Origin of the sequence: Pseudovibrio sp. W64 (assembly GCF_001623145.1) — a bacterium.
Lineage (GTDB): Bacteria > Pseudomonadota > Alphaproteobacteria > Rhizobiales > Stappiaceae > Pseudovibrio.
Genome location: NZ_LMCI01000038.1, coordinates 713,482 through 770,971 on the forward strand (window position 1 = coordinate 713,482; position 57,490 = coordinate 770,971).

A 57,490-nucleotide genomic window follows, 5' to 3' on the forward strand; every position below is an offset into this window, starting at 1 on the left:
TGGCAACTCGACCTTCAGGTGGGTGCTTTTCGCATTCTGCGCTTCATGAATTGGGTCAATTGGAGGTTCAGATATGTCTATCAAAACAGTCGTCACCCTTACCGACACGTCCGGTGATCAGGTTGCATCCCGCGTTGCCGTTGAACTCTCCAAGCTGACAGATGCCTATCTGATTGGCGTCGTGCCCAACTACGAGACCTCCTATTACCTGTGCACCGCCGGGCCAATGCCGCCAGACTATGAACTGCGCTTGCAGGAGCAGTCCGCCGCGACACTCAATAAGTCATTGGAGGGCTTCGCAAAACACTTTGACGGTGCGGGCATAGATGGCGAAACGCGCGTCACAGACATCACCCTTGGCGGCACGTTTGACGAGCTGATGCATCTGGGGCGTTTGAGTGATGTTACCGTGATACGACAGGATGATCCTGCCAAGCCGGAACCGATGCGTGCTGCCATGATTGAGGCGATGGTGTTTGACACTGGTGTCGCGACGCTCATTGTGCCGCACGCCCATGAAAAATCGTTTGCGCCCAAAAACATAGCTGTGGCATGGGATGGCTCCGGCCCTGCCTCCAACGCAGCGCATGCCTCTATGTCTATGTTGCAAAATGCAGACACTGTTTCTGTTGTGATGATCACGCCGCATGACGAGCCAAAGCATTCAGAACTAACGGATATTCGTAGTTACTTCGAGCGCCATGGCGTCAATATCCATCTGGAAGTGATGAGCAACGTCTCCGGTTCCGTTTCAGCAGCTCTGCTGAGCACGGTGGAACGTTTCAACGCGGATATGCTGGTGATGGGCGGATACGGCCACAGCCGGTTGGCGCAATACCTGTTTGGCGGGGCAACGCGCCGCGTGCTGCACGATATGAAGATCCCGGTTCTGATGACCCATTAAGACACTCACCAAGGGGGCCTCACAGGCTCCCTTTTTTACTGCTGCATTCTCACTGAGTAGTTCCAATGATGTTTTCTACAAGCAATCCGGTGTGATTTTCCCAAAAGAACGCGGTTTGATTGCTTGATCACCGAAAACAAGTCAGTTTGGCGTCACCTTGTGCGGTCACCCTGCACCATACCTGACGACATAGACTGCGCGTGGCGTCGCGCGCTCAATATTGGAAATTACACTGATGAAATTGAGAGAAACTGCCGGTTTAACGGGTCTTCTGGCAGTATTGATATTGATTGCTCTGCCCGCTCAGGCTGCCGCATTTTCCACGGCACAGGCCAAAGCGGACTTCCTTCACGGCCTCTGGCACCCGCTTGGCGGGCTGGACCACATCCTCACCATGGTCGGTGTTGGTGTTTGGGCTGCGCTGGTTCTGCTTAAGAAGCGCCTTGTCTGGCCGCTGGTGTTCACGCTGGTCATGTTCATGGCATTCTGGGCTCGTTACATGGGCGTTGTTGTACCGTATGTGGAGACGGGTATTCTGGTGTCTGTCATCGTGATCGGCCTGCTGGTGGCGTTCGCTCTGAAACTGCCTGTGGTGGTGGGTGCGCTGATTGTTGGCGTGTTTGCTGTGTTCCATGGTGCGGCGCATGCCACTGAGGCGAACGCGAGCAGCCTGTTGATCTATGCGCTCGGCTTTTCCGTTTCCTCTTTCGCGCTTGGCTTATCCGGCATCGGGCTTGGCTCGTTGACCGAATGGAACAGCGGACGCATGTTCCTGCGCGCGCTTGGTGCGGTTACAGCGCTGTTTGGCCTTTATCTGATGTTCGTCGCCTAGTGTTTCTTTAAAGCGACAGTTTTCAAGGGATTACTCCGGTTTTGTGGCTTTCCCTTCGCAAACACACTCAGTTCTGCTTTCTTGAAGGTGCGGTTCCGACCGCGCCTTTTTTTATGCTGATTTTTATGTGTGATTGCGAGTTTCAATGAGTGATGGCCGTTTGACGATAGCGCCCGAGGTGGTGCGCAAGATGCTTGATGAGCAGTTCCCCGCGTGGGCCGCCCTGCCTCTCAAGCGTGTTGAGAAGGATGGCTGGGACAACAACACGTTCCGCCTTGGCAATGAGCTGAAGGTGCGTTTGCCGTCTGCTGCGGGCTATGTTCCGCAGGTCGAGAAGGAGTTTAACTGGCTGCCTAACCTGGCAAAACACCTGCCCGTGGCGGTTCCTGCACCTGCTGCCCTTGGCAAACCAAATGCAGATTACCCATATCCGTGGTCGGTCTATCGCTGGATCGAGGGAGAGATAGCCTCTGCTCATTCTATCCGTGATATGAACGAGTTTGCGAGAGATCTCGCGACCTTCCTGCATGCGCTCTGGGCTGTCGATACCACAGGAGCGCCGGAAGCCGGAGAGCACAACTGCCACCGTGGCGGTGACCTCAGCGTCTATGATGAGGAGACCCGTTTTTGCCTTTCTGGTGTGACTGACCTGATTGATGCCGACGCAGCGCTGATGATCTGGGAGCAAGCGCTTCGGTCCAAATGGGAGAAGCCCGCAGTCTGGGTGCAGGGAGACCTCTCAAACGGGAATATCCTCACACGGGATGGCCGCCTCAGTGCCGTCATTGATTTTGGCTTATGCACGGTTGGCGATCCCGCCTGCGACTTAGTTATCACCTGGAAGTTCTTTTCCGGCGTCAATCGCGAGATTTTCAAAACCGCGGTCAACATCGACCAAAATACCTGGGATCGCGCCATAGGCTGGGCTCTCTGGAAGGCAGTTCGCACGCTCTACTACGCCAGAAAAGACCATATCGCTGAGGAACAAAGAGAAGCAAAAGCAGTGATTGAAGCCATCCTCTCAGATGCAAGACTTGTTACCACGAAGACTTAAGGTCCTGCCTTTAGGCTCTCTCTGATCTTGTGCAGTCAAACAGGAAGAGCAGCAATGGAAAGAGACTTTGAGTTGTTGTTGACCCAGCGCATGTGGGAGGATCCGGCATTCGCGAAACTGGCGCAGCGCGATGCAGCTGCTGCGCTTAAGGAGCTGGGAGTGAAGGTTGATCCCAGCGTTAAAGTCCGGATCCTCCAGCAGCGTAAAGACACGCTTTATCTGACTATTCCCCCTGCCAAACAAGAGGGTGCACTTGATACAACATTGGATCTCAACCAATTGGATTTGTGGTCCAGCGGAGATATGTTTGTCTGGGTTGCTTCGGTTTACAACAAGGTCAAGCTGCTTGGCATCCGCTCTTCCATCGTGAAAGGGGAGAGGGAAGCATGACAGACCGCGACAACAGCGATTTTGCGGAGCAAGACTACCGACGGATGATCAACGATCCTGCGTATCGCCAGCGCCTGATTGCAGATCCGAAAGGAACGCTTGGCGAAACAACGGGTTATGAGTTTGATGCAGGCGTACGCGTTGAGGTGATTGAGCAAGAGCCCGACACCATCTGCATGATGATCCCCATTAAGCCGGAGGGCTCTGCTGATGAGGTTGAGCAGGCGCTGCACAAATCTACCGAGCGCACGTATGACCTGCTGTTTTCCTCTGGCATCGGCGGGTATTTCATCCCGAGTGATGAGCTGAAATGGACTCTTCGAGATATGCGCCACAGTTGGATCAGCAAACTGGGGCTCAAGTTATGACCCCCAGTACACAAGCACATCAGTTCCGCAGATTGGACTGATAGAGGGATCTCAGGTGCGGGATGAACTCGGTGCAGAAGGAGATGGAGACCTCCTCAGGATCGTAAAACGCGTTCGGCTCACCACAGCTTTCCACCTTTACGATGACCTCGTTGGGCAGAGACATGTCGTCTTTCAGGCTTTTGATTTCCTCAGAAAGCACGAGATTGATGACCTCGGCGTCCGCGCCAGTCCCCGCTTGAAAAGTCATCGCAACGCCGGAGCCCGGCTTCATCTCATCAAACACAGCGCCCCAACTGCTGGCAGCTTGCTCGTACTCAAACGGGCACATTTCTGCCCGGTCTTCCGGCAGCTCCAGGTCTGTAGCCAACTCAGCACGTTTATCCGGATCTGCCCCATAAAACAGGCAGATATGGTTGTAGTAGCGCTGCTGATCAGGTCCATGCAGATCCCACCACGCCACCTCTTCTTCCCCTTCGGGATCGTTGATGTAGCCAAATGCGCTGTCAAAGGCGAGCTCCTGCGCGGCCTCTTCCTCATAGAGCCAGTCAATCATCAGCACGGAGAGCACATCTGCGGCGTCTTCCTCCTGCCCGAAGATCGGCACCTGCATCTGGTCGATCACCGCATGGCCAACCTCGTGGTAAAAGATCGACAGGATGTTGGCCTCCACAAAGGCGTTCTCTGCTTCATCAGCCTGTGCACCAAGAGGAGACAGCAGCGAAACTGCGCAAGTCGCGGTGAGAAGAAGAGAACGTAGCATTGGCGGCCTTCCGTATGAGCACTTGAAATCTCTGAATAATCATTCCAATGCCATGTTTACGCAGGTTCGCCAAATCCTTTGTGCTTTGTGATACATCTGAAGGCCGTTAGCAGTGGAAGTTGAGCTTGTTGCCATCCAGATCGCGGCAGTAAGCCCCATAAAATGCTTCACCTCGCGGACCGGGAGGGCCTTCATCTTTGCCACCCAGTTGCAGGGCGAGTGTATGCAGGCTCTCGACGGTTTCGCGATCCTCCACCCGCAAAGCCACCATGGTGCCGTTGCCAACGGATGCGTCTTCGCCATCATAAGGTGTGTTGAGGACGATGAGCGGTTTGCCCTCGCCAAAGCTCCAGGCATAGAGCCGGTTGTTTTCAAAGACCCGTGTTGCACCCATCTTCCCAAAAATGGCGTCGTAAAATGCACAGGCACGGTCTAAGTCGTTGGTACCTAAAGTGATATAGCCGATCATATGGTGTTCTGGTCCTAATAGATTGCAGTAAATGACAGAGTGTTCAAAATCAGCAGAGGTGAAAGTTTCATTCCCCAGAGTAAACTACAGGGCAGGCCCCAAGTAAATGCAGAAGCGGTACAACCTGCCGCGCTTCGTCGCCCTAGGTGAAATACCTATTGCAATTCGGCAGGATCGCTGTTTGTTTCGGATTATCTAATATACGTTGAGCCTGGGAACTGCTGCATGCGAGGCTTTCTTCAGCGCATTGTTTGTGTTGTACTTTTTCTTGCTGTGCTGGTTGTACTCCAGCTGACGGCCAGTCCGGTGTTTGCGCGCTCTGATATGGTGCGTGTTGGCATTCTGTCCTATCGCGGCAGTTTGGAAACCCAGCGCACATGGGCGCCGACTATTGAGCATTTACAACGTGAACTGCCGGATGTGGAGTTCTCCTATCTGCCTCTGACCCTTCAACAAATCGCTGAACAGGCCGACCAGCTGGACTTCATCATCACCAATCCCGGCCACTCGTTTCAGTTGGAACGGATTGCGGGCGTCAGCCGCATCGCCAGTGCTCGCTCTCACGTCAATAAGAATGAGATGCACGACCTCGGGTCGGTGATTTTTACGCGAACGGACAGTGGCATCACGGGCCTGACAAAGCTGAAAGGCGCAAGTGCGGGCGTGGTCTCGACAGAAGCTTTTGGCGGATATCTTGCTGCCAAACACAGCTTGCAGCAGAGCCTTGGTGATGAGCCTGACTTGCGCGTTAAACCACTGGGGTTTCCGCAGCAAACGGTGGTGGAAGCGGTGGTCAAGGGAGACGTGCAGATCGGCATTGTCCGCGCCTGTCTGTTGGAGAGCATGAGTGCGGCTGGCAAGCTGGACAAAACGCAAATCCGCGTGTTGGGTCAGCAGTATGACCCGGAGTTCGCCTGTGCCAGAACCACGGAACTTTATCCAGGTTGGGCGTTTTTGAAGGTGCCTGGCGTCTCGCCTCAACTGGCAACACGCATCACGCAGGCCCTGCTTTCTATGCCGGATGGCGCCTGCACGGATGAATGGCTCGGCCACGCCAACTGGATCGCACCGGTTTCCTATGCTGCGGTTGAGCGGGTCTACCGCGATCTGGCGCTCTATCCCTACAACAAGGACCTGCGGCAGATCCTGAAGGACTGGGTGGAGCGGAACTACTTTCTGCTTGGCGTGATTATCCTGCTCAGCGGAGCTTTTCTGCTGCATGTGGGGCACGTGGAATTTCTGGTCCGCCGCCGCTCGCGCCAGCTGGAAACGGCAAGTGACAAGCTGGCGAACGCCCTGCAACGCAACCTGATGTTGGAGAGCGAGCTGGCCCATGCCGGGCGAGTGTCTTCCATGAACATCCTCGCGGGCAGTCTGGCGCATGACCTCAAGCAACCGCTTGGGGCCATCTCCACCTTCGCCCACAGCCTGCGGCAGCGGTTGGACCGTGGTACGGCAGATGAAGAAACGCTGCAAAAACAACTGACCCGCATCTCCGAGCAAGCCAATCGGGCCTCCGATTTCATCAACTCCATGCGCAGCTTCCTCAACAAGCAGCCAGAGGCGCGGCGGCGTGTGGACCTGCGCGATTTGGTGGATGAAACGGTGATGCTGATGCGCACCTTCGCCGCCAAGCATGCCTGTCAGCTGCAATGGCACTCACCCCATGAGCCGGTGTTCGTCTGCTGTGATGATGTGCAATTGCGGCAGGTCATGGTGGTTCTGCTGCAAAACGCGCTTGATGCTACGGTGGAAGCTGGCCTTGAGGACGGAGTGATCTCCATTCAACTGGAACAGACCGCAGAAGCCTGTGAGCTTAGGGTGTGCGATCAAGGGGCTGGTATTCCAAAAGAGCTGGAGGAGAAGGTGTTTGAGCCGTTTTATTCCTGCAAGGGCAGTCTGGGCTTGGGGCTGGCCACTGCGCTTAGCATTGTTGACAGCCACGAAGGGGAGTTGACCCTGAAACCGATGCTTGAGGCAGGTACATGCGCAACAGTGAGGCTGCCATTGAGCCGCTCACAACCTGAGGGAAATCATGACACAACAACCAGTTAAACCGCTTTATGGACCAGAGGCTGAGCCTGTGATCATCATTATTGATGATGATGATGCCATGCGGGAAGCGCTGGTGTGTCTGGTAGAGTCCGTCGGGTTGAAGGCTGTTGATTTTGAGCGTGCTGATGATTTTCTGAGTTCTGATCTACGCCCTTGCGTTGGCGTCATCATCACCGACATGCGCATCCCCGGCACCAGTGGCCTCGGACTTTTAGAGAAGCTGCGTGCCTCGGGCCAGCACTTGCCGGTGATCGTCATCTCCGCCTTTGCGAACCTGCGTGATGGTGTGCGTGCCATGAGCCTTGGCGCCGTCGATGTGTTGGAAAAGCCGTTCGATGAGCAAGGCCTGCTCGACAAACTGCAAGACCTGATCACAGAGACCCGAAACCGCGCCAGCCAATGCTGCCTGACAGCGCAGGCCAAAGTGAAGGTAGACCGGCTCACCAACCGCGAGCGTGAGGTGATGGAGTATTTGGCACAAGGCCTGCAAAACAAAAGCATTGCCAATGCATTAGGCCTTAGCGTCAAAACCGTAGAAATCCACCGCCACAACGTCCTCACCAAACTGGAAGTGCAAACCCTCGTCGACGTTTACCAGCTCACCCAAAGTGCCGACCGCGCAACAGGGTCTGGCCGGTGTTGCGGTGTGGAAGAGGCTTAAAGGCGGATTTCGGAGCTTTGCGGTGCAAACTTTACTCAAAGTTTCAGGTTAACTTCAGGATAGCGTGGTGAGGTGCCGGGGTTATGAGGCGGCAACCAGGCGGCGTTTAAGACGCGCCTGAAGCACAACTGCAAACAACAAGTTGCTGCCATAAGAAGAACTGGCAGAAACTATGACTGATCAACAATATGTGCGCTCCGCCCGGATCCTTCACTGGCTAATGGCCCTTGGCTTTTTATCCATGTGGGTGACCGGCTACATCATGAAGCTGGATTCTCTGGAAGATACCCCCTTGGAAGAAAGCCTGTTTGACCTCCACATCTCTATGGGCGTGACCTTGCTGGGCCTGTTGTTGCTGCGCGTGGCTATCCGCTTGGTCAACAAACCGCCTGCATTGCCTGCGGGCCTGACTTCATGGGAAAAAATCGGCTCCCATCTGGGTCACCTGGGTCTGTACCTTCTGCCGCTTGTTACTATGCTGGTGGCATGGGCCGAGGTTGATTTTGGCGGTCATGGTGTGAAGTGGTTCACCATTGGTATGCCAAAGATCTTCCCAACCATGGAAACCTTCGCCGGTATCAATCTGGAAGACACAACTGCAACAGCGCATGAGCTGCTGGCCTGGTCTTTGCTGGCACTGGTCGCTGTGCACGTGGCCGCTGTTCTCAAGCACAAATACTGGGATGGTCACGACGTCATGGGCCGCATGAGCTTGCTCAGCAAAAAATAACAGGACGCGGGGGAGGGCTGATCGCAGCCCTAACGCCGAGGGCGCATTGGGGGCAGTCCCTCGGCATCCGCCTGAGCTTGCGCCTTGGCTTCTTTGAGCAGCGCATCCAGCGTGAACATGGCGGTCTTCATATCCTGTAATCTGGCGGAGGCTCCTGCCAGATTGTCTTGCTTCAAGGCCTCTTCCACCCGCGCAATTGAATCGTCCGCCATGGCTTTGTAACTCAGAAAGTCCGCCAGCTCGCCTTTGTACTTGGCGCTTTTACGCAGCACCATCATAGCGACGATATCTTTCTTCGCCTTGTCCACCTGCGCTGTGTATCTGGCAGCTTCTTCCTCGCGCTTTGAACGTTTTGCTGACCGTGGACGCTGTACAGGTTCATCCTCGATAATCTGTTCTCTTGGCGGTGCTTCTGCGGTTGGCTCTGGTTTAACCTTCTCAGGCGGCGGGTTGAGACGGTCTAGCGCAATTTTCATGTTGGCGATGGTTGCGTTCAGGTCCTCCAGCATATAGCGGGCGTCCTTCACACGTCCGGTGGTTAGAAGCCGCTCAATCTGGATGGCAAGTGTTGAGGCGGTGGCGCTATAGCCTTCATAGTGGCGGAGCTGCTCCGGATTCTGGATCGTGGCTTTTTGCGCATCCAGCCCTTCGATTTCTTTGCGAGCCTCTTTCACATCCTGCAGGAACCCTTCCACCTGTGCGGCTGTGTTGATGCCACGGGTAAAGGCAATTTCCAGCCCGGTCATGGTGATGTTGGCATTGTCAAGCATGTCCTCAGCGCGGCGGTATCCGCGTTTGGCGTAGAGTTTCTCTGCTTCCACAATGTAGGCGCTCGCCCTGTTATGCAGTTTTTCAAAGATCACCAGTTCCTCGGTGTCTTTGAACGAGCCGGAGCGGATGTGAAACGCACGCAAGTCTGTACGGGCTTTGGTGACCTTCTTGCCAAACTTGAGCGAAGCCTCCAGCTCAGGTGCCGCAGACTGGATTGCGGGCGCTTCCTGCAACCACGCGACTATCGCTTTCATCTTCAGCAGGCTCTTTTCAAAACTGGCGATTGCCTTGTTGGCGTCGTCCACGTGAGACGCGCGGAGGTGGGTGGTGATCTGGTCAAAGTGCTTTTGCACATCCTGATCAGCACTCTCAAAGCTGCGCAGTTTTTTCTGGTAGTTCTTATGCTTGCTCGCCAATTCCATGAACTGGAAACGATGCTCCTGAAGCTGGCCATGGGCGTTTTGTAACAATGGGATCTGGTCGCCAATCACAGCAAGCGCGTCCTCAAACTCACTTACATAAAAACTAAGCGATGTGATGCCTGCGTTTATCTCCGCAACAAATGGCTGGATATCGCGCGTTTTTTTGGACTTGGCAGAGGTGATTGCCTGACGCGCGGCCTTATGTGCTTTCTTGAAGCCACCAAAGAGGGCACGGCAGAACTTGATGAGGTTGCCCTGCGCATAAAGCTCATCGACTTTCTTCTCCAGCATTGCAATCTGCTCGAAGTCAGTGACAGCAGGATCCGGGGCATCCGTTTCCTCGTCTCCATCAACCAGATCATCCTCCGGAAATGTCCATGACATATGCCGATAGAAATCCTCAGCCCATCTCTGCTGCTCAACACTCAGCTTCTCAACCGGCATCACCCTCTCCAACCCAAAGCAAACCACGCGCCGGATAATGCCTTGATTGCGCTGGTTTTCGGGCAAATTTCACGAGCTGAGTGAAGGGGGAGTTGATGGGTGGAGCGGGTTTTGTCTTAATCTATAGGTTTGTTATGCTCTCCGAAAAGGGGAGGTTGGCAGATGACACAAGGGCGGGTTGTGTTGCTCAATGGAGCGCCGAGGTCTGGCAAAAGTTCCATTGTATCTGCACTGCAAAAGCAGGCAGATGAGCCCTGGATAAATCTCGGTGTGGACGTTGTCGTCAAGCACATGACTCCGGAACACATGAAACCGGGGATAGGTCTGCGTCCGGGAGGGGAAAGGCCTGATCTGGAAGACTTTATCTCCCGCTCCTATCACGCGCTTTACAAAAGCATCGCAGCTCATGCCGAACTGGGCTTTGATGTCATCGCTGATCTGGGCCACCACAACAACTATGCGGCGCTGGACGGCAACTGGGGGCATTATCTGAAGGAGTTGGAAGGGTTGGACGTGATGATCGTCGGCGTCTTTTGCCCACTGGCAGAGATTATGCAGCGCCGAGCTGGCAGTGATGGGAACTATCTCACGGCCAATGAGGAAGGCGAAATCCCGTTACCCGTCCTTCGCTGGCAGGAAGAGGTTCATAAGCCGGGGATTTATGATTTGGAGCTGGACACTTCGGCGCTGAGTGCGGAAGTGTGTGCGGAAAGAATTCTGAATGTGATTGCGTCAGGCGCAAAGTTTAATGCCAGAGACAAGCTTATAGCTTCGCAGATATGAGCTGCTTCGCCTGCTGATCGACTGAAGACAAGCGGGGGATGGCACTATCTGGTTTGAGCAAGGTGCCAGGAGCGAGGACTGAGTTTGCACCGACTTTGCTGTTGTCACCGATCAGGGAGCCGAATTTTGTCACACCTGTCGGTATCTCGTTGCCATCCTGAAGGAGCGTAATCTCTTTCCCAGCCCATTCATTGCGGTGATTGGCGACAACAACGCCAGCTTCCAGATTGACGTTTTCGCCTAAAATGGAATCTCCCAGAAACCCGAGATGGGCGAGTTTGGAGCCTTTGAACATGAAGCTGGACTTTACCTCACAAAACGGGCCAACCGCGCAGCCTTCATCCAGAAACGCTCCTCCGCGCAAATAACTGCGGGAGGACACAAAGGCGTTCGGTCCGATGATCACTGCGTCTTTCAGCATCGCCCCATCTTCCACCACGGCGCTTTCGTGAATAGCGATGCTGTTGGTGATGCGGTACGAGCTATCAAGGCGAGAGATCATGCCCAGAATGATGCTTGCAGCGTTCGTCGTCATTGCCCACGGTGTGTGCCCAAGTCCTGCGAGTGGAGAGCTCTCCCAGTTTGCAATGTAATTACGCAACCGGATCAATGAGCCTTTCCTTGTGGCGGCATCTTGAGAATCAGCGCTGCAAGGAGGAAGCCGATCATCAGGCCGTTGAGCAGGTGCCACATGAAGTGGGTGCCGAAAGCGACGGAAAAGCAGAGGGCCATGTCCACGGTTCGGAACATCAAAGAGACTGCAAAGGTTGCCGTGGTGAGCGTGATATAGGCCCGGGCCGGGTGCTTGCGCAGGTGCATCAGCAGGGCTGCGATGAGCAGGGCGACCATAGCTGGCAGGTATTGCAGAGAGCCGTTGAACGGGTCAGGACCAGCATCGATATCAGTCAGTACAGCATCCGAACTGAACCAGAAAATAGCGGCGGTAATGCCCACTGCAATGGCACTGGCACGCAAGGTGCGGAACAGATTTTCACCGGTCGCACGATAGATCACCGTGATGATGTAGAAGGCCACAAAGCTCCAGATCGGGACAACGTCCGCCAGCTCTGACCATGTGTTTGCAAATGTATGAAACAGGAATGAGCCAACGCCAATAGCCGCTGCAAGCGCGATCAGCACCAGCTCTGCGATGCTCGGGTTGCCCCGTTTGCGCACCAGATAAAGCGCGATCAGAGCAGCCAAAACAAAGCTGAAATTGCTGAGCGCATTCAACGGTTCATTCCAGAACCCCGGTGCGGTTCGCTCGCAGTAAAGGTCAATATAGTCAGCAGGAAGCATCGCGATATCTCAATGGAATTCAGAGGCTGAAAGAGCAGAAAGACTAAATCTGTAAGTGTGCCGATTGTAGGGTGCGACCTGCAATATTCAAGGCATAATCATGGAGATGCCGGAGCCCGCCAGAACCAGATCAATCATCCGGTCATGATGCTTTGAGCTGAGCTTGTTCAGGATCGCTTTGGCTGCATAGGTGCCGAGGGTGATCGACCCGCCCACCAGTGCCCCGCCAATGAGGATGTCCGTGCTCATGACATTGAGATAGCTGAAGGCCGCGGCCTTGGAGCCGAACACGAACAGGGAGGCCGCCGCTTCTGTTGCGATCAACGCGCTTTTGACGAGGCCGAAAGAGGAAAACACGGCAAGGCTCAGTGGGCCGGAAGAGGCGACCAGTCCGGTGATGAACCCGATGAGCGTTCCGCCAAACACAAGGTGGATTGGCTTGGAGCCGATGTTTTTGGAGCGCAGCAGATAGCGCACAGGAATGAGCACCAGAAAGAACAGGCCAAGGATGGTGCTGCCAACGGATTCCGGTATGGCAATCAACAGGTTCGCACCCAGAGCAGCCATGGGAATGCTCGGCAGCGCGTAAAAGAACACCGCGCGCCAGTTGATCTCACTCCACCACACAATCACGCGCCCGCAATTGGCGATGAGTGCGGCAATCGCCATGATGGGAATGGCCGCTTTGGTGCCAAACACAGCCACCAGAATAGGCAGTAGGATGATGGATGACCCCGTGCCAACAATGCCGGACAATACCCCGGCAAGCATGCCAGAAACGGCAATAATCAATATGCTCAAATGAGGAACCCTTGGAGAAAAGAACATTCTGAAAAATCTTCTGATCTGTATAAGAGTGACTGCCTCATGATGCAATTTGCTTGAAGAGAAGCTGCATTAAAAAATACAGCTTCGCTCCTCTAAACGGTTAAACAGAGTTTAGGCGGACAGGGTTGGGCGAGAGCGGAGAGACGCGCGCCTGATAGGTGGAATGAACTGGCACAGTAAAACGACCAGAAATCGGGCGGTCACCAGCTCCCGGTGCGGATCGCACCAACGGTATTGAGGCAATTGATGTTTCGCGATCGATGTCTCTCCAAACACCAGCGACCTGATGTTGAGGTTGCCAGACGCCTGATGGCACGGCCTGCCAGGCGGCGGTAAGATTGATAGCGGGCATGTTTGTTTTCCTTTATTCACCACGATCATTTGTTTGTGCAGCATGCTTATGTGCTGCTCTCCTATGGACGAATGAGACGCGCATCTGTGATGACTAAGGGCTTGGTCTCTGGTGTTGCCCCACCCATCTAGGGGAACTCCCCTAAGCCCGCAGATAACCTCCCCAATATTTTTGTTGCTGGCCTCCCGGTAGCTTGGGAACAACCCAAACCGTGACACTCCGGGGGGAGACATGAATTCAAGACGTGAGTTCCTCAAACTGGCCATGGCAGGCTCAACAGCTGCGGTGGCAGCGCCGGCAGCTGCAAGCGCACAGGCAAAGCCCAAGCGCTGGGGCATGCTGGTGGATCTGCGCAAATGCATCGGCTGTCAGGCCTGCACCGTGGCCTGCACCATTGAAAACGACGTGCCCGCAGGCCAGCACCGTACCGCTGTCCCCATATACGAGCTGGAAGGCCCGGATGGTCCAAGTCAGGCCGTGCTGCCGCGCTTGTGCAACCATTGTGACGAACCGCCGTGCATTCCGGTGTGTCCGGTCAATGCCACCTATAAAACCGATGAGGGTGCTGTGGTGGTGGATGCCGAGCAATGCGTGGCCTGCGGCTACTGCGTGCAGGCGTGCCCTTATGAAGCGCGCTTCATCAACCACAAAACCGGCGTTGCGGACAAGTGCACATTTTGTGTGCATCGCACGTCTGTTGGCTTGCTGCCGGCCTGCGTTGAAACCTGCGTTGGCAACGCCCGCGTGTTTGGCGATCTGAATGATCCGGAAAGCGAAATCCGCAAGCAGATGGCGCAGCATGAAACCAAGGGCTTGCGACCGGAATTTAAGACAGGACCAAACGTCTATTACATCGGGCTGGATGACAGGCTTGCCTCAACCGTTGCGGTTGGTGGTGGTGCCCGTGATTTGCGCCAAGGTCTTGAAACGCCTGCACATGGGGAGGTGTGAGTTATGCCTGCTGTTGATCTGATGTCATTTGATCATGAAGCTGTCTGGCGGCCCTGGGCGGTCGCTTACTTCCTGCTGGTTGGAACGGGCGCAGGGGCTGCATTGCTGCTGGCTTATGCTCGTCTTGTGCGCGTTGCAGAAGCCAAAGGCGCCCTGATTGTCGCCACCAGTTTTGCGCTTGCCTCTGGTTTGCCACTGCTGGCCGACCTACACCAGCCTGCACGTTTTATGCACTTCTACAGTGGCTCTGCACCCGGCTCCATCATGTGGTGGGGCAGCTGGTTCCTGCCGCTGTTTATCGCCTCTACGCTTTTGCTGGCGTTCATGACAGGCCGTCGCGGCAACGCGCCCATGTGCGGCGGTGAACGCATGCTGACCATGGTTGTTGGCGCTCTGGCCCTCTGCATTTTAGGGTACACCGCTGGTGAAATGAGCGTGGTTGCCGCGCGTCCGGTGTGGAACACACTTGGCTTCCCCGTTGTGCTCATTCTGACCGCCCTTATGAGCGGTGCCGGTGCCACCATGACCATTGATAGCCTCAATGGTGAGAAGGGGGAAGGCCGCTACATGCTGGTGGTGACAGGTGCCGCAACTCTGGTCGTGTTTGGCCTTTGGATGCTGACTGACACCAACCTCTCAACTCTGGCGGCAGACTATGCCCCTGTCGGCTTGTTCGGTGGGTTCATCATCGCAGGTGTCGTGGTTCCGGTGGTTCTGGCTGTGAGTGCAAAGGCCTCTTTGTTGCTGCGCGGTGTAAGTGGGGCGCTGGCCGTGTTTGGGGCATTGGCTTTCCGCTGGTCCACATTCAACGGGGCGCAACTCATGTCCAAAACCGAGACCGTATTTTATGGCCATGAAGCCGCGTTGTCTCAGGATGCTCTGCGCACGCTTGCCGGGTCTGTAGGCCTGCTGATCCTCAGTCTGATCTTCGTGACGCTTCTCATCAACCTGCTGGCCGTGCGTGCCAGCAAGCAAACTCAAGCCTAAGGAGAGCCAGTTATGACTATTTCTCGCCGTGGTGTTCTTCAAGGTGCAACCGCTCTTGGCGCAGCTGGCGCTGCCTTCTGGGGCTTTGCTGAAACAGGCAAAAACTTCTATCAAGGTGTAGTGGGTTCAGCGAAAGCCAAAGGCATTGCCGGTGGTGCTTTGCCACCGGAATACAAGGTGGACTCATCCACTGGAGAGGTGATCCTCAACCCTGATCAACGGGTCGGCTACACCATGTGCATGGGCTGCACCAGCGTTTGCGGCATTCGTGTGCGGGTCGACAAAGCCTCCGGCGACATTCTGCGCGCCACCGGCAACCCGTACAGCCCACTCTCCACCAATCCGCACATTCCATACGACACGCCCATCAAAGACGCGATCACCGGCCTGTCTGCCTATGGTGAGCAAGGCCTTGCAGGACGCTCCACCGCCTGTGGGCGCGGCAATGCTGCCATCGCCAAGCAAAACAGCAAGGAACGCATTCTCAAGCCAATGAAACGCGTGGGAGAGCGCGGCAGCGGCCAGTGGAAGGAAATTTCCTGGGACCAGTTGATTGAGGAAACCGTTGAGGGCGGTGATCTGTTTGGGGAAGGCCAGGTGGAAGGCCTGCGCGCGATCCGCGACCTGAAAACACCGCTTGATCCTGAAAATCCGGAATATGGCCCTAAAGCCAACCAGCTGGTGGTGATCCCGGTGTTCAAAAACGGTCGCCTGATGATGGCTGCCCGCTTCGCCAAAATGGCTTACGGCACCCGCAACTTCGTGGGGCACCGCTCCTATTGCGGCCTGTCCATGCGGGCTGGTTATGCAGCCATGTTGGACAACCTGAAGAAGCAGCCACACCTGAAGCCGGACTATCGCCATGCCAAGTACATGCTGTTCATCGGCACGGCCCCCGGCAATGCAGGCAACCCCTACAAGCTGCAGGGCACGCTGATGGGTGCTGCCCGTGGGCGTGATGGGGTCAAATATGCAGTGGTGGACCCTGTTCTCACCAACTCTCAAAACCATGCGTTTGGCAAGGACAATACATGGGTTCCTATCAGGCCGGGCACCGATGGGGCACTGGTGATGGGCATGATCCGCTGGATCATGGAAAACGAACGATACGATGCCAAGTTTCTGGCTCAACCGTCCGGCGCAGCAGCTCAGACGGCAGGGGAGGCCAGTTGGTCCAATGCAACACATCTGGTCATTGATGATCCAGAGCATCCAAAAGGCGGCTCATTCCTGCGGCAAGGAATGGTAACAGCTGACCTGGAAGAAGATGCTCAAAAAGCACCAATGTGCCTTGATGCGCAAACGGGAGAGCTTTCTCCTGCAAAGGGCCGCCCTGCCACACTGTTCCACCAGGGAACCGTGAGACTTCTGGATGGTTCTACTGTGCCCGTAGCCACCAGCCTGAGCTTGCTGCGCCGGGAGGCACTGCGCAAAACGCTTGCTGAATACTCCGCTGATTGTGGTGTACCGGAAGAGCGTATCATCTCTCTGGCACGCGATTTCACCAGCGTTGGCAAACAGGCAGCTGCCGATTGCCACGGCGGAACCATGCATGCAGCAGGCTTTTACACCGCCTACGCCATCGTCATGCTCAACGCACTGGTCGGCAACCTCAACGCCAAAGGCGGCACCACAGCTGGTGGCGGTCGCTTCAAGGATGTGCAAAAAGGCCCACGCTATAACCTGCTTGCCTTCCCCGGCAAGGTGAAGGTGAAAGGCGTGGATGCAGGCCGCGGTGGCTTCGCCTACGAGAGAACCAGCGAATTCAAGCGTCTGACTGCGGAAGGCAAAAACCCATATCCGGCACAGGCGCCATGGCATTCTTTCACCCAACCCATGGGCGCGCAATGGCTCACCTCTGTGTTGGAGGGGTATCCCTACAAAGCCAAGGCCGTGATCACATGGTCCTCCAATCCGGTTTACGGTGTTGCGGGCATGGAGAACGACGTCAAAGAGAAGATCAAAGACACCAAGCGCTTGCCGCTGTTCATCGCCATTGATCCATTCATCAACGAGACCTCTCGTTTCGCCGATTACATCGTGCCGGACCGTGTGTTCTACGAGGCATGGGGCTGGGCATCCGCCTGGGGCGGTGTGCCAACCAAGGTCTCCACGGCCCGCTGGCCGGTGGTGGATTGTCAGACCGGCAAAACACCGGATGGCCGCCACATGGACATGGATAACTTCTTTATTGATGTGGCCAAACGCATGGATCTGCCGGGCTTTGGCGACAAAGCCATCCCGGATGCAGACGGCAACCTGCACCCGCTGCACCGCTCTGAGGATTTTTGGATGCGAGCCGGTGCCAACGTGGCGTTTGACGGGGGAGCTGTTCCAGAAAGTGATGATGCCGACATGACGATCACCGGTGTGGATCGCATCCGAGCGGACTTAGAAAGCACGTTAAAGCCAGATGAATGGCGCCGTGTTGCTTATGTTTACAACAGAGGTGGCCGCTATGAGGATGCGGCGAAAACCTACAAGGGCGAGACATTTGCTCGCTCCTACAAAAAAGGCATTCAGGTCTGGAACGAGACTGTCGGCACCGCGCGAAGCTCCATGACGGGCAAGAAGTTTGTTGGCTGCCCAACGTGGCAGGCCCCAAGCTTTGCCGATGGAACTCAAGTGGACAAAGCCTTCCCGCCGGATCTATGGCCGTTCCGCGTTGTCAGCACCAAATCCCAGCTGCGCTCTTCCAGCACCGGAGGCAATCCGTATCTGGATGATCTGAAACTCTCCAACGCCATCGCCATCAACACGGTGGATGCGGACCAGTTTTCCATCAAAACCGGAGACTGGATCACCGTCATCTCCCCAAGCAACCGCATCAACGGGCAAGCCTTGGTTCGCCAAGGTATCGCACGGGGCGCCATCGGCATTGAGCACGGCTACGGCCACCGCGAACTGGGCGCACGCACCCACAAGATCGGAAAGGTCATTTTGGAAGGACATTCTGAGCGGGGCCTCGGCACCAACAGCAATGATCTGGGCTACACCGACCCAACCAGCAAACGTCCGGCCCTGCTCGCCGACCCCGTCGTCGGCAGCATCGCCCGCCAGGCTCTCCCCGCGCGTATAGAAAAAATGAGCTAACCGAACTCCGGAGAATACCTAGGGTTCTCATAAAAAGAATACGCCAACAAAAACATCAGGCACTGCCCCCAGCGGCGCCTGATTACAACAAACAGCCAAAGCCAAACGCCCCTCCAACTCGGTACGAGGCACATCTAGGGCAGAAAAACTTCCACGACCCTCGCCAAAGACGGTGGGGGTCTTTTTTTGAGGGAAGGGATGCGAGGTTACGTGAGGCGATTCTCCAATAATCATTGCAACATCACGAGAAGCTCAAGAAAACCAGTCTTAAGGTTGGAAACTGGGCAGGACCAAACTCTGCATGGCTCGTGCTTGCCGCCTGAAGAACAATCATTACAACAGCTTAAATAAACCAACACGTTGAGAATATTTGCACTAAGCTTCATCAGGTTCAGACAAGACAACCGAGTCAGACTACCCCAAACTGTTTTTATGTAATCGGGTTCAATTCAATGGATACTCATCTTCGATTTTCAGTGCTTAATCGCGACTTGCCTGCTGCAAAGGATCGAACAGCCAAAGATCCAATAATTGCACGCGAGATTCAGTACTACGAAGAAAATTTTAAGAACGTAGAGACCGTTGACGATCTTCTAAACGATTATCGCTTGTATAATTTCATGATGAAAACGATGGGCCTTGAAGACATGGCCTACGCAAAGGGGATGGTCCGCAAGGTACTTGTTGAAGGCACGTCAGACGAAAAAGCGCTAGCGAATACACTAAGCGATGGTCGATTTAAGGAACTGGCTGAAGTATTTCCCTTTAATAAAGACGGAACCATCGAAGGTACTTTCGATTGGTCGATTAAAAATGAAGCTCTGGATAGGAGAATCGTTCGATATACAAATGTACCAGGTGAAAAAGTTGAGGATATTGATCGACTTGCCGATTATTACCAGCAAAAGATGCCGCGAGACGTCATTTTTACAGTTCAACTTTTGGCAGATCCAGCACTCTATAGAGTGATAACCACTGCCTATGATGTTCCTGATGAGATCATTCGTGGTCCAAAAGATGAGCGGGTTGAATGGTTCGAAGAAAACTTTGATATAGATGAGTTGAAAAAACCTGCTGAACTCAAAGATGCAGTTGAGAAATATAAAGACAAAGTAGAAGCGCAACGAGTCGAGAACACAAAAAACATCGTTGAAAAGTATATTCAATCCAACTTTGAAGAAGATGAAGGCGAGAAGAACGAAGGCGTAAGACTTGCACTCAACTTTCAAAGAACAGCAGCAGACATCTCGGATGCATATGAAATTCTAGGATCCCCGGCTTTGTACCAGGTCGTGCGAACCGTACTTGGTATGCCTGAGTCGATGGTTGGCACCGATATCGACAACCAGGCCGCAGCAATCAATGAAAAGTTCGACATTGAGAAGTTTCAGGACCCGAGGGAAGTAGACAAATTTGTCAAGAAATTTGTGGTTCTGTATGATGCTCTAACTGGCGCTGGTGCTGTTCCGACCGTTCAGCTGTTTGCAGGAAATTCTAATGCTAGGATATCCGAGGGCATACTTACTGCTGTTAACGCTCTAAAGTTCGGTGGCTAACTTCAGTTTTGATAGTGGGAACATCTTCTCTTGTTTGAACAGCGTAGAGCACTGCGAGCTAAATTACATTGTAAAATGTTAGCGAACGTCTCGCAGCGGTCCTAGTATGTGTGTTGGCTAGGTCAACCTATCCTTTGTTCCCCCGTTCCTTCAATTGGTTCATTTTTGTTTGTTTGATGCGGGCTGCTCAGTTGTTGAGCGGCTTAGGGAGAAGAAGATCAGACTGAATATGACGCGCAGTATCAATTAAGGCGTGCTGGAATTGGTGGCAGCCAGAATAGGCATCACAATCACACCAGATCGTTCCGAGGAGACCAATACAGCTTCGTGCCTCCCGTCTACTAATTCAAGCATCAGGGATAAGATCTTCTTTCCAAAGTACAAGCAGACCAAGCAATTAGTAAACGACTGACTACAAACCTTGGCTGAGGCTCTCGCGTAGTGGCTTCGTCAATTTCACGATGTCTTCTTTTTAATAAATATTCGCTCGATAGAGGGGGAATAGTGAAACATAATCTCATGGCGTAAGTGATATCCCGCATTAACTTATTTTAGTGCGCCAAGAGGTCCGTTATGGCTGGTTCCGATATCCCTTCCGGTTCAAATGAAACTGCTGGTACTCCAAAACAGTCCAGTCAGGTTGATGCATGGGCGAATGCTATGCTCAAAATTTGCAGTATTGATCCTTCTGAGGCCGATACTGTTTCCTCCTATGGAGATGAAGTGCCCGAGGCGCTTGAGGTATCGCTTGATACCGCGGAAGGCATTCAGAATGCAGTAGCGCAGTCCTATGTAGAATTCGGAAGTCTTACGGAAAAGGCCCATCTGATCATCGACAAGGAAGAGCTCAAGATATTCGAGAATTTTGAGCAGAAAACCGATGACTACCTGAATGAAGCAGAACTTGCAGCTGTTGGTGAAGACATTGATGCTGCAAATGATTGCCTCGACAACGCAAAGCTTAGCTTGAAGGGCATGAGTGATGCTCTTGATCGTGGTGTTTCAACCGCGCTCAGGCTGGATGGTTATGTGCAGCAAGTCTCTGATTTGCTTAAAGAAGCCGGTACCTATTATAAACAGCGTAATAAGATCCCCTATGAAGAACAGCTCTCTGACCTGCTGAGCTATCAGACCATGGTGGAGACGCTGGGGCAGGAAGCTAAGCTGCTCATTTCTGAAAATCGCGTTGCTGATGCCAAAACAGCCATCGAGCAGATGAAAGCCGCCATCGGCAACATGCCGAAGTGCTTTGAAACGCCAAAGAATGCCAAGACCGCGAAGAAAGCCACCGCTGATGATGTGGAATTCGGTCTGGTTTCCAAGGGCGCGCATGCGATGGAGGATGTTGAGTTCCTTGATGATGTGTTTGGTGAAGAGATCGCACTTGCTGAACGGCAGGATGCGATTTTTGCCCTACACCAAAAGGTGGAAGAAGAGCACAAACAGGACAAGACAGGTTGGTCCAAAAAGTCTGTGACAGAATTTGAAGATGCCTATCAAGTCGCGAAAAATGCACTGGATGGCGGGCATAAAATGGCGACAGATCTCTGGCTTGATTCAGACGTCAAAAAAGCTCTGCCCAAGATTGATAGTTTGGTTGAAACCGGTCGAACCATGCATATGCGCATGAAGAAAATCAGTCTGGTGGCACAAGGGCACAATGATGCGGAAACCGCCGAAATTATTTCAGCAGATCAAGAAACAGCGGGCGACGTCTTCGAGAACCGTCTGGCACGTCTGAGAGAAGACCTGACCAGTTTGAAAACTGGCATCAACACAAGCGATGCCAATTGGCGCCCGATTTGTCAGCACGTGAATGGACCTGAATTCGAGACGGTCTATCAGGGAGCGTTGGCAAGTTATGAGGATGGCATGACATGTGCACAGGAGGATATGGAAGATAAAGAAGCGCATTGCGAACAACTTCAGCAATCCGTTTCCTCTGCCAAATCTTATTTAGTAAAGATGCAGCAACTCTTTGCCAAAGCTCAGGAAATCCGTAAGAACGATATCACCGACATTGATATCAAGGCAAAAGAAGCGACTGCGAGATTGCAGATTCTGGTGAAGCGTCGGCTTGAGATTCAGGCTTGGAGCGTTGATCTTGGAGCCTTTGACCAGGCCCGTACGCTCGCAGCAAAGGCGCTTGAAGCGCTCAATGTGGCCATGGCTGATAACAGCACGGCTGTAAGTGTTGCTGCGTTGAACGCGTTCAACAGCCAGATTGCTGATATGCAGGAAGCGTTTGATGTCGCAGCTGCTGAAATTGAACGGACCAGCGCGGACATGAAGTTCCGTCTCAAGAACGTGAAAAGTGTGTTTGCCAACCTTGCTGCCCGCAAAGAAGAGCTGAAGAAAAAGCCCAAGGAGTTTGCAGAGTTCTATAAGGCAAACAACGACGCCTTTACGTTGATCACCCAGGATCAGGTTGTTCTGTCTAACCGTGATAAGAAGGGCGCCAGCGATCTGCTGGCAGGTGTCGAAGTGGCTCTTGGCAAAATGCGGGCCTTACTTGGCATGCCGGATGCTGGAGAAGGTGGTGTCCAAACTGATGCCTCTGGCCGTATAGATGAGTTGCTTCAGGCCGTGCGAGACAGGTTTGGCCAACTGAAGCAGGTTGAAAAGTGGGCCAGAGAGAACCCTGAGGTCGAAGGTCACTATGCGGACATCACAGACGCTCATGCAGATGCTCAGGAGCAAGCAGACACCTTTAAGGTCGGTCTCATCGAGCTTGGCAATATGGATCCAAAAGTGGTCGAAAATGCCTTGCGTGCCATTGATCAGGATCTGGATGATATGGACAACATCTTCCAGGCAGCCAGAGAGCAGATGGAGCAGCTGAAAGGGGCTGAGGCGATTGAAGGCGAACTCAACGCGAAATCTGACCTTCTGGAACGCATCAAAGCGCATAATCCTCGTATTACCAAATATGAAGACAAAACAGGTCTGTTCCAGGACTTGGGTGAAAAGGATTTCTACAAAGGCATCATCGCCAATCTCAGAGACTGTCTGCTAACTGCCTCTGATTTCTATTTTCAGGATGAAGACGCTAAGGGTGAAGCGGAACTGGAGAAGGTAGAGGTCTACTACGACAGCCTTGAAGAGGCACTCAAGCAAGCTGCTGCAACCCGAAAGGAAGTTGCAGGTTTTGAGCATATTCTCGACATGGCAAGCCAGTCGCTTGCTGATTTGAACGCAAAAGAAGAGAACCTGAAAACCCGACCACAGCGCAATGCCTTTGTTTTGAATAGCGCTGAAGTGAAGAAGTTTATGGCGGATGTTTCTAAACATATCGGCCAGCAGGATATCAAGCCAATTCGCGAAATTATTCCAGAACTGAAAGCTGCAGTTCAAAAGATGGAAGAAGAATTCCCTAAATCCCGAAGCGAGAAAGTGAAAGCTGCTTTTGGCAAAAAGAAGAAGGGTACTTTCGAGGATGAGCTGGCGGAGATGCAACGACGTCAGGCAGCCGCTGAAGCGGAGCGTGCTGCTGAAGAGAAACGTCGAATTGAAGCTGGAGAACACCTGACTGAGGAACAAAAGCGCGAAAAAGCGCTGAAGGATGAGATATGGGAACTCGACAGCGCAGCTTACAAGGCATGTGAAACACTTGTTGCTCTGAATGCCAGAGAAAAAGAACTGCAGACAAAAGAGCAACGGGACCAATTTAGAGTCAATAGAGAAAGCTTCAAAGAGCATGTCACTTTGCTGGGCAAACTCATCCGTGAAGGCAAATTAGAAGAAGCGCGTGCGGCAGTTTCTCAGATGCAGGCAGCTGAACGAAAGATGGAAGAGGATTTCCCTAAAGCTCATAAATCTAAGCGCGAAAAGCTAAAAGCTGCATTGGGCAGAAAAAGCAAAGGCAGTTCAGCAGCGAAGAAGAAAAAGAAGTAGTTGCTGAGCCGCTACTTGGATCGAAATGAAGCGGCATGGTCATTGCTTCGCCGTGGCTCCTATGCCAGAGCTGAGGTCCAGGGACTGCGCTAACTCTCAAAGAGGAGGCGTAGTGAGACTATGCTTCCTCTTCCAGTCGCTTCCTCAATGCATATTTGACGAATTTGTTGGGTTTGGAGAGCAGGGACTTGAGGTGCCTGCTCTTTGAGATTTCGCGCTGGAGTTTGTAAAGAACCTCAGCGCTTTCAGTGTCTTCAATCCGCATGGCCTGATCAAACAAAAGCCCGAAGGCCTGGCCCAGGGCTTTTTTGTTGAACTTTTCCTTATTGTTGAGCAGGAAGGCTTTGACCTGATCGATATCCATTGAGTTCAATGATTTGCGATCCACAAAGGCCTTTTTGTTGCAGTAATAGTCCTGCCGCGCAGAGATGAGGCGCTCGCGCACAAGCCGCTCATCAACGGCTTCCAGATCAAACTCATCTGCCATCTGGTCCACCGGGTCGCGGTGCCCGGCGCGGCGTTGCTGCACGCTGATTTCTGCAAGGCGGGTGATGTAAAAATGCTTCCAGAACCTGTTGGTCAAATCACGCTTATCCGGAAACCCGCGATAGGCAACAAGCCTCTCTGGTAAGTTGACAAAGGAGTACCTGTCCTGTGCGCGTAACCAGAGGTCATAATCCTGACAAATCGTGAAGATCTCGCGATAGCCTCCAAGGTCCACAAGTGCGCGGCGTCGCATCATCATGGAGGGGTGAACGAAGGTGTTCTGGCCGCGATCCAATTGCGCTTTAATCTCGAAATCATCCTCTGGGAACTCAAAGGATCCCATGACCCTGTCATGATCGTTGATATGATCGGCGAAGGTGCCGAGAAACGAAATGTCCGGGTTTTCTTTAAGGAATTCAATCTGCTTGGCAAACCGCTCTGGTCTGCACAGATCGTCGCCATCCATACGGGCGATGTAAACACCGCTGGCCTGTGAGATGCCAAAGTTGAGGGCGCCAGCCATGCCGAAATGGGGGGAATGCAACAGCTTGAACCGGTCATCAACAGAGGCGATGTCTGCACACACATCTTCCGATCCATCAGAAGAGTGATCGTTGATCATGAGCACTTCGAAATGAGGGAAGCTCTGGTACTTTATGCTCTGCAATGCAGGCAGCAGATATTTGCCGCAATTGTGAACCGGAAGAACGACACTGATCTCCACAATACCAACCTCATAGAGTGCTCGGGAATCTTCGAAAGGGCATGCGGGCCAAACCTAACAGCTTCCGCACCCGGTTTATTCCGGCAGATCTGGTTGGTTATAGACCGAGGTATGAATTGTTCTGAGGTGGCTAAGCATCAACCTCTCACTTCGCCCAACTGTGGCTTATTGCAGAAGAGGGAAGACAGGCTTTGCCAATCTCACAGGCTCACTTTAAGAGAAGAGAGACGATTCCAGCTGGTTGACCTGAGGCGATTTGAAATGCGCACCCTGAAAGAGATGTTTCTTGATCCAATCCTGAGCCTAAAGGATGCGCTGGAGAACCTCTCCCCTGCCAAGCGGATCACGCCGGAGATGATTGCGCTGCGCAACACGTCTGATATGGACCTGCTGTTTCTACTCTGGAATGGCAACGGCGATGACCTTTCCATGTTCTCGACCGGCTTCCTTTCTCTGGTTGGAGAACAGGGGCTGAAACGGTCTTTGGAGGATGCACTTGCCGCTTACGGAGCAGCGCAAGAAATCAGCAAAGAAACGCAAAAAAACGCATTTCTCGTCAAAACAACGCACTTTAAGATCGTTGTCCTGTTGGAGCGGGAAAGATCCGGCAAAATCAAAGGCTTATTTATCAAGCCTGCGCTGTATCAGGTCGAAAACCTTGATGAGTGTCTGTCTCTGATGCAAGAGATGGTTGGAACGTCCAGCCTTCTCATTCGTAAAGATGGCGTAGAATTTTTCAGCAAAAATGCAGATCAACCCTTAGCGATTGGCCCAGCTTACAAGCTGTTTGTGATGCAGGAACTGGTGCGCCGTGTGAAAGGCGGTGAGCTGAAGTGGAACCAGAAGGTTCGACTGGAAAAAGACTTGGAATCCCATCCGGTTAGCAGTCTTTACGCCAAAATGAGCGGTGGATTGGTGACCCTGCAGGTGGTTGCACAGCACATGATGGCAGCCTCTGACAATTCCGCTGCCGATGTTGTTCTCAACCTCATCGGCACTAAGCCATTGGAAACGCAGGAAGAACGGACGCCGTTCCTGACATCTCGTCAGTTTTATCAACTCAAGGCGGATCGTGATCTTGCCGAGAGATATGGTCAGGCGGGTGTTGCTAAGCGCCGGAAAATTCTGGAGAAAATCGAGGAACGTTCACTGCCCGCGATTGAGGATGTGGCCGACCCATATCTCAGCGGAGTGGAATGGTATGCAAGCGCGGAAGAACTCTGCGATGTGATCGGCGAAATAGCAGATGACAAGGCGATGCAGTTCAACCCTGGCCTGGCGGAAAAGACCGACTGGCAACGCATTGCTTTCAAAGCTGGAAGCGAGATCGGTGTTCTTAATTTTACCTATGATCTCAAAGGGTTGAACGGAGTGCATTGGCAAGTTGCGGTGACGTGGAACCACGAAGATATTCTGCCGGAGGGCAAGTTGCTCGGCCTCACCAACGCGTTGTTGCAGGAGCTGAAGAAGCTATAGTTTGTGCTGCACCATGTCCTCGGGTTGCATCAGTTCAACGCGGTTGCCGAAGGGGTCATGGGTGGTTCTTCTCAGGAAACCAATGAAGGTCGGGTCCTCTGAAACCTCATAGCCCGCATCTCGTAGATGCTCTGTGAGTTTCATGATATCATCCACCACGAAGGCCGGATGCCCCACCTTGTTGGCGACAAACGGGTCTTGCACACTCAGGTGCAGATTGACAGAACCTACTGAAAACCAACCACCTTGTTGGTGCCGCGCTATCTCAGGCCGCTCAATTTCTTCAAAGCCCAACAGGTCCACGTAAAACTCGCGGGCGAGCTTATCCCCGTCAGGCGCGATGGGAAGGTTGATGTGTTGCAAACCGAGAATGGTCATCTGCCGAGGCTCCTGTGCCGAGGTGAGCTTGCTTGATTAACTCACCCTCTAACACACACAGGATATTGTGAGGTTTTCGAAAAATCGAAGATTTTCTGTTTATTTATCAATGTCTAAAGCAGAAATTTGAATTCGATTCTGACGGGCAGCGCCAGCAGTCAGGCCGTCTTCTGCATCAACTCGATGCGGTTGCCAAACGGGTCTTCGGTGAACTTTCGGATATAGCCTGACAATGGCTTGTCGTCTTTCAACACAGCGCCCGCTGCGGCCAGACGATCAACCGTTTCCTGAAGGCTATCCAACAAAAAGGCGGGATGGGCTTTCTTGTTTGGGGTGAACGGATCTTCCACGCCAACATGCAGGTTAACGCTGCCTGCAGTGAACCAGGCGCCGCCACGTCCTTGTAAAGACGCAGGTTTTTCGACTTCGGTAAAACCGAGCAGGCCGATGAAGAAAGCGCGGGCCGCGTCTTCCTGCCCTGCTGGCATGGTCATCTGGACGTGATCGAGTGCAATAATGCCCATATATATCCTCAATTATGATTTTGGGAGGCGCCGCAACCACACGAGAAGAATACGGGCGCTATTTGAAAACAGGTGAGCGTTTTTCAAGAAACGCGTTTAGGCCCTCGGCATGGTTTTCCGAATTTCCAGCCCGACGCTGCATCTCCGCTTCCCGCACAAGCTGGTCTTCCAACGTGCTATCAGCTGATGCATGAATGAGATGTTTGGTCATGGCATACGCCGATGTTGGGCCTTTTGCAAGATTAGTTGCAACATCTAGTACCTCACCCTGAAGTTGGTCGTCTTCAATGGCTCCCCAGATCAGGCCCCAATCTGCTGCGCGGTCCGCAGTCAGCGGCATACCAGTCAGCATCAACCCCTTGGCACGCACCTCGCCCACCATCCTCGGCAAGTGGAAGGACGCACCAGCACCAGGGACAAGACCTAACTTGCTGAAAGCGTGTATGAATTTAGCACTCTTGGCGGCAAACACCATATCGCAGGCAAAGGCGAGACCAGCTCCGGCACCCGTGGCAACGCCGTTCACAGCGCACAAAACCGGCTTTTCCATCTGTCGGATTGCGTGAATAATCGGGCTGTAATGTTGTGTTAGAACATCGCCCAAATCCGGCTTTTCGCCAGTGCTGTCGGGCAGGATGTCGTTGAGGTCCTGCCCGGTGCAAAAGGCGCGGCCTGAACCGGTGAGGATAACCGTGCGCACCTCTGAGCTGGTGTGGGCTTCTTTCAACGCGGAGAGCAAGTCCTGACGCATCTCTGGTGAGAGGGCATTGAGTTTGTCTGGGCGGTTGAGCGTTATTCTCAAAACACCACCAAGCTGTTCTTTTAAAAGGGTATCCTGCGCCATACTCTCTCGTCCCATGCAATCAGTCACTAAAATCTGCAGGGATACTAACGAATTGCTCAGCCTGCGCCCATAAGCCATTTGGTCTTACCGGTGGGCTTTTGCGCACTCTATGATGTGTTGGATAAAAGCCCGTGTGCGTTTCGGTCTGTGCTTTCGGGCTGGGGTTACAATGTAAAGCGGCACCTCAGGGATCTGCAGTGTGGTTTTTAGGTGGTGTAACCGGCCTTGTTCTACCTCATGCTCACAAAGTGAAATTGGCAGCACAGCAACGCAATCCGTTGATAATGCGAGTTGTTTGGTCAAACTGAAGTTAGTGGTCTCGATTGTGTGAGCCGATGTTGTACCCACCGAGAACTTAGCTAGAAAGCCTCCCGGATCTCGGAGAGCAAAGGAGGCAATGTTGTCTTCTGTGATGAGCTTGTGCGGTTTGCGGGAGAACAGTCCAACAGGGTCATAAGTGTAGCGCCGCGCGATCAGGGTTTCGTCTCCCGGATGCCGCGCGCGGATGGCGAGATCGAAGTGATCTGCCACGAGATCCACCGGACTGTCGCTCATATCAACGTAAAACGAGACCTTGGGATGCAGCTTGCCAAAGCTGTTCAGCAGCGCTTCTAACGTTTCTACCGGATAATCTGTTGGGACGGAAAGGCGAATGTTTCCAGAGAGTTCGTCTTTTTCTAGCAGGTCGCTTTCAGCTTGTAGAAGCGCTTCCAAAGCTGGCTCGCACTGCTGCAAAAATCGTTCACCCTCCAGCGTCAAAGAAACCCGCCGTGTGGTGCGGTGAAGCAATTGCACGCCGAGCCGTTCCTCCAACGCTTGCACGCGAGCTGTGACCGTTGAACGGGGAATACTCAGATGCTCTGCGGCCTCAGTGAAGGAGTTCAGGCGAGCGACGTCAACGAAGGTTTGCAACTGGATGATGTTCGTCATTATGCAATTATATCGTTTAATGATGACAGTATTATCTGAATACTCCAGCCACTCAGAGTTTGCTAGCCCTATGCTCCATATAGAGATAGGTGATAAGATGGACAGACGGAAATTTCTTGGTTTGAGTGGAACAACAGCACTGGTTTCTGCTGTTGGTTTGCCTGCACTGGCACATGCAAAAGCGAATGGTTCACCAGAGGAAATACTGCAGATACAGTGGCTTGGCGGCGCCACAATGCTCATCAGCTTTGATGGAGTGACGCTCCTCACGGATCCAGCCTTTGGTGTTGGGAAGCAGGCGATTGTGATGCCGAACCCGAATGAGATGTTTGACCTTGTAAAGGGACCCAATATCAAACCGCAGCCAAGATTTGGGGTGTTACCCGAGTTTGATCTTAGAGCGATAACCGCAACACTGATCAGTCATTCCCATCCAGACCATTTTGATGCAGCAGCAGAGGCGAAAATCGCTTCTGACATGGCGATGATCACGACAGAGCATGACAAACAAGTGTTTGTAAAAAAGGGCTTTTCCAATATCACCGCTCTGCCATGGGGCGAGCAAATGGTGTTCCCGACTAAGTCTGGTCAGATCACCATCACGGCAGTTCCCGCTGAGCATTCTGAGAATGCGGAGATCCTGAAGATCCTGGGGCCGGGTAATGGATACTTCTTTGAGTTTGTGGCCGGTGATTATCGCAGGACCATGTACTGGACCGGTGACACCCTCCCGGTAGATGATGTGATGGCCAAAGTCCAAGCCTTTGGTGCCATTGATGTTCTTGTGCCGCATGTTGGCGGGGTGGGTGTGACGGGCGCTCTTGGGAAGATCAGCATGGATGCCGCAGATGTGGTGGACATGGTGGATCGCCTGAAGCCGAAACGTGTCCTGCCCATTCATCACTCCACGTTTGGGCTGTTCCTTGAACCGATCTGGAAATTGGTGCAGGCGATGGAGAGGCATGAAGCAGGTCTTGATGTCATCGCAGAAGGCAGCACGGTTCAATACCAATAGATGAAGATGTATGTGCGATGACTATTATGAGTCATCGCACATACTATCTAATAAATGGGCAATCAGAAGAATAAATAGATTAGTCCTATAGATTTCACTCAGTGAAGCTGAAATGTATTCATATATGAATAAATGAGAATCTCTTGTTTACCTTGGTTCTGTTGCCTAGGATCACCCGGATAATATTATTATTTGGAGGGGTAAATGAATATTATTAAATCAATCGCGAGTATTGGCTCGGTTGTCAGCGTGTCTTTGCTGGCCTTATCTCAACCCGCACTTTCCGGCGAAGTGATGGACCGCGTCATGGAGAGCAAGGTGATCCGTGTCGCGACCAACTCCGGATATCCGCCAGCTTCATTCCTGAATGCTAATGGTGTGTTTGAAGGTTATGACATTGATGTTTCAAAGGAAGTTGCCAAACGTATGGGCGCAAAGGCAGAGTTTCTGAACCCGGCTTGGGAGGCCATTACATCCGGCAAGTGGGGCGGACGCTGGGAGATGTCCATTGGCTCTATGACGCCTACACCCGCTCGTGCGAAAGTGCTCGATTTTCCAGCGGTTTACTATTACACACCGGCTGCGTTTTACGTACATAAAGACGCGTCTTATGAGACGATTTCGGAGCTGAATGGCAAGCGCATCGGGGCCAGCACTGGTTCAACCTTCGAGTACTATCTTCAGCACGAGTTGGAGCTGGACACTGCTTATTCTCCTGCGATCGAGTTCGCCGTGACACCGGGTGAAGTTCGCACCTATGAGGCTGACAGCAACGTTCTGGATGACCTGCGTTTGGGAGATGGCAAACGTCTGGATGCTGGTATCACTTCGGTCCCGACCATTTTGGAAGCGATCAAGGCGAACTATCCGATCCGTATTCTGGGAGAAGCGGTGTTCTTTGAGCCTTTGGCCGTTGTGACGTCTCGTGATGACCCTGAATTCTCTCAGAAAGTCGGCGAAATCATTGAGGAAATGCGGTCTGACGGCACCTTGGTTGAGCTTTCCCAAAAGTGGTTTGGGACTGACCTTGTATCCACGACGCACTAGTGCGGTTGGTCCTATGACACTGCTCGTGAACCTGTTTAGCCATGCGCCATCCCGGCGCCTGGTTTTCTTCGCGGTACTGGCAGCGTTGCTCATGGCGTTTGATCTGAGCAGCGTTGGGCAATACCTGACGACCCTTCTGAACCTTGATGTGGCCCCTGATACCGCTTCCGTGCTGGCCGCATTCGCGATTTCTGCCGTGATCACAGCAGACGTAGTGTTCGTCTCCAAATTGCCAATGAAGGTGCAAGTGCCGATCTACTGGGCGCAGCTTCTGGCGCTGTTTCTGGGGTTCTTCTACTCATTTGACCTGTCGTTTCCGTTCATTATCGAGCGGTTGCCGATCCTGCTTTACAAGGGGCTGTTCTACACGCTCTTTGTCTCGTTTGCGTCCATCATTTGCGCCAGCTTGCTGGCATTTGCTGGCGCACTTGCCCGTCTGTCCAACTCAGGTCCAGCCTATGCGGCCTCAACGTTCTACGTCTCGTTTTTTCGCGGTACGCCGTTGTTGTTGCAGGTTTATCTGATTTATCTGGGCTTGCCGCAACTTGGCATTACGCTGGATGCAATCCCGTCAGGTATTCTGGCTTTGTCGCTCAGTTACGGGGCTTATATGACGGAGATTTTCCGAGGTGGCATACAGGCGGTTCCACGGCAACAGTCAGAAGCCGCCGCGGCTCTGGGCTTGCAGCCCTGGCAGCTCATGTGGAAGGTGGTTTTGCCTCAGGCAATCCGCATCATCATTCCGCCAACGGGCAACAACTTCATCTCTATGCTTAAGGACAGCTCGCTGGTGTCTGCCATGGGCATTATGGAACTCATGTATCTGGCACGGACGCTTGGGCGCTCCGAGTTCAAACACTTTGAGATGTTGATCAGCGCCGCGCTCATCTACTGGGCGGTGAGTTTTGTCTTTGAGATGATACAGGCACAGCTGGAGAAGCGGTATTCCGCGCCGCAGAAGGTTGGGTAAGCAAAAGGAAAGAGGGCCACTCAGGCCTTCTTTCTGTCGCGAAGCAAGTCATGACACTTGAGAGCGCAGTAATAGCCGATGGTGAAGAAGATGCTCATGGCAAGGACTTGTAGATAGAACCGGTCAAACGTGTTCCGGTGCAGTATCAGGTTGAGTGCATGGCCTACGTAAACGCCAAACATCATCATGGAAATTGCGAAGATGTGTATTAAGGTTTTTGCGCTTTTGGAAGCCGGATGCCCTTTGCAGTGATCCGCGAAAAAGCAGGTTACAATACAAGCGCCCACCATGATGAGGGTCATCCAGTTCAGATAAACAGCAGCCAGTGTCAGGCTGTTCATCTGTTGCATTGCCAGGTTCTGATCAATGAACAGGTCGATCTGGTGGCCCAAAATCATACCGAACCCGCCATAAACAAACCCGCTCCAGAAATACGTGAAGAGGTAGCTGGGCATACCTGCATTTTGCAGGCTGACCATTCCTGCAAAGAATATGGCGAGAATGAAAGCAACTTCAAATACATGAAGGGTGTCGGGCCGCGTGATCATCGCTACCACAGCCAGCTGAAGCACGAGCATCACTCCATAACCAATAGGATTGGTAAGCAGAAAATGGCTCAGAGAAAAGCTGCGCATTCGTTTTGGCTTCCGCTCGTTGTTAGGGCTGATGCCGTGTACCTCAGTCATGTGAACCCGATGTTGTCTCAATCCGTTATTGGTTGTTGTTCCAGTCGTCTTTTTCTTTCAGATCTCTGACAACTTTCACGTGCTGCATCATGCCGCCATCCTCGTGGTAGAGCAGGTGGCAGTGCAAAGGATACTTGCCGACGAAGTCCTTGAACCGCATGCGAAATTTCACATGTCCATGAGGCGGAACCTGAATGGTGTCTGCCCAGAATGGAAGCTCCAGCGTGTAATCCAAGGGGTCTTCGCCCTGAATCTCAAAGACATACATGGGGTTCACATGGATATGGATGGGATGCGGAAACTCGCTTTCGTTTTCCAGCGTCCATTCTTCCACGGCGTCCAGTTCAACCCAATGATTGACCACCTCACAGCCGCCAAACTGGCCGTGGTCGATGGTGACGTTCACCCCGCGGTAGTACTTGTCGGGATTGTCCAGCGTATTAGCCTGGAAGGTCAGCGTGCGTTTGTTCGTTACTTCTTCTGGGCCAATTGGTTCCAGCAGTCCGCCACGCAGGCTTTCCGGGAAAGGCGGTGGAGTGGTGCGCTCAGCCGTTTCGCTCGGCATGTAGATCGCTGCGCCGATCTCTTCGCCGCGCTCCACCTCAATGGCAAAGAGTGGCGGGTTGTTGTGGTACTTGTAATGCGGAATAAACTGGTATTCGACCGAGTCATTTTGCACGTAATAAAACGCGCCGGGCGTGGCTGCCTCGCTGATTTTCAGCAGGATAGACGCGCGGTTCGCAGGGGCAAGGCTGATGCCCCCCTGTCTGCGGTAGTTGTCAGTGGGGTTGCCGTCATACCCGTAGATAAACATCTGCCCGAAGAACGGGCATTCGAAGTTGATCGACGAGCGTGTGGTCGCGTTCAATAGGCGCAGATTGATCAGCTCTCCCGGCTTTACCTTGATGATCGGGCAATACTGGCTGTTGACCGTGATGTTGTATTCACTGTTGGGGAACTTGGCGACCTGCTTCTGGTCCTCCACCTTGCCCTCAGCGTTGACGGCAATGTTCTGGAACACCATGCAGTATTCCTTCACACCCATCTCTTTGAGCTGATCATCAAACGCGCCACGCACGATAATCATACCAGCCATGCCGCTGCCAACCTGCAAGGCTACGGACCCGTGCTTGTGCGGGTGATACCAGTAGACCCCCGGAGGGTGATCCGCCGGAATATCGTACTCGTAGTCATAGGCTTCGCCGGGGCGAATGGTCATGCAGACGTTGTCTCCGGGAGACTCCGGCGTCACGTGCAGGCCGTGTGTATGGATGTTGTAGTTGTTGAACCCGTAAGGGAAGTTGATGTCATCCGGCTCGGTCTGGTCCTGCTCCGGCAACTTGTTGTGTGTGTGGATCTGCAGCTTTGAACCCGGCCTGACCTCAATGGTTGGGCCAGTCAGAGTGTTTCCAGCCTCTTTGGTAAGATCGCTTGTGAAGACCCGGGTGTAGGTTGGGACGTTGTGAGGCTTTTCAAAGCTGAAAACATTGTTGGTGTCGTATTCAACATCCAGAGTGATTTCCAGATGCTTTTTTTCAGGATCCATTACGTAAGCTGGCGGGTTTTTGATAGGGCTCAGGAAGGAAAAGGGTTTCGCCTCACTCATGTAGCGGTTCCTCACGTCGGCAGCACTCAACTGCTTGTTGGTTTTGATTTCAACCTACTGAGGATGGGGGAGTGGTGGAAACGTTGCTTGGCAACGGGGTTAAGGTTCCGTTAGGTAAAAAGGTCGGTTCCAATCTGACCTTGCGTTTTTTCCCTAAACGCGCACTCCGTGCAGCTCTGGTCGGGTGCCAACTTGCCGTTGCCGGGAAGTAAATGCCTGAAACGGAATCTCTTTCTCCAATTTAGAACGATTATTTATTGTGGGAAGTCTACGTATTTTTTGCCTTCGCGTGACCTATGTCAATTTAGCTGGGATATCACCACATGCGGTTGCATTTCTGTGAAATTTCTACACACATCAACCCATTGAAATATATGCGAATAATAGCCTTTCATGAGGCGCTCACAATAACTTGACGATGGTCAATGTAAGAAGCTCGAGGGCAAGCTTACATAACGATGCCGGGTAAGGTTCGTTTCTATTGGAGTTTATGGTGTCGTTTAAATCAATTCTCCGTTTTTTGGCCAGTATCGCGCAGGAATGCGCAGTCAGTGCCGTGGCTGTAAGCGCTCGTAAGAAGCCAGCAGCATTTGATGACAACACTCTTAATTATGAAGGTGCCATCAAAGACGAACCCCTGATTGCTCCTTGGGGCAAGTTCTATGTCTCTAACACCTTAAAAGACATCGGTTCGGCAACACTCCAGATCACCAGAGGGGCGCGGATTGCCCCTCTATTTTCGCCAGTTTCGATTTGAGGAATGAGTTATGAGAGGCATTGGTAAGGTCAGTCTGATTGGCGCAGGACCGGGTGATCCGGATCTCCTGACAGTGAAAGCTCTGAAGCGCATTCAGGACGCTGAAGTCGTTGTTTACGATCGTCTGGTCTCTCAGGAAATTATGGATCTGGTTCCGCCTAAGACAGCTCTTTATCCTGTCGGGAAGAAGCCGAAGAGCCATCCTATTCCTCAGGAAGAAATCAACCAGTTACTCGTTGATCTCGCCAAAGAAGGTAAGCGTGTTGTGCGCCTTAAAGGTGGGGATCCGTTTATTTTTGGCCGCGGCAGTGAAGAAGCTGCTGAACTGGTCATTGCCGGCGTCGACTATGAAGTCGTGCCAGGCATCACAGCTGCGCAAGGCTGTGCCTCAAGCCTAAACCTGCCACTCACGCATCGCGGCCTTGCAACGGGGCTAAGATACGTAACCGGGCATTGCCAGAAAGATGTACCCCTCGATCTGGATTGGGCCAGCCTTGCGGACCCTAACACCACCCTCGTGATCTACATGGGCCTTGCCGCCATCGCCGAGATTTCTACCAAGCTGGTAGAGCACGGCATGCCTGCAGATATGCCTGCTGTTGCGATCTCGAAGGGCACCACATCGGAAGAGCAGAAAGTGTTCGGCACACTCACCACAATCGGTGAGCAGGCCAAGGCAGCTAAATTACCAGCGCCGACACTGTTCATGATTGGTGATGTTGTGGGTCTGAAAGACTCTCTGGAGCTGCCGTCCTTCTCCGGCAGTGAGGCAAAATGGGGCGATAGACCTCATCTGGAGGTTATCAATGGCTAAGACAGAGCGGAGTGCGCAAAACCCGCTGCGTTCTTTTCTGAAGGCTGGGGTGCTGGCGCTTCCGTTGCTGACTGGAGCGCCCCTTGGGGCTCTTGCCGACGAAGAGGCCCTCAAGATCATTGATCGCGAAAAGCTGATAGATTTCGTGCAGCAGGACTGCGGGTCCTGCCACGGTCTGACACTTGAGGGCGGTCTTGGAGGGCCAATCCTTCCAGAAAATCTGGAGCATATGGACTCTGATGTCATTCAGGAAGTGATCCTTGGCGGATTGCCGGGAACGGCAATGCCACCATGGCGCGGCTTCCTCACCGAAACTGAAGCGGCCTTCATTGCGGAAGGTCTTAAAACAGGAGCATTCAAGTGAAGACGTTTTTTGCTGCCGCAGCCTTAGGTGCGGGTCTTTTATTTGCTTCTGCAGCCAGTTCTGAAGACCTGCGCGCCACGGGCGATCTGGGTCTGATTATCGAACGAGCCACAGGAACAGCCCTGATTGTCGAAAGCACAGACCGTACTGTGCTGGCTCAGGTAGAGGGTTTGGGCAACCTCTCACACGCCTCTGTCGTTTACTCGCGAGACGAGCGCTACGCCTATGTGTTTGGCCGCGATGGTGGCCTGTCCAAAGTGGATATGCTTACTGGCAAGCTTGTTGGCCGCGTTATGCAGGCTGGCAACTCCATCGGCGGCGCCATTTCTGATGATGGCAAGCTGATTGCAGTCGCCAACTACAAGCCGGGCGGCGTGAATGTATTTGACGCGGAAACTCTGGAGCTGGTCTCCGAAGTGCCTGCGATTTACGACGAAGTTGGCAACCAGTCCAAAACGATTGGACTTGTGGATCTGCCCGGTCGCCGCTTTGCTTTCTCCCTTTGGGATGGTGAGCAAACATGGATTTTGGACTATTCCAAGAGCCTGAAGCCTGAGATTACCAAACTCGAAGACATCGGCGTCTTCCCATACGACGCGCTGGTCACGGGCGATGGCCGCCACTATATCGTTGGTTTGTTTGGTGAAGACGGTCTTGCCCATGTTGACCTTTGGAAAGAGCCGTTGACGGTTGAGCGCATCATGGATGGTTACGGTAAGGGTGAAGAGCCACTTCCGGTCTACAAGATGCCGCATCTGGAAGGTTGGGCGAAAGCCAACGGCATGTACGCATTGCCAGCCATAGGTCGCCACGAAGTGCTGTTCATGGATGAGCGTGACTTCACCGAAGTCGATCGCGTGAAGGTACATGGTCAGCCGGTGTTTGCCATGGCGCGTCCTGATGGTCGTCAGATCTGGGTGAACTTTGCGCCTCCACACAACGATACCATTCAGGTGATCGATATTTTGGAACGCAAGATCATCAAAACGATGAAGCCGGGACCGGGCGTGTTGCATATGGAGTTCACTCCGCGCGGCAACGAAGTCTGGATGTCCGTTCGTGACAAGAACGAAATTCATGTCTACGACACAACGGATTTCTCCCTGAAAGAGGTTCTGCCAGCAGAAAAACCAAGCGGCATCTTCTTTACTTCACGTGCACACCAGCTGGGGCTTTAGGTCCCGGCTTTCCCAGGGCGGCACTGGCCGCCCGAGCGATTGGGGAGTTTGCGATATGAGCGCACAGCTGAGTGATATTGATCTCGTGTTGGTGGACAAGTGGCAGCATAATTTTCCGCTTGTCCCTAAGCCATTCAATCTCATAGCCCGGGAAACCGGAGTGGACGCTTTAGACGCGATCAGCAGTTACGAACGGCTGGTCGCTAATGGCGTCATTTCGCGCATTGGCGCGGTATTGGCTCCAAACACAGTGAGCGCGAGTTGTCTGGCCGCAGTGTCAGCGCCTCCACACTTTGTGGAAACGGCAGCGCAGCTCATCAACGATGAACCGGGGGTCAACCACAACTACCTGCGTGAGAATGATCTCAACATCTGGTTTGTGGTTGTTGAACGGGATCGGGCGACGTTAGAGGCCACGCTCGCCCGTATTGAGCAGAACACCAATCTGGTCGTTCATGCTTTTCGGATGGAAAAGGCTTTCCATCTGGATCTGGGGTTTTCTTTGACAGAGCAGCGGCTGGAAAAGAAGACCCCCGTACTCCCGCCGGTCGATATGTCGGTTCTGGAGTCCGGTGACATCAATCTGCTGGAAAAGCTTTCTGATGGCATTCCTCTCTCGGACCGCCCATTCTTACGCATTGCGCTGAAGCTGGGGCGCTCGGAAACCTCCGTGCTTGAACGGCTGAAGGTGCTGCAGGATGCTGGCATCATTCGCCGGTTTGGTGTGGTCGTGCGGCATAGGTCCATCGGTTACAAGGCGAATGCGATGACGGTCTGGAATGTTCGTGATGAGCATATTGATGACGTTGGCGCCATATTCTCTGCTGACCCGATGGTGAGCCTTTGCTACCAGCGCAACAGAGAGATGCCGCTTTGGCCGTACAACCTGTACACCATGACCCACGCGAACAGCCGTGAAGAGGCGCTGGAGGTCATCAACCGGCTTTCCACCACGGCCACGCAGCATGTGATGAGCAGCGACGTGCTGTTCTCCACCAAGTGCTTCAAACAGCGTGGTGCCCGTCTGTCTCGCAGTGTTGGAGTAAGTGCATGAGCACAGATATCGCCCACCTGAATGAACCTGCCAAGGTTCATCTGGATGATCTGGACCGCAAGCTGATCAATCGATTGCAGGATGGTTTGCCAGTTGTCTCCAAGCCGTATGCAGCGGTTGCAGCGGAACTGGGCATTGCGGAAGACTTGCTACTTGAACGCCTGCAATGGCTGCTTAAGACGCGCATCCTCACCCGCTTCGGGCCTATGTTCGACATTGCTCAAATGGGCGGGGCCTTCTGTCTGTGCGCTATGGCTGTGCCGGAAGAACGTTATGACGAGGTGACCGAACAGGTGAACTCGTTGGAAGAGGTGGCGCACAACTATGCCCGTGATCACGAGCTGAACATGTGGTTCGTGCTTGCCACGGAAACCCCTGACGAAATTGAGAGTTGCGGGAAACGCATTGAAGAGCTGACCGGAATCCCGGTCCGGCTGTTCCCGAAAGAGCGCGAGTTTTTCATTGAGTTTAAGGTTCCAGTATGAGCACGCATAGTATCGAAGAATTCTCCGAATTTGACCGTGCTCTGGTGGCTGCGCTGCAAGAAGGTTTGCCGCTAGTTTCCGAGCCATATGCGCAGATTGCCCATCAGCTTGGCGTGAGCGAAGAACTGGTGCTGGAACGCGTTGCTTCCATGAAAGAAAACGGTGCAATTCGTCGTATTGCGGCTGTGCCAAATCATCGCGCCCTTGGCATGCGCGCCAACGGCATGTCCGTCTGGAATATCGTTGATGAGGACGTTGAACGCATTGGACAAATGATGGGTTCTCTGGACTTTGTGTCCCACTGCTATCAGCGCCCAAGATGGCTACCCACATGGCCGTATAATGTCTTTGCCATGGTGCATGGAAAGACTCGCGAAGAGTGTCTGACTTTAGTCAAGGAAATAGAGGCGCTCATAGGGACATCATGCAATGGAAATGATGTCCTGTTTTCGACAAAAACCCTGAAAAAAACAGGACTTAGACTTCGTCGCAGAGGGGAGAGCCCGCGTGTTTCGTCTGACCCATTATCTCAAAGCTCTAGCGGATCCGTATCCACTTCCACCAGCGCGTAAACCTGCTGGTCCGGTTGTTATCTGGAACTTGATCCGCCGTTGTAATTTGAAGTGCAAGCACTGTTATACAACCTCAGGCGATGTAGATTTTCCCGGCGAGCTTTCAACCAAGCAGGCCTATGAGGTTATTGATGACCTGAAGGGCTTCCGCGTCCCGGTTATCATCTTCTCTGGTGGTGAACCGCTGATGCGCCCGGATATGCTGGAGCTGTCGGCCCACGCCAAGCAGCTTGGCTTCTATACCGCCTTGTCCACCAACGGCACGCTTATCGACAAAGATATGGCGCGTAAGATTGGTGAGATCGGTTACGACTATGTCGGCATCTCACTGGATGGCATTGGCAAGGTGCATGATGACTTCCGCGGCATGGATGGCGCGTTTGACCTGTCCTTGCAGGCTGTGCGTTACCTGCGCGAGGAAAACGTGAAAGTTGGCCTGCGCTTTACATTGACAGAAGACAACGCCGATACGCTCGATGACTATCTGGACCTGTGCGCTCGCGAGAAAGTAGACAAAATCTACCTGTCTCACCTTGTGTATGCAGGCCGCGGCAATAAGAACCGTGGTGAAGATGCGCACCTGAACGTGACCCGTAAAGCCATGACCCACCTGATTGAAAAGGCGTGGGAAGATGTGCTGGCTGGCAAATCCAACGAATACGTGACCGGCAACAACGATGCGGATGGCATCTACCTGTTGCAGTGGGTGCGTGAGAATATGCCGGAAAAAGCTGGTTATCTGGAAGATATGCTGGAGCGCTGGGGTGGCAACGCCTCTGGTGTAAACATCGGCAACATCGATAACACCGGCAAAGTGCATCCGGATAGCTTTTGGTGGCACTACACGATCGGCAACGTGAAAGAGCGCAAGTTCTCCGAGATTTGGCAGGATGTGTCCGATCCGGTCATGGCTGGTTTGAAGCAGACCCCGCGCCAGATCAAAGGTCGCTGCGGATCTTGCCAATACTTCAACATTTGTAATGGCAACACGCGCGTGCGTGCGCTGCAGCTGACGGGCGACCCTTGGGCGGAAGATCCATCCTGTTACCTGACGGATGAAGAGATCGGCCTTGGGGATGCGAACCACCAGCGCGTTGAAACAACACCATTCCGGGGAGCTCGTCATGAAGCCAAACACGTTTATGCCTAAACTCGCCGGAGTTTTGCTGGCAACCTGCATGTTGGCAGGCGCTGCGGAAGCACGCGGTAAAAAGCTGGAGCTTTATCCAGTCTCTGACGCCACAAATGGCACCTATCAGGAGCTTTGTGCGGAGTGTCATGGTGGCGACCGCTTAGGTGGCATCGGCCCTGCGCTCATTCCGGAAAGCCTGAAGCGTCTGCGCGTAAGTGCTGCGACGTCGACCATCAAGGATGGTCGTGTCCACACCCAGATGCCAGCTTTCGGGGATCAGCTCAACGATCAGCAGGTTGCTGATCTGGTGAACCTGGTAAAGACCCCATTGGGCGCGATGCCGGTGTGGGGTGAAGAGGAAATCAACGCGACCCGCGTGTTTAACGAGGACTACAAGCCCGTTGAAAAGCCGGTCTATGAATCCGATCCACTGAACCTGTTTGTGGTTGTGGAGACTGGTGATCACTACGCCACCGTCATGGATGGTGATACGTTTGAACCGCTCACCCGCTTCAAAACCCAGTTTGCACTGCATGGCGGCCCTAAGTTTACACCGGACGGACACTACGTGTTCTTCATGTCCCGTGATGGCTGGATCACCAAGTACGATATGTGGGCGCTGAAAGTGGTTGGCGAAGTGCGCGGCGGCATCAATGCCCGCAACATCGCGATTTCCCGCGATGGCAAGCACATCGCACTGGCAAACTACCTGCCACATTCTCTGGTGATGTTGTCTGCTGAGGATCTCACCGTTGAGAAGATCTTTGATGCAGAGTCTTTGGGCGGCGAAACCACACGTGTTTCTGCTGTTTATCAAGCACCAGAACGTGACAGCTTCGTTGTTGCCATGAAGGATGTGCCTGAAGTCTGGGAAGTGGCGACCAATCCAAAGGCAGAGCCTGAGTTTGATGCCTATGTCGATGCTGAGAACTACGGCAAGGATGGTGCGAAACCAACATCTGAAGGTTTGTTCGCCCTGCGCCGTATTCAGGTTGATGCGCCGATGGACGATTTCTTCTTCGACCAGTCCTACAAACACCTGATGGGATCGTCTCGTGACGGTAAGAGCGGTGTTGTGGTGGACATGGATGAAGGCGCGACCATTGCCAAAATCGATCTACCCGGCTTCCCGCATCTAGGCTCCGGCATCAGCTGGGAGTGGCAGGGGAAACCAGTGATGGTGACGCCGCATCTGAGCGAGAGCAAGATTTCTGTGATCGACATGTCCAACTGGTCCGTATTGAAGACACTTGATACGGCGGGTCCCGGCTTCTTCATGCGATCTCACGAAAACTCCAAGTACGCTTGGGCGGACGTGTTCTTTGGTCCAAACAAGGACCAGATGTACGTGATCGATAAAGAAACGCTTGAGATCGTAAAGACGCTGAAACCGCTGCCGGGTAAAACCGCTGCTCATATCGAGTTTGACCGCGATGGTAGCCACGCCATTCTCTCTATCTGGGAAAATGACGGCATGATCATCATTTACGATGCGAAAACGCTTGAAGAAGTGAAGCGCATTCCAATGAGTAAGCCATCTGGAAAGTACAATGTCTGGAACAAGATCACCTTCTCCGCTGGTACGAGCCACTAGCGATCTGGCACTTGTTCTTGCTGCTCATGGAGATCTGGGCGGCAAGGGCGCCGACAATACACCAGGCCACGTTCGCCTGAAAAATGCTCTGGCGCCCTTACTGCCCGAACTGGATGTGGTGAGTGGGGTGATGAAAGGAACCCCGCCGCTACAGGAAGTAGTCGAAAGCCTCCCGCACGAGCGCGTGCTTGTGCTTCCTCTCCTCTTAAGTAACGGCTACTTCTGCAAAACAGTCCTGCCTCGCCGATTGGGGCTGGACCCAAACCTGCAACAACAGAAAGAAGGTGCATGGCAAAATCTGAACCGAGACGGGCAGTATATCAAGCTGTTACCCCCGCTTGGTGTATTGCCCTTCCTACCTGATCTGGTTTCACAGAGTATTCAAAGTACTCTGGCGCCAAACAGCAAAAGCACGTTGTTAAAGCCGGAACTCGACCGGGAAGTGCTGATCGTTGCCCATGGCTCGACAGTCGGACCGGAATCACGGCTTTGCGCGCTTCAACTCAAAGAGCATCTGGAAAATCGTTACGATTACAAGCAACTTCGCGTGGCATTCCTCTCCGAGGAACCCTTTGTCGAAAAGGCTGTCCTGACACTTTCCGAAGATGCAATCGTTGTTCCGTTGTTTGCCAGTGGAGGCTTACACGGCCAGGAAGATATCTCCAAAATTATGGAGAGCGCTCCTGCGGGATGTAAACTTGCACCGGTAATTGGCTGTGAGCATGCTCTTGCGCAGCACTTGGTCAGCTATCTGCAAGAAATTAGCTTAACTCGTGGCTTCGCCAACCAAAGAGTTTCAGTGCTACGAGATTTGCCCACACAGCCTACAAGGGCTGCTCTGAGATAATTCTGATTTTTGAGTGAGAAGTTCAGGCACTTTAATCACCTGAACTCCGTCTCAGGTTTCGTATTAAGCAGGCACATCTTTCGTAGAGAAGTACCAGTCAACGTATTCATAACCAGCTGATTTACGTGATTCAGCCAGATCCGCTGTTGCTGGTGGTGGCACGATTACTTTGTCACCAGGCTGCCAGTTTTCTGGAGTCGCAACACCGTGTTCGGTAGATGTTTGCAAGGCTTTGATCAAGCGTAGGAACTCATCAACTGAACGCCCGTTGGTCATTGGGTAGTAAACCATCGCCCGCAGAATTCCTTCAGGATCAATAATGAAAGTTGCGCGAACAGCAGAAGTGTCTGAGGCTCCGGGTTGGATCATGCCGTAGGCTTTGGCGACTTCCATTGAGAGGTCCGCAATGATCGGGAAGGGTATGTGAACGCCAAACTTCTCCTCGATGTTTCGCATCCACGCGATGTGTGAGTAGTGACTGTCGATAGACAGGCCAAGCAATGCTGTATTGAGCTTGCCAAAATCTTCTGCTGCATTCGCAAAAGCAATGAATTCGGTTGTGCAGACAGGCGTAAAATCAGCTGGATGTGAAAAGAGAACCAGCCATTGACCTTTGTAATCACTCAATGATTTGGTGCCATCAGTCGTCGGAGCAGTAAAATCTGGTGCTGGTGTGTTCAGCTGCGGCAATGTGATGATAGTTTCTTCTGACATTTATTTTCCTCGGGCTCAATTGATTTGATAAATGCACAATATCGATCTATATTAATTAGTGAAATTGATTAATAATAATACAGTGATCTATAAAACATATGAGTCATCTACCAAGCCTTCGCCAGCTGGAATTTCTGGTGGCACTTGTTGAAGAGCAACATTTTGGCAGGGCAGCAGAAAAATGTAATGTGAGCCAGTCGGCTCTGAGCACAGCGCTCAAAGAGCTGGAACAGAATCTTGGTGTTCATTTGGCGGAGCGAACCAAGCGTTCTGTCACAATTACACCTCTGGGCAACTCACTGGCTGATCGCGCACGTCATATCCTGCTCGATACAAAAGCCTTTGTAGATTTTGCTGCGGCAAACTCTAAGTTCCTGTCTGGAGACATGAAACTGGGTGTGATTTCTACAGTTGGACCTTATCTGCTTCCTGGGATAATGCCGCAGCTTCGGAAGAAGTTTCCGGAACTTCGCCTCTTTGTCAAAGAGGGCATCACCCATGACCTGTTGGCTGCATTACAGAGCGGGCATCTGGATGCCGTTTTGCTGGCACTCCCATTTGAGATTGGCGACCTTGTTCATTTTCCATTGTTTGAAGATGGATACAAACTGGCTGTCACACCTCAACATCCGCTTGCAAACCGGCAACATGTAGAAGGGCAGGACCTGACAGATACCAAGATGATGTTGCTGGAAAAAGGGCATTGTTTACAACAGCATGCCCTGTCTGCATTTTTACCCGACGGCCCGGTTCAAGACAGTTCATTTGAAGCGACTAGCCTGTCCACTCTGGTGGGTATGGTGGCAGAAGGGCTGGGAACTACACTTCTGCCAGACGTCGCGATTACTGCAGGACTGACGGATAATTATGATGTGTGCCTCATCGATGTAGATAAGGCACTGCCAAGAGAAATAGCGCTCGTATGGCGAAAAAGCTCACCACGGGGAGAGGAACTACAACATCTTGGCGAGTTCATCAAAGAAGCCTATGAGGGATGAAAACCCAGGCGCGGGCGAGCGGGCAAAATCATTTTAACGCAACATCTTAGCCGTGGCTTGAATGCATAACCACTGTGCGTTCCTGCTCTACCAATGTGCGCAGAACCTGAACGTTGGAAATGATTGCTCGGTTCTGTTTGACCTCGACGCCATAGCTTTTCAGCTTCTGGAACGCGCGAGACAGGCTTTCCGGTTTCATACCCAGACGACCCGCGATGAGTGCTTTGTCGTAGGGCAACACCAATGTGCAGGAACCAGCAGGTTCTGTGCTCAGGTTCAGCAAGAATTCGGCAACACGTTGTGCACCGGTATGGGTCTTCAACCCTTCAATCTGCAACACGAGCTGATGCAAGTGCATGGACAAAGACGACATCATTGCCAGCGCGATGTTCGGATCTGCTGCGATTGAGTTGGCCAGGTGGGCCACTGGAATGCAAAGCACCACACTATCCGTAACCGCTTCACCAGAGGCTGGATAGTTTGAGTTTGTAAAGGCAGCTCCTTCAGCGAAGGTTTGCCCACGGGTGAATACCCCTACAACGGCTTCATCACCGCTGCTTGTCGCGCGAAAAACTTTGACCCATCCTTCCAGCACGATAAAGAACGCGTCTGCCTTATCATCCTGAAAAAAAATCATCTCACCGCGCGAGACAGATTTTTTGGTGGCACCCCGAAGCAGCTGTTCTCTTGCCTCGGTACTCAACCGTTTAAGCAAGGGAATTTCAGCGAGCTTCTCCACTTCACTGCTAACTATTGTAGTAGACATTTTTACAGACCTCTCCCACGATCAATCCAATCGTACTGTTGCGTAGATGAAGGACGTTGATCTAACGCAAGTGTTTTTGCGCAATTGGCACCTTGCAGTTGTCCTTTTGAAAGCAAAAAGGACCTAACGAAAATCAAGGAAGTAGAGAACTCAGAGGATTAGGGTCCACTATAGGGAAGGTTTTCACTCAGTTCACTGAGCGAATAAACTTGCCTTTTTGGCTCAATAATATGTTTAAAACTGTCCTCTGGAATGTTTTTTACCCGTTCTTGACGGTGAAATGAGCCTGTTCGGTGGCGAAGACGCGTCCGAAATAGGAAACGGGCAACGGTTGCGTCTTCACCATCAAGTCCCGAAGCCGGCTAATATTTTCCGGAAATCATGAGATGGTAAGGCGCAGATATTTGCACCCTTAGCAGCACATCGAACCCGAAAATCTGAGTTGCCTTGACATTGCGCCCCTTAGGTTTAGGTTGCGTATTCCTAATGTGTTTCAGAGGAGATTTGATGTCCCGGATCTGAGGGTTCAAACGAAGAACCCCTATGCATGCTTCCAACCTTAAGACCGTGCCATTTGCACGGCTGGTTCCGCATGGCTTCATTTTCCGAACATCAAGCGCCGATTAGCGGCACTCTTCAGGACATAGAAATGATCCGCAAAATTGAAACTCGCGACACCGAGTCCATTGTTGACGTCTGGCTTGAGGCCAGCAAACTCGCTCACCCTTTTCTGAGCGACAGCTTTTTAGCTCATGAAACCGACAACATCCGAAACATGTATCTGCCCAATGCAGAGACATGGGTTGCTGAAATGAACGGCGCTGTCGTCGGGTTTATTTCATTACTTGGCAATGAAGTGGGCGGACTGTTTGTGCATCCAGATTTTCACGGGCGCAAGCTCGGGAAGGCTTTGATGGACAAGGCCACCTCGCTTCATGACAGCGTTGAACTGGAAGTCTTTAAGCACAATCCAATCGGGCGTGGCTTTTATGCTCGCTACGGCTTTGAGGAAATGCATGAAGACTTTAATGAGGATACGCAGCAGTTGGTCATCCGGCTGAAGTACTCCGCCGCGGTTTAGGTGGAGCAGAAGGAGAGGGTGCCTTGCACTCTCTCCAAGTCTTGGTGTTAGCGATGGTTTTTGCGGCCTTCAGACACCTTCTTGAAAACCAAAGCCATCACAACGGCCATGCCCACATGTCCGAGGAATGAGGACTGCGTATAAGCGCCAAAGTCCATCATGAAGCTTCTGCCAATAAAGGGCGCGAGCATACCTTGCGCGATGTACCAGAGGAGCACACCAGCAACCACGCCAGAAATCCAAAACCGAAGTCTGGTCACTTGATGCACTGCAAGCACAGCAAGCGGAAAGACAATTGCGCCAACGGAAAAGTGGATCAGGAAGGCGAGACCATATGGAATGGAGAGCCCGAATAACTTGTTCGCCAGTGCTGTAACGAGATACGCAGGTTCCAGAACCGGCCCAAACAGAAGCGGTGAGACAAACCAGGCATAAGCTTCAAAGGCGGTTTCGCCAATGACACCAGCCAGCAGCAGCGTGGGCAATACGGTTACGAACGAGGAGGCAGGAGGAACAGAAGTATCCAGGGCCATTGGGAGATCCTTAAGAAGCTCGATGGGGAAACGCACAGATCGAGATATGTGCAGTGAGCACTTCTTTAGGTGTGAGTTTGGAAAGGGGAATACAAGACAGCTCCGTTCCCAGTTTAATCACATTACGTTCACCTGATTGAGAGCCATTGGGCCGGAAACTAATGCCTGCGTCTTCCCCGCTCGTTGTGCTCTCTTCATGCATCAATGCAAGATTCTCAGGAAAAAACTCAGTTTTCAGGCGGTTCCAAACAAAATGCACAATGATCTGGACGTCACGTCATTGTTCGGGGGGCTCTTGGAGATGTATATAATTGCTATAAGGTTTTAGTAAAAGCACGTATAAATTGAGTTGATTTTACGAGGACATATTTTGAGTGAGGTGGATCTCATTGACGGAGCGCCAAGAGCGGAGATTTCTCAGCCTATTCCTCAGGCTGTGTTTTCCGTTGATGGCGTTGCGCCAGATGAGCGCTTCTCTCTCTGGAAGGAAAGTATCTCCTTCATGTTTCAGGTGGAAGCAGATCATGCCGTCAGGTCTGATGAATTCACCGCAGAAGTAGATGCGCATATGTTCGGGCAAATTATTCTGGCCCGGACAAAAAGCAGAAAGCAGTTTTGGGAGAGGAGTGAGCTGACTATCGCAAAAGATGGGATGGACCACTTCATGATCCAACTGTTTGAAACGGGAGACATGATTTTCGAGCATGACGGTGCACAACATTCTGTTGCACAGGATGGCCTCATCATTTTTGATTTAGCCAGGACGTCAAAATCCTGGACCAATACATTTTCAAACCTATCCCTGATTATTCCCAGGGAGTTGCTCGAACCTAAGCTGGTTTATCCAGATGGGCAGCATATGCGGAGATTGCCTGCCGCGCAGCCCATGGTTCAGCTTCTTTACAGTCATATTAAGACGTTGAAAGAGTTGTCGGGTCAACTGAGCTTGTCACAAGCTGCAGATATTAACCCGGCAACGATTTCACTCGTTACTGCTTGCCTGAACAGCACATCTGAAGGTGTGGCTCTGGTCGAAGCAAACAGCCATGCCGCACAGATTATGCTGGCAAAACGAACAATCAGCGAGCACCTGTCGAACCCAGATCTTTCACCCGAAACTGTGGCCATAAAAGCAGGTATCTCACGTTCAAAGCTATATGAGATGTTCCGCAATTACGGCGGTGTGAAAAGTTTCATTCTGGAGCAACGTCTCAAGGGCGCAATGATGGCACTCATCAGCAACAGCAATGCCCACCGCTCCAACTCGGAAATCGCGTTTTCCTTCGGTTTTACCTACGAGAGCACCTTCAGCCGTGCTTTCAAAAAACGCTTCTCCATGACCCCATCCGAAGCTCGAAACTCCGCCGGCATTGCCTGGACCAGGGCCATGAGCACCCCAAATGTAGACCGCCGCTACGAAGACTGGGTGAAGTATTTGTGAGAGGTAACCGGCGACGGGTTATCTCCGTCGCCTCGGCTTACTCTTATGCGACGGCGACGTCTTGTGGGCGGACGTACCAGCGGAGATCTTCCACTTTTTGTGGTTGAATGACGTTGTAGCGTTCTTCGGTGCAGTGGTTGCGTAGGAGCTCTGCTTCGGCTGCTTTCATGGTCTCCGCCAGAGAGGGGCGCTTTGATGTTGTAACAGCTTCTGGCAGTGCGTTGAAATCGAGTGTTTCGAGAGAGGCGGCCAGTTCTGTTTTGTGGTTTTGGTAGCGCCAGACAGCGTCGTTTTGGTCGAAGCGGTAAAATGGCAGCAGCTTCCAGCCGTGCTCTGCGACCAACTCAATGGCGCGGACCAGATACTCGAAGGTTTCTTCATCAATGAAGTAGTTGAAGTTGAGGCGGATCCAGCCCGGGCGCAGGATCATGTGGCCTTCCACCAGCTGCTCTTCCAGTGCCTTGCTGTAATGCATGTCCATGCCAAGCAATGCGTGGCCGTATGGGCCCGCGCAGGAGCAGCCACCGCGGGCCTGAATGCCGAACAGATCGTTGAGCAGCGCTACAACAAAGCTGTAGTGCAGGTCTTTGCCTTTATGAGTGATCTTCAGCGAGGTGATAGACAGACGCGGCGCCTCGGTGTTGCCAAGGATCTCTATGTTCTCGCAGTTTGACCAGCGGGCTACGGCTCGGGAGACAAAGCTCTCTTCCCGGCGTTCAATCTCATCAGTACCGACGGCTTGCTGAAGCTTGAACACCAGCCCTGCTCGCACGGATTCAATGATCGCTGGTGTGCCGCCTTCTTCGCGCCGTTCTGCGTTTGCCACGTAGCGGTGATCTTCTGGCGTTACATACATGACGGTGCCGCCGCCCGGCATCGCTGGCACTCGGTTTTGAAGAATGGCATTGTTGACGATTAGAACGCCCGGTGTGCCCGGTCCGCCGACAAATTTGTGTGGTGACAGGAAGATAGCGTCTTTGGTGCTGTCGCCTTGCTCATCCTGAGCACCAGCCATATCGATGCCCACATATGGAGCAGCTGCGGCGTAGTCCCAAAAGGAGAGTGCGCCGTGTTTGTGAAGCAGACGGGCGACGGTGTCGACGTCGGTTTTGACGCCGGTGACATTGGAAGCTGCGGAAAAACTGCCGATCTTGAGGGGGCGATCTGCGTATTTGATCAGTTGTTTCTCAAGATCATCCAGACAGACCTGTCCACCTTCGCAAAGGGGAATGGAAACCACGTCTGCGATGCTCTCGCGCCATGGTAGTTCGTTGGAATGATGCTCATAAGGGCCGATGAAAACGACGGGGCGTTCTTTCTCGGGGATCTGCTGCTCAAACTTGTAGCGTGCGCTCAGGTCTGCAGGCAGTTTCAGGTTGAGAATATCGATCAGTTTATGGATCGCGGAGGTTGCACCGGAGCCGCAAAAGATCACGGAATGATCGTCGGTGGCGTTAACTGACGAACGGATCTGCTGGCGGGCCTGCTCGCGCAGTGCGGTGGTTTGTGCGCCTGTGTAGGAGGTCTCTGTATGGGTGTTGGCATAGTAAGGCAGAACGTGATCGCGGATGTAATCCTCAATCATGCTCAGCGAACGACCTGAGGCTGTGTAATCCGCATAAACCAATGGCTTACGACCAAATGCCGTGGCAATGGCTGCGTCCTCACCAATCACTGATTTTCTGATTTTATCGATCAAATTACACATGCTTGCCCCGTCTCTTTATTCCGTCTCATCAGATTCTTGTTATGGCGAACACACTCTAAGTTCGCTTAGTTTGCTGAAAAGATTGAATATAAGAAACTACATACTACAAAGATAAGTCAAGTTAGAAAATGATACTCTAAATGAGATAAAATATAGAATTGGTATGATTTTACTCAAGCCGGTGCCTACCCCTCGCCATGAACCCGCAAAAATCGTGATTTTGATAATTAAATTTTAATTGTATCTATGGATTCGCAGTGCGCCTTTGTGAAATATGAGTCGCGCAGGAGCCAAACTGTGTTTAAAAGCATCCCGAGTTATGCACAGCACTGGGTAACTTCCTGTCGCCTTGACATTGATATGCAACGCGAAGTTGAAAAAAATTTCACAAAAGAAAATATTATTCGAAATAATATGCGAAAAGTGAAAAATTGATCAATACGTCCTTTACGTCACCCTCTACATCGAGAAAACTGTCGATGCATGCTGCAGAAAATCTTTCGGGCATCTAGCAAAAAATAATCGTTCGTCTTGGCTCCCGGCTCAAAACTGGGAGGGGAGTGACGGACTCGGATAAGATGAACTGTAACGGGGTTGATACATGTTCAATTTCTTTCCTCGATTTAACTTCTACTCGATCAGCGTAAACTTTGGCACGTGGTGGGATGACGTCATCACGGGTACCGACGGTATTGATTGGGTCTGGGGTTTCAACGGTAACGATACCATCTCCACATATGCTGGAAATGACTGGATCCGGGCAGGTAAGGGCAATGACCTTATCTTTGCTGGTGAAGGCAACGATCGCATCAGCGCAGCTGGTGGCGACGATGTCATCCATGGTGGTGCAGGCAATGACAGCATCAATGGTGGCCGTGGATTCGATACAGCCGTTTATGAAGGCTCAATCGATGACTATTCATTCCAGCAGCGTGGTGGCTGGTGGAATCCAAAGACCAAAGTCATTGCAAATGACGGCTCTGAAAAAGACACCTTGATGAATGTCGAGGCAGTTCACTTCGCAGCTGATGACTACACTTACTATCTGGATGGTCGCAACAACGAGATCCGCGCTGGTGAAGATGCTGTTGCATCCGGCGATGAAGGTCTTGTGATTGAGGCTGCCACTCTGCTGGAAAACGACAAGGATTATGACGGCGACACGCTGACAATCACTGAAGTTTCCGCAAGCAGCGCTTCTGGCGCAACCGTCTCTCTTGAGAACGGTCAGGTCTCCTACAACCCAGGCAATGTTTTTGACAGCCTGCGTGAAGGCGAGACTGCAGAAGATACCTTTACTTACACAGTCACCGACGGCAATGGCAGCACCAAAGACGTCACCGTTACTGTGACCGTGACTGGTTCCAATCAGGCTCCGGTTCTATCTGTCGCTTCTGACGTTTCCGTTGCAGAAAACACCACTGAGGTGGCGACTGCATCTGCAACCGACGTAGACAACACAGATCTGTCCTATTCCGTTTCTGGTACTGATGCAGAGCTGTTTGAAATCGACGCTGAAACCGGTCAGCTGAGCTTCAAGACAGCACCTGATTTTGAAGCCCCAGCAGATGCTGATGGCGACAACGTTTATCAGGTTGAAGTCACTGTCACCGACGCTGATGGCGGCACCGACACGCAGAGTGTTGCCGTCACTGTTGAAGACGAAAACGAAGTTGTGCGTGACGTAATCGCGTTCGACATGGTCGACTCTCAAAATCAGGGCCTGGTGAGCTTCACCAACACTGCGCCTGATTTCTCCAGCGTTGCTGATGGCTTCGGCAAGTTCACTGCAGACAGCGCGCCGTTCTCACTGGTCGATTCCACCAATGGCGGCTTTGAGAATGACGTTCTGGGTATCATCGATGAAGCCACCAACTCTGGTGAGTTCTTCGGCGTAACCGACAGCATCAACAATGACAATGATGGTGAACTGACAGCGTCCTGGACCTTCGACATTGCAGGCTACAAAGATCTGGGTCTTTCCCTTGATCTTGGTGCAATGGGTGATTTTGAAGGCACAGACACCTTTGTGATCCGCTACTCCATTGATGGTGGTGAAGAGCAGGTTCTGTACTCCTTCACCTCTGACAATGACGGTGCACAGACCTATACCCTTGCCAGCGGCAAGACTGTTGATCTGGATGACCCGCTCACTGATGCAGACGCAGGCATTGTATTGACCAACCAGCTGCAGACCCTCGTGTCTGATCTGGAAGGCACTGGCTCTGAGCTGACCATCAGCGTTGAAGGCAAGTCAGACGGAAGTTCTGAAGCGTTTGCGTTGCAGAACCTGAAGATCCTGGGCAACCCGGCTGTTGTGCGCGAAACCTTCGCGTTTGACATGGTGGACTCACAGAATGATCGTCTGATCGAGTACACCAGCACTGCACCAGACTTCACCAGTCCTGCAGACGGCTTTGGCAAGTACACCGCTGCCGACGCTCCGTTCTCGCTGGTCGATTCCACCAATGGCAGCTTCGAAAATGATGCAGTCGGCGTTATCGATGAAGTCTCCAACACTGGTGAGTTCTTCGGTCTGACCGATACCGTCAACGACGATAATCCTAATGGTGACCCGCTGGTCGCAACCTGGCGCTTCGACATCTCAGATTACAGCAATATCAGCCTGTCTCTGGATGCTGGTGCAATGGGTGACTTTGAGTCTGATGACACCATTTCCATCCGCTACTCCATTGATGGTGGCGAAGAGCAAACTCTGTTCGCCTTCACCTCTGACAATGACGGCGCTCAGTCTTACACCCTTGCCAGCGGTAAGGTTGTTGATCTGAATGATCCGATGGTTGAAACCAACTCTGGCCTTGTTCTTACCAACCAGCTGCAAACACTTGTTGCTGATCTGGAAGGTTCAGGCTCCGAGCTGACCATCATCGTTGAAGGCTCTGCAAACGGCAGCAATGAAGCATTCGTTCTGCAGAACCTGCAGCTGGAAGGCGACACCACAGGCGGTGGCGGTACGTCCACAACCTACGCTATCGCAGCAGAGGCTGACTCCAAAGCTGAAGGCGACAGCGGCGTAACCTCCTTCGAGTTCACAGTGACTCGTGACGGTGATCTGTCTGAGGCTGGCACTGTTGACTTTGCTGTTGGCGGCGATGTTGATGCAGCTGACTTCGGTGGCACCCTGCCATCTGGCAGCATCGATTTTGCAGCTGGCGAAACCACCAAGACCATCACAGTCAACATCACTGGCGATGAAACAACCGAGCTGAGCGAAGCCCTGTCTGTGACCTTGAGCAACCCAACGGGTGGCAAGATCGCAACCAAGACTGCAACCAGCACTGTTGTGAACGACGATACCGCGCCGACACTCATCTCCACCATTCAGGGTGACGGTGCAGAATCCGGCATGGTTGGTGAGTTCGTTTACGTCAGCGCGCTTGTAACAAGCGTGACCAGCAGTGGTTTCTATCTGCAGGAAGAAACAACTGACAGCGACGGCAACTCCGCAACTTCTGAAGGTATCTTCGTTTACACCGGCGCGGCTCCAACCGTTGCAGTTGGTGATGAAGTGTCCTTCGGTGGTACCGTTGCAGAGTTTGGTGGCCAGACACAGCTGACTAACATTGGGGATCTGAGCATCCTGTCTTCCGGCAATGATCTGCCAGAATACATGCAGGTACTTCTGTCTCCAACAAGCCAGCATAACCTGGAAGCTCTGGAAGGCATGCGCGTCAGCGTAGGCTCCGGTACAGACGATGCTCTGACAGTCATCGAAAACTTCAATTTCGACCGCTACGGTCAGATTACAGTTTCCGCTGGCGCCCAGTATCAGGCAACCCATCTGTACGATCCGCAGGATGAGCTTGACCAGATCATCGAACATCAGGAAATGAACCAGAACAACCGTATCCTTATCGATGATGGTTCTTCTGAGCAGAACCCTGACGAGTTCACCTACGTGCCAGTTACCGAAGAAAACGGCGACAATGGCAATGGGTATCTGGACAGCGGTGACGACTTCTCTGAAGGGGCAACTCTGCGTCTTGGCACAGAGATCGATGCACCGATCGAAGGCATTCTCACCGAAGGCTTCGATGGTCATACTCTGATCGTTGACGGCCAGATTTCCATCGATGAAAGCACCAACTCCGGTGCGCGTCCTGACCAGCCTGCTGATGTGGGCGGTGATCTGAAAGTGTCCAGCTTCAACGTGCTGAACTACTTCACCAGTCTTGGTCAGCGCGGTGCGAGCTCTGAGGCAGATCTTGCGCGTCAAACCGACAAGATCGTCAAGGCAATGCTTGATATCGATGCGGATGTCTTTGGTCTTCAGGAACTGGAGAACAACGGCTTTGATGATGCCTCTGCAATCAGCGCTCTTGTTGATGCACTGAATGCGGAACTGACCGCTCAGGGTCGGACTGATGAGCTTTACACCTTCGTGAACCCGACTGACGGGGCTCCGATCGGGTCTGATGCCATCACCACCGGTATGATCTACCGTCCTGGCAAGCTGACTGTCATTGAGACAGAAACCTACACCTATCAGGAAACAAGTGCGGATGCGACTTACGCGATTGCGGATCGTCTGCAGGACTTTGCTGATCGTTCATATGTAGGTGACTTCCAGCGTAACCGCCCAACCGTTGCAACCACTTTTGAGGATGCAAACGGCGAACGCTTTACCCTCGCAGTCAACCACTACAAGTCCAAGGGTCCAAGTGGCCTGAGCGACCTGGTGGAAGACATTCAGGGTAAACTGGATGCAGGTACCATTCCGGCAGCTGATGTTGACCAGGTACAGGCAGATCTGGATGCCTTGATCGCTGATCCAAACTACGATCAGGGTGACGGGCAGGCTTTCTGGGCTCAGGCACGTGAAGATGCAGCAAAAGAGCTGCATGAGTGGCTGAGAACGGAATATGCAGGTGCAGGTCTTGATCCGGACATCCTCGTGATTGGTGACTTGAACACCTACGGCAAAGGCGACTCCGTACAGGAACTGGTAGAGGGCGGCGACATGACCGATCTTCTGTCTCAGTACCTGGGCGATGAAGCTTACAGCTTCGTGTTTGATGGTCAGCGCGGTTCTCTGGACCACGCTCTGGCATCCGACAGCCTTGCTGATCAGGTGACCGGCCTTGCTGAGTGGCACATCAATGCTGATGAGCCAGACCTGCTCAGCTACAACAGCCGCTTCACCGATGCTGGTTTCTACACTGACGACCAGTACGGCGCGTCCGACCATGACCCACTCGTCATCGGCCTGGACCTCAGCAGCCCAAGCGAAATGCTCGTTTAAGCAAAAAAGAAGGCCCTCGCGAGTTTGCGAGGGCCTTCACAAGAACAGAAAAAGCGGTTCCCAGAGCCGCTTTTTTTTGTATTAAAAAAGTAAGTCGCACCGTTTTGCTTGACGATCATCGACCTTCATTGAGCATCTAATAATCGTTATGAAGATAGATCTCAGTTGTGTTGGTGTCAGTGTTTTCTAAATTTTATGCTTTTGTAAGCTGTATAGGATAGATTAATTTTAAGTACTATAAGTAGAAGTATAATAAATATCAATTTATGATATGTGTATATTGGAATTGTATTGAGTAAGTTGTGTTAAGCGTTTTGGTTTTGTTGATTGAGTCGAATTTGTTAGTTATGTGCCTTTTAGCTTAAAGTTAAAAGGAGAATGGCATGCGGAAATGGTTCGCTATTGGATTAGTAGCCTTGCTACTAGGTGCATGTGGCACTGTTACGAGTTACAAATTTGCTCTTGATGCTTTTCCATTAGAAAAGAAAAATAGCTATGTTATTTGGCGCTATGCCGATACCGATATTATAATGAATGATACATTTTGTCGTATTGAGGGTGGTAAGTTTTTCGAAGATTGCACTCGAAAAAAAACCTCTGATCCAAGTAAACTGTATTTTAGAGGGTTCGGTGTCTCATTTGAATATGAAGGTGAGTATTACATAATGCGACCTGCGGCGGAGCCTCGCAGAGGTCGTTATGCGCTTTTCGAATCTTATGGCAGGTTTGCTAATAGAACTCGCACGCTCACTATTGGTGATGCTACATTTGCGGGAAGTTTTGCCCCCGGCACTATTACAGTAATCCCACATGGTGGGTACGGCACGTCTTTTCAGAAGAGCTGGCAGAATAAACTTAAAAAAGCTCTAGAGCAGGCTTTTGGTGAGCGAGTTAAGGGTTTTAAAATCGTCACTGCCAAGCAGAGAAAATCTGAGTGTCACCGCAAAAATAATAGAGTTAAATGTGAGCTCAAGAAATAGAACTCAATTTTGAGTGCCACTTCCTTACCGTCAGGCGAAACTCTAAATGTTTCTCAATTACTAGGCGATTGGAAATAATCCCCAAAATCAGGGAGATAAAGTTCGCGATGTTCGATGCTAAGCTGAGGGCTCTTTGAGGGCGAAAGCAGCTGTGTTGTGCCAGCCAATGCATCGGACAAGATAGGCTTATCCGACTGAGGCAACAGCCTTGCCTTTAAACCGGAGGTGATGGGATGAGGTTATTCCCCATTTCACTCACGCTTAAAATGAAAAAGACTCGGAACAGCTGGCTAATGCAACTCCGAGTCTCTTTCAAATAAGAAAAGGGAAGGGGGCGTAAGCTCCCTTTCCACTCCGGTTATTATTCTAGTCCTCACGACCTCAAAAATCAATGAAGTCGCCTTCCGAAGAAGTAAGGGGTTCCTTACTTTTCCTTCAACGCATGAGCGATTTGGTCTTGCATGGGTTTAATGAAGTAGGAGAGGACTGTTCGTTCGCCGGTTTGGATGAAGCCTTCGACGGGCATGCCCGGGACGAGGGTCTGGCCGTTCAGCTTTGGCATTTCGCTTTCCAGGATCTTCAGACGTGCCAGATAGAACGGTTCGCCGGTGACCTCATCGCGGGTCAGATCTGGAGAGACGTTGAGCACAGCTGCGCCCAGCTCAGGTGTGGTGCGCTGATCGAAGGCAGCAAGGCGCACATAGGCGTCCTGTCCCACTTGCAGCTGATCCACATCAACCGGTTGAACACGGCTTTCAATCACCAGATCACTGTCTTCCGGCACCACCAGCATGAGCGTGTCACCCGGAGCGATCACGCCGCCAACGGTATGAACGTTGAGCTGATGCACATAACCGGATTGCGGTGCGCGGATGTCAATGCGCTTCAGGCGGTCCTGTGCGGCCACTTCCTGCTCT

52 protein-coding genes are annotated in these 57,490 nt (G+C 52.4%); 33 read left to right on the forward strand and 19 right to left on the reverse strand.

What is annotated here, in order from left to right; all coding sequences use genetic code 11:
* The first annotated feature begins 73 nt into the window (after positions 1 to 73).
* From PsW64_RS19880 to PsW64_RS19900, 5 genes are all read left to right on the forward strand, one after another.
* The gene (locus tag PsW64_RS19880) at positions 74 to 904 is read left to right on the forward strand and encodes a universal stress protein (RefSeq protein WP_063304694.1); all 831 of its coding nucleotides are present in this window, start codon (positions 74 to 76) and stop codon (positions 902 to 904) included.
* 235 nt (positions 905 to 1,139) lie between these two features.
* Positions 1,140 to 1,736, forward strand: a complete 597-nt coding sequence (locus PsW64_RS19885; protein ID WP_063304695.1) for a HupE/UreJ family protein — start codon at positions 1,140 to 1,142, stop codon at positions 1,734 to 1,736.
* Positions 1,737 to 1,881: 145 nt separating this feature from the next.
* Positions 1,882 to 2,790: an aminoglycoside phosphotransferase family protein gene (locus PsW64_RS19890; protein WP_063304696.1), complete on the forward strand. Its 909-nt coding sequence runs from the start codon at positions 1,882 to 1,884 to the stop codon at positions 2,788 to 2,790.
* Between the two features lie 54 nt (positions 2,791 to 2,844).
* Positions 2,845 to 3,180 (forward strand): hypothetical protein, encoded by a 336-nt coding sequence (locus PsW64_RS19895; RefSeq protein ID WP_057462312.1) that lies wholly within the window; start codon positions 2,845 to 2,847, stop codon positions 3,178 to 3,180.
* Positions 3,177 to 3,548 carry a nitrile hydratase subunit alpha gene (locus PsW64_RS19900; protein ID WP_057462313.1) on the forward strand — a complete coding sequence of 124 codons (372 nt, stop codon included), beginning with the start codon at positions 3,177 to 3,179 and terminating at the stop codon, positions 3,546 to 3,548. The genes PsW64_RS19895 and PsW64_RS19900 overlap by 4 nt, the downstream gene beginning before the upstream one ends.
* Positions 3,549 to 3,567: 19 nt before the next feature.
* On the opposite strand, the gene PsW64_RS19905 is transcribed toward PsW64_RS19900, so the two are convergent.
* Both PsW64_RS19905 and PsW64_RS19910 read right to left on the reverse strand, forming a co-directional pair.
* Positions 3,568 to 4,311 (reverse strand): DUF4344 domain-containing metallopeptidase, encoded by a 744-nt coding sequence (locus tag PsW64_RS19905; RefSeq protein ID WP_063304697.1) that lies wholly within the window; start codon positions 4,309 to 4,311, stop codon positions 3,568 to 3,570.
* Positions 4,312 to 4,417: 106 nt separating this feature from the next.
* On the reverse strand, positions 4,418 to 4,780 hold the full coding sequence (locus PsW64_RS19910) for a VOC family protein (protein WP_063304698.1): 363 nt from the start codon (positions 4,778 to 4,780) through the stop codon (positions 4,418 to 4,420).
* Between the two features lie 225 nt (positions 4,781 to 5,005).
* Between PsW64_RS19910 and PsW64_RS19915 the strand changes: the two genes are divergently transcribed.
* The 3 genes from PsW64_RS19915 to PsW64_RS19925 all read left to right on the forward strand — a co-directional run bounded on the left by PsW64_RS19915 (position 5,006) and on the right by PsW64_RS19925 (position 8,226).
* Entirely contained in the window at positions 5,006 to 6,835 is a 1,830-nt protein-coding gene (locus tag PsW64_RS19915; RefSeq protein WP_063304699.1) for a sensor histidine kinase, read from the forward strand.
* Positions 6,816 to 7,496 (forward strand): response regulator transcription factor, encoded by a 681-nt coding sequence (locus tag PsW64_RS19920; protein ID WP_063304700.1) that lies wholly within the window; start codon positions 6,816 to 6,818, stop codon positions 7,494 to 7,496. The genes PsW64_RS19915 and PsW64_RS19920 overlap by 20 nt, the downstream gene beginning before the upstream one ends.
* Before the next feature lie 172 nt (positions 7,497 to 7,668).
* Positions 7,669 to 8,226, forward strand: coding sequence for a cytochrome b (locus tag PsW64_RS19925; RefSeq protein WP_063287933.1), 558 nt, complete (start codon positions 7,669 to 7,671; stop codon positions 8,224 to 8,226).
* Positions 8,227 to 8,255: 29 nt separating this feature from the next.
* Here the strand turns inward: PsW64_RS19925 and PsW64_RS19930 are convergent, their stop codons facing one another.
* Complete coding sequence (locus tag PsW64_RS19930) at positions 8,256 to 9,863, reverse strand: hypothetical protein (protein WP_063304701.1); 1,608 nt, start codon at positions 9,861 to 9,863, stop codon at positions 8,256 to 8,258.
* Between the two features lie 162 nt (positions 9,864 to 10,025).
* On the opposite strand from PsW64_RS19930, the gene PsW64_RS19935 reads away from it, so the two are divergent.
* Positions 10,026 to 10,646, forward strand: a complete 621-nt coding sequence (locus tag PsW64_RS19935) for a chloramphenicol phosphotransferase CPT family protein (RefSeq protein ID WP_063304702.1) — start codon at positions 10,026 to 10,028, stop codon at positions 10,644 to 10,646.
* Here PsW64_RS19935 and PsW64_RS19940 read toward each other — a convergent pair.
* From PsW64_RS19940 to PsW64_RS19955, 4 genes are all read right to left on the reverse strand, one after another.
* On the reverse strand, positions 10,627 to 11,256 hold the full coding sequence (locus PsW64_RS19940; RefSeq protein WP_063304703.1) for a hypothetical protein: 630 nt from the start codon (positions 11,254 to 11,256) through the stop codon (positions 10,627 to 10,629). The two genes, PsW64_RS19935 and PsW64_RS19940, sit on opposite strands and share 20 nt — an antisense overlap.
* Complete coding sequence (locus PsW64_RS19945) at positions 11,253 to 11,945, reverse strand: ceramidase domain-containing protein (RefSeq protein WP_063304704.1); 693 nt, start codon at positions 11,943 to 11,945, stop codon at positions 11,253 to 11,255. The genes PsW64_RS19940 and PsW64_RS19945 overlap by 4 nt, the downstream gene beginning before the upstream one ends.
* 87 nt (positions 11,946 to 12,032) lie before the next feature.
* Complete coding sequence (locus PsW64_RS19950; protein ID WP_193757830.1) at positions 12,033 to 12,746, reverse strand: sulfite exporter TauE/SafE family protein; 714 nt, start codon at positions 12,744 to 12,746, stop codon at positions 12,033 to 12,035.
* A 127-nt stretch (positions 12,747 to 12,873) separates the two neighbouring features.
* Positions 12,874 to 13,125, reverse strand: coding sequence for a hypothetical protein (locus PsW64_RS19955; protein WP_063292918.1), 252 nt, complete (start codon positions 13,123 to 13,125; stop codon positions 12,874 to 12,876).
* Positions 13,126 to 13,356: 231 nt separating this feature from the next.
* Here PsW64_RS19955 and dsrO point away from each other — a divergent pair, with 231 nt between their 5' ends.
* The 5 genes from dsrO to PsW64_RS19980 all read left to right on the forward strand — a co-directional run bounded on the left by dsrO (position 13,357) and on the right by PsW64_RS19980 (position 23,606).
* A complete protein-coding gene (dsrO, locus tag PsW64_RS19960; RefSeq protein ID WP_063304706.1) occupies positions 13,357 to 14,076 on the forward strand; it encodes a sulfate reduction electron transfer complex DsrMKJOP subunit DsrO in 720 nt (239 codons plus the stop codon).
* A 3-nt stretch (positions 14,077 to 14,079) separates the two neighbouring features.
* A complete protein-coding gene (nrfD, locus tag PsW64_RS19965; RefSeq protein WP_063304707.1) occupies positions 14,080 to 15,063 on the forward strand; it encodes an NrfD/PsrC family molybdoenzyme membrane anchor subunit in 984 nt (327 codons plus the stop codon).
* A 12-nt stretch (positions 15,064 to 15,075) separates the two neighbouring features.
* Positions 15,076 to 18,156: a molybdopterin-dependent oxidoreductase gene (locus PsW64_RS19970; RefSeq protein WP_063304708.1), complete on the forward strand. Its 3,081-nt coding sequence runs from the start codon at positions 15,076 to 15,078 to the stop codon at positions 18,154 to 18,156.
* A 452-nt stretch (positions 18,157 to 18,608) separates the two neighbouring features.
* Complete coding sequence (locus tag PsW64_RS19975) at positions 18,609 to 19,712, forward strand: DUF1217 domain-containing protein (RefSeq protein WP_063304709.1); 1,104 nt, start codon at positions 18,609 to 18,611, stop codon at positions 19,710 to 19,712.
* Positions 19,713 to 20,285: 573 nt separating this feature from the next.
* Positions 20,286 to 23,606, forward strand: coding sequence for a hypothetical protein (locus PsW64_RS19980; protein WP_063304710.1), 3,321 nt, complete (start codon positions 20,286 to 20,288; stop codon positions 23,604 to 23,606).
* Positions 23,607 to 23,724: 118 nt separating this feature from the next.
* On the opposite strand, the gene PsW64_RS19985 is transcribed toward PsW64_RS19980, so the two are convergent.
* On the reverse strand, positions 23,725 to 24,816 hold the full coding sequence (locus PsW64_RS19985) for a glycosyltransferase family 2 protein (protein WP_063304711.1): 1,092 nt from the start codon (positions 24,814 to 24,816) through the stop codon (positions 23,725 to 23,727).
* Between the two features lie 261 nt (positions 24,817 to 25,077).
* Between PsW64_RS19985 and PsW64_RS19990 the strand changes: the two genes are divergently transcribed.
* A complete protein-coding gene (locus tag PsW64_RS19990; protein ID WP_063304712.1) occupies positions 25,078 to 26,292 on the forward strand; it encodes a serine hydrolase in 1,215 nt (404 codons plus the stop codon).
* On the opposite strand, the gene PsW64_RS19995 is transcribed toward PsW64_RS19990, so the two are convergent.
* From PsW64_RS19995 to PsW64_RS20010, 4 genes are all read right to left on the reverse strand, one after another.
* Complete coding sequence (locus tag PsW64_RS19995) at positions 26,287 to 26,670, reverse strand: VOC family protein (RefSeq protein WP_057462329.1); 384 nt, start codon at positions 26,668 to 26,670, stop codon at positions 26,287 to 26,289. The two genes, PsW64_RS19990 and PsW64_RS19995, sit on opposite strands and share 6 nt — an antisense overlap.
* A 158-nt stretch (positions 26,671 to 26,828) precedes the next feature.
* Positions 26,829 to 27,194 (reverse strand): VOC family protein, encoded by a 366-nt coding sequence (locus PsW64_RS20000; protein WP_063304713.1) that lies wholly within the window; start codon positions 27,192 to 27,194, stop codon positions 26,829 to 26,831.
* A 58-nt stretch (positions 27,195 to 27,252) separates the two neighbouring features.
* Positions 27,253 to 28,038 (reverse strand): enoyl-CoA hydratase-related protein, encoded by a 786-nt coding sequence (locus PsW64_RS20005; RefSeq protein WP_063292909.1) that lies wholly within the window; start codon positions 28,036 to 28,038, stop codon positions 27,253 to 27,255.
* 84 nt (positions 28,039 to 28,122) lie between these two features.
* On the reverse strand, positions 28,123 to 28,968 hold the full coding sequence (locus PsW64_RS20010) for a LysR family transcriptional regulator (protein WP_063292908.1): 846 nt from the start codon (positions 28,966 to 28,968) through the stop codon (positions 28,123 to 28,125).
* A gap of 97 nt (positions 28,969 to 29,065) precedes the next feature.
* Here PsW64_RS20010 and PsW64_RS20015 point away from each other — a divergent pair, with 97 nt between their 5' ends.
* The 3 genes from PsW64_RS20015 to PsW64_RS20025 all read left to right on the forward strand — a co-directional run bounded on the left by PsW64_RS20015 (position 29,066) and on the right by PsW64_RS20025 (position 32,000).
* Positions 29,066 to 29,983, forward strand: coding sequence for an MBL fold metallo-hydrolase (locus tag PsW64_RS20015; protein ID WP_208980900.1), 918 nt, complete (start codon positions 29,066 to 29,068; stop codon positions 29,981 to 29,983).
* Positions 29,984 to 30,187: 204 nt separating this feature from the next.
* Entirely contained in the window at positions 30,188 to 31,030 is an 843-nt protein-coding gene (locus PsW64_RS20020) for a transporter substrate-binding domain-containing protein (RefSeq protein ID WP_063287950.1), read from the forward strand.
* A gap of 13 nt (positions 31,031 to 31,043) precedes the next feature.
* Positions 31,044 to 32,000: an amino acid ABC transporter permease gene (locus PsW64_RS20025; RefSeq protein ID WP_063304714.1), complete on the forward strand. Its 957-nt coding sequence runs from the start codon at positions 31,044 to 31,046 to the stop codon at positions 31,998 to 32,000.
* Between the two features lie 20 nt (positions 32,001 to 32,020).
* Here the strand turns inward: PsW64_RS20025 and PsW64_RS20030 are convergent, their stop codons facing one another.
* Positions 32,021 to 32,686 (reverse strand): hypothetical protein, encoded by a 666-nt coding sequence (locus PsW64_RS20030; RefSeq protein WP_063304715.1) that lies wholly within the window; start codon positions 32,684 to 32,686, stop codon positions 32,021 to 32,023.
* A 25-nt stretch (positions 32,687 to 32,711) separates the two neighbouring features.
* Positions 32,712 to 34,292 (reverse strand): multicopper oxidase family protein, encoded by a 1,581-nt coding sequence (locus tag PsW64_RS20035; protein WP_063304716.1) that lies wholly within the window; start codon positions 34,290 to 34,292, stop codon positions 32,712 to 32,714.
* A gap of 493 nt (positions 34,293 to 34,785) precedes the next feature.
* Here PsW64_RS20035 and PsW64_RS20040 point away from each other — a divergent pair, with 493 nt between their 5' ends.
* Genes PsW64_RS20040 through PsW64_RS20085 form a run of 10 tightly spaced genes read left to right on the forward strand, consistent with a single transcriptional unit; the run spans position 34,786 to position 43,089 of the window.
* Positions 34,786 to 35,049: a hypothetical protein gene (locus PsW64_RS20040; protein WP_153039712.1), complete on the forward strand. Its 264-nt coding sequence runs from the start codon at positions 34,786 to 34,788 to the stop codon at positions 35,047 to 35,049.
* Positions 35,050 to 35,059: 10 nt separating this feature from the next.
* Positions 35,060 to 35,863, forward strand: coding sequence for a uroporphyrinogen-III C-methyltransferase (gene cobA, locus PsW64_RS20045; protein ID WP_057463311.1), 804 nt, complete (start codon positions 35,060 to 35,062; stop codon positions 35,861 to 35,863).
* The gene (locus tag PsW64_RS20050; RefSeq protein WP_063287955.1) at positions 35,856 to 36,227 is read left to right on the forward strand and encodes a c-type cytochrome; all 372 of its coding nucleotides are present in this window, start codon (positions 35,856 to 35,858) and stop codon (positions 36,225 to 36,227) included. Before cobA ends, PsW64_RS20050 begins: the two co-directional genes overlap by 8 nt.
* Entirely contained in the window at positions 36,224 to 37,405 is a 1,182-nt protein-coding gene (locus PsW64_RS20055; protein ID WP_063296037.1) for a cytochrome D1 domain-containing protein, read from the forward strand. Before PsW64_RS20050 ends, PsW64_RS20055 begins: the two co-directional genes overlap by 4 nt.
* Positions 37,406 to 37,460: 55 nt before the next feature.
* On the forward strand, positions 37,461 to 38,459 hold the full coding sequence (ahbB, locus tag PsW64_RS20060; protein ID WP_063304717.1) for a siroheme decarboxylase subunit beta: 999 nt from the start codon (positions 37,461 to 37,463) through the stop codon (positions 38,457 to 38,459).
* Complete coding sequence (locus tag PsW64_RS27665; RefSeq protein WP_063304718.1) at positions 38,456 to 38,944, forward strand: AsnC family transcriptional regulator; 489 nt, start codon at positions 38,456 to 38,458, stop codon at positions 38,942 to 38,944. Before ahbB (PsW64_RS20060) ends, PsW64_RS27665 begins: the two co-directional genes overlap by 4 nt.
* The gene (gene ahbB, locus PsW64_RS27670) at positions 38,941 to 39,516 is read left to right on the forward strand and encodes a siroheme decarboxylase subunit beta (protein WP_057463307.1); all 576 of its coding nucleotides are present in this window, start codon (positions 38,941 to 38,943) and stop codon (positions 39,514 to 39,516) included. The genes PsW64_RS27665 and ahbB (PsW64_RS27670) overlap by 4 nt, the downstream gene beginning before the upstream one ends.
* Positions 39,452 to 40,666 carry a heme d1 biosynthesis radical SAM protein NirJ gene (gene nirJ, locus PsW64_RS20075; protein ID WP_063292899.1) on the forward strand — a complete coding sequence of 405 codons (1,215 nt, stop codon included), beginning with the start codon at positions 39,452 to 39,454 and terminating at the stop codon, positions 40,664 to 40,666. Before ahbB (PsW64_RS27670) ends, nirJ begins: the two co-directional genes overlap by 65 nt.
* Positions 40,641 to 42,242, forward strand: a complete 1,602-nt coding sequence (locus PsW64_RS20080) for a nitrite reductase (protein WP_244277312.1) — start codon at positions 40,641 to 40,643, stop codon at positions 42,240 to 42,242. Before nirJ ends, PsW64_RS20080 begins: the two co-directional genes overlap by 26 nt.
* Positions 42,199 to 43,089 (forward strand): CbiX/SirB N-terminal domain-containing protein, encoded by an 891-nt coding sequence (locus tag PsW64_RS20085; protein ID WP_082831168.1) that lies wholly within the window; start codon positions 42,199 to 42,201, stop codon positions 43,087 to 43,089. Before PsW64_RS20080 ends, PsW64_RS20085 begins: the two co-directional genes overlap by 44 nt.
* Before the next feature lie 63 nt (positions 43,090 to 43,152).
* Here the strand turns inward: PsW64_RS20085 and PsW64_RS20090 are convergent, their stop codons facing one another.
* Positions 43,153 to 43,803, reverse strand: a complete 651-nt coding sequence (locus PsW64_RS20090) for a peroxiredoxin (protein WP_063304719.1) — start codon at positions 43,801 to 43,803, stop codon at positions 43,153 to 43,155.
* 98 nt (positions 43,804 to 43,901) lie between these two features.
* Between PsW64_RS20090 and PsW64_RS20095 the strand changes: the two genes are divergently transcribed.
* Positions 43,902 to 44,801 (forward strand): LysR substrate-binding domain-containing protein, encoded by a 900-nt coding sequence (locus tag PsW64_RS20095; RefSeq protein WP_063304720.1) that lies wholly within the window; start codon positions 43,902 to 43,904, stop codon positions 44,799 to 44,801.
* 46 nt (positions 44,802 to 44,847) lie between these two features.
* Here the strand turns inward: PsW64_RS20095 and PsW64_RS20100 are convergent, their stop codons facing one another.
* Positions 44,848 to 45,567, reverse strand: a complete 720-nt coding sequence (locus tag PsW64_RS20100; RefSeq protein ID WP_208980901.1) for a Crp/Fnr family transcriptional regulator — start codon at positions 45,565 to 45,567, stop codon at positions 44,848 to 44,850.
* Between the two features lie 649 nt (positions 45,568 to 46,216).
* Between PsW64_RS20100 and PsW64_RS20110 the strand changes: the two genes are divergently transcribed.
* Positions 46,217 to 46,648, forward strand: a complete 432-nt coding sequence (locus tag PsW64_RS20110; protein ID WP_063304722.1) for a GNAT family N-acetyltransferase — start codon at positions 46,217 to 46,219, stop codon at positions 46,646 to 46,648.
* Between the two features lie 47 nt (positions 46,649 to 46,695).
* Here the strand turns inward: PsW64_RS20110 and PsW64_RS20115 are convergent, their stop codons facing one another.
* Positions 46,696 to 47,181: a hypothetical protein gene (locus PsW64_RS20115; protein ID WP_063304723.1), complete on the reverse strand. Its 486-nt coding sequence runs from the start codon at positions 47,179 to 47,181 to the stop codon at positions 46,696 to 46,698.
* 502 nt (positions 47,182 to 47,683) lie between these two features.
* On the opposite strand from PsW64_RS20115, the gene PsW64_RS20120 reads away from it, so the two are divergent.
* Positions 47,684 to 48,622, forward strand: a complete 939-nt coding sequence (locus PsW64_RS20120; RefSeq protein ID WP_208980902.1) for a helix-turn-helix domain-containing protein — start codon at positions 47,684 to 47,686, stop codon at positions 48,620 to 48,622.
* Positions 48,623 to 48,665: 43 nt separating this feature from the next.
* On the opposite strand, the gene PsW64_RS20125 is transcribed toward PsW64_RS20120, so the two are convergent.
* Entirely contained in the window at positions 48,666 to 50,330 is a 1,665-nt protein-coding gene (locus PsW64_RS20125; protein ID WP_063304725.1) for an aminotransferase class V-fold PLP-dependent enzyme, read from the reverse strand.
* Positions 50,331 to 50,931: 601 nt separating this feature from the next.
* Between PsW64_RS20125 and PsW64_RS20130 the strand changes: the two genes are divergently transcribed.
* Both PsW64_RS20130 and PsW64_RS20135 read left to right on the forward strand, forming a co-directional pair.
* Positions 50,932 to 55,593, forward strand: a complete 4,662-nt coding sequence (locus tag PsW64_RS20130; protein WP_063304726.1) for an ExeM/NucH family extracellular endonuclease — start codon at positions 50,932 to 50,934, stop codon at positions 55,591 to 55,593.
* A gap of 383 nt (positions 55,594 to 55,976) precedes the next feature.
* Positions 55,977 to 56,573 carry a hypothetical protein gene (locus tag PsW64_RS20135; RefSeq protein ID WP_063304727.1) on the forward strand — a complete coding sequence of 199 codons (597 nt, stop codon included), beginning with the start codon at positions 55,977 to 55,979 and terminating at the stop codon, positions 56,571 to 56,573.
* A 424-nt stretch (positions 56,574 to 56,997) separates the two neighbouring features.
* On the opposite strand, the gene PsW64_RS20140 is transcribed toward PsW64_RS20135, so the two are convergent.
* A partial coding sequence (locus PsW64_RS20140; protein WP_153042408.1) for an HlyD family efflux transporter periplasmic adaptor subunit occupies positions 56,998 to 57,490 on the reverse strand: 493 nt, incomplete at its 5' end.

Bases quoted from the DNA above. Each gene is read 5' to 3' on its own strand.
- PsW64_RS19880 (WP_063304694.1), top strand. From the start codon at position 74: ATGTCTATCAAAACAGTCGTCACCCTTACCGACACGTCCGGTGATCAG.
- PsW64_RS19885 (WP_063304695.1), top strand. From the start codon at position 1,140: ATGAAATTGAGAGAAACTGCCGGTTTAACGGGTCTTCTGGCAGTATTG.
- PsW64_RS19890 (WP_063304696.1), top strand. From the start codon at position 1,882: ATGAGTGATGGCCGTTTGACGATAGCGCCCGAGGTGGTGCGCAAGATG.
- PsW64_RS19895 (WP_057462312.1), top strand. From the start codon at position 2,845: ATGGAAAGAGACTTTGAGTTGTTGTTGACCCAGCGCATGTGGGAGGAT.
- PsW64_RS19900 (WP_057462313.1), top strand. From the start codon at position 3,177: ATGACAGACCGCGACAACAGCGATTTTGCGGAGCAAGACTACCGACGG.
- PsW64_RS19905 (WP_063304697.1), bottom strand. From the start codon at position 4,311: ATGCTACGTTCTCTTCTTCTCACCGCGACTTGCGCAGTTTCGCTGCTG.
- PsW64_RS19910 (WP_063304698.1), bottom strand. From the start codon at position 4,780: ATGATCGGCTATATCACTTTAGGTACCAACGACTTAGACCGTGCCTGT.
- PsW64_RS19915 (WP_063304699.1), top strand. From the start codon at position 5,006: ATGCGAGGCTTTCTTCAGCGCATTGTTTGTGTTGTACTTTTTCTTGCT.
- PsW64_RS19920 (WP_063304700.1), top strand. From the start codon at position 6,816: ATGACACAACAACCAGTTAAACCGCTTTATGGACCAGAGGCTGAGCCT.
- PsW64_RS19925 (WP_063287933.1), top strand. From the start codon at position 7,669: ATGACTGATCAACAATATGTGCGCTCCGCCCGGATCCTTCACTGGCTA.
- PsW64_RS19930 (WP_063304701.1), bottom strand. From the start codon at position 9,863: ATGCCGGTTGAGAAGCTGAGTGTTGAGCAGCAGAGATGGGCTGAGGAT.
- PsW64_RS19935 (WP_063304702.1), top strand. From the start codon at position 10,026: ATGACACAAGGGCGGGTTGTGTTGCTCAATGGAGCGCCGAGGTCTGGC.
- PsW64_RS19945 (WP_063304704.1), bottom strand. From the start codon at position 11,945: ATGCTTCCTGCTGACTATATTGACCTTTACTGCGAGCGAACCGCACCG.
- PsW64_RS19955 (WP_063292918.1), bottom strand. From the start codon at position 13,125: ATGCCCGCTATCAATCTTACCGCCGCCTGGCAGGCCGTGCCATCAGGC.
- dsrO (WP_063304706.1), top strand. From the start codon at position 13,357: ATGAATTCAAGACGTGAGTTCCTCAAACTGGCCATGGCAGGCTCAACA.
- nrfD (WP_063304707.1), top strand. From the start codon at position 14,080: ATGCCTGCTGTTGATCTGATGTCATTTGATCATGAAGCTGTCTGGCGG.
- PsW64_RS19970 (WP_063304708.1), top strand. From the start codon at position 15,076: ATGACTATTTCTCGCCGTGGTGTTCTTCAAGGTGCAACCGCTCTTGGC.
- PsW64_RS19975 (WP_063304709.1), top strand. From the start codon at position 18,609: ATGGATACTCATCTTCGATTTTCAGTGCTTAATCGCGACTTGCCTGCT.
- PsW64_RS19980 (WP_063304710.1), top strand. From the start codon at position 20,286: ATGGCTGGTTCCGATATCCCTTCCGGTTCAAATGAAACTGCTGGTACT.
- PsW64_RS19990 (WP_063304712.1), top strand. From the start codon at position 25,078: ATGCGCACCCTGAAAGAGATGTTTCTTGATCCAATCCTGAGCCTAAAG.
- PsW64_RS19995 (WP_057462329.1), bottom strand. From the start codon at position 26,670: ATGACCATTCTCGGTTTGCAACACATCAACCTTCCCATCGCGCCTGAC.
- PsW64_RS20000 (WP_063304713.1), bottom strand. From the start codon at position 27,194: ATGGGCATTATTGCACTCGATCACGTCCAGATGACCATGCCAGCAGGG.
- PsW64_RS20005 (WP_063292909.1), bottom strand. From the start codon at position 28,038: ATGGCGCAGGATACCCTTTTAAAAGAACAGCTTGGTGGTGTTTTGAGA.
- PsW64_RS20010 (WP_063292908.1), bottom strand. From the start codon at position 28,968: ATGACGAACATCATCCAGTTGCAAACCTTCGTTGACGTCGCTCGCCTG.
- PsW64_RS20015 (WP_208980900.1), top strand. From the start codon at position 29,066: ATGGACAGACGGAAATTTCTTGGTTTGAGTGGAACAACAGCACTGGTT.
- PsW64_RS20020 (WP_063287950.1), top strand. From the start codon at position 30,188: ATGAATATTATTAAATCAATCGCGAGTATTGGCTCGGTTGTCAGCGTG.
- PsW64_RS20025 (WP_063304714.1), top strand. From the start codon at position 31,044: ATGACACTGCTCGTGAACCTGTTTAGCCATGCGCCATCCCGGCGCCTG.
- PsW64_RS20030 (WP_063304715.1), bottom strand. From the start codon at position 32,686: ATGACTGAGGTACACGGCATCAGCCCTAACAACGAGCGGAAGCCAAAA.
- PsW64_RS20035 (WP_063304716.1), bottom strand. From the start codon at position 34,292: ATGAGTGAGGCGAAACCCTTTTCCTTCCTGAGCCCTATCAAAAACCCG.
- cobA (WP_057463311.1), top strand. From the start codon at position 35,060: ATGAGAGGCATTGGTAAGGTCAGTCTGATTGGCGCAGGACCGGGTGAT.
- PsW64_RS20050 (WP_063287955.1), top strand. From the start codon at position 35,856: ATGGCTAAGACAGAGCGGAGTGCGCAAAACCCGCTGCGTTCTTTTCTG.
- ahbB (WP_063304717.1), top strand. From the start codon at position 37,461: ATGAGCGCACAGCTGAGTGATATTGATCTCGTGTTGGTGGACAAGTGG.
- PsW64_RS27665 (WP_063304718.1), top strand. From the start codon at position 38,456: ATGAGCACAGATATCGCCCACCTGAATGAACCTGCCAAGGTTCATCTG.
- ahbB (WP_057463307.1), top strand. From the start codon at position 38,941: ATGAGCACGCATAGTATCGAAGAATTCTCCGAATTTGACCGTGCTCTG.
- PsW64_RS20080 (WP_244277312.1), top strand. From the start codon at position 40,641: ATGAAGCCAAACACGTTTATGCCTAAACTCGCCGGAGTTTTGCTGGCA.
- PsW64_RS20085 (WP_082831168.1), top strand. From the start codon at position 42,199: ATGTCTGGAACAAGATCACCTTCTCCGCTGGTACGAGCCACTAGCGAT.
- PsW64_RS20090 (WP_063304719.1), bottom strand. From the start codon at position 43,803: ATGTCAGAAGAAACTATCATCACATTGCCGCAGCTGAACACACCAGCA.
- PsW64_RS20095 (WP_063304720.1), top strand. From the start codon at position 43,902: ATGAGTCATCTACCAAGCCTTCGCCAGCTGGAATTTCTGGTGGCACTT.
- PsW64_RS20100 (WP_208980901.1), bottom strand. From the start codon at position 45,567: ATGTCTACTACAATAGTTAGCAGTGAAGTGGAGAAGCTCGCTGAAATT.
- PsW64_RS20110 (WP_063304722.1), top strand. From the start codon at position 46,217: ATGATCCGCAAAATTGAAACTCGCGACACCGAGTCCATTGTTGACGTC.
- PsW64_RS20115 (WP_063304723.1), bottom strand. From the start codon at position 47,181: ATGGCCCTGGATACTTCTGTTCCTCCTGCCTCCTCGTTCGTAACCGTA.
- PsW64_RS20120 (WP_208980902.1), top strand. From the start codon at position 47,684: ATGTTTCAGGTGGAAGCAGATCATGCCGTCAGGTCTGATGAATTCACC.
- PsW64_RS20125 (WP_063304725.1), bottom strand. From the start codon at position 50,330: ATGTGTAATTTGATCGATAAAATCAGAAAATCAGTGATTGGTGAGGAC.
- PsW64_RS20130 (WP_063304726.1), top strand. From the start codon at position 50,932: ATGTTCAATTTCTTTCCTCGATTTAACTTCTACTCGATCAGCGTAAAC.
- PsW64_RS20135 (WP_063304727.1), top strand. From the start codon at position 55,977: ATGCGGAAATGGTTCGCTATTGGATTAGTAGCCTTGCTACTAGGTGCA.